This window comes from Acinetobacter sp. I-MWF (assembly GCF_025433935.1).
Taxonomy (GTDB): Bacteria; Pseudomonadota; Gammaproteobacteria; order Pseudomonadales; family Moraxellaceae; genus Acinetobacter; species Acinetobacter guillouiae.
Genome location: NZ_JAMBAR010000001.1, coordinates 3,294,510 through 3,339,230 on the forward strand (window position 1 = coordinate 3,294,510; position 44,721 = coordinate 3,339,230).

43 protein-coding genes (1 of these 43 cut by a window edge) are annotated in these 44,721 nt (G+C 38.9%); 22 read left to right on the forward strand and 21 right to left on the reverse strand.

The window, feature by feature from the left end:
* The 4 genes from fahA to M2R48_RS15185 all read left to right on the forward strand — a co-directional run.
* On the forward strand, positions 1-558 hold the 3' portion of the coding sequence (gene fahA, locus M2R48_RS15170) for a fumarylacetoacetase (protein WP_262086622.1). It extends 750 nt beyond the left edge of the window; 558 of the gene's 1,308 nt are visible here — the last part of the coding sequence; its start codon lies beyond the left edge, outside the window; it ends in the stop codon at positions 556-558.
* A complete protein-coding gene (gene maiA / locus M2R48_RS15175) occupies positions 545-1,177 on the forward strand; it encodes a maleylacetoacetate isomerase (protein ID WP_262086623.1) in 633 nt (210 codons plus the stop codon). Before fahA ends, maiA begins: the two co-directional genes overlap by 14 nt.
* Positions 1,178-1,195: 18 nt before the next feature.
* Positions 1,196-1,744, forward strand: coding sequence for a VOC family protein (locus tag M2R48_RS15180; protein WP_262086624.1), 549 nt, complete (start codon positions 1,196-1,198; stop codon positions 1,742-1,744).
* Positions 1,745-2,236: 492 nt separating this feature from the next.
* Complete coding sequence (locus tag M2R48_RS15185) at positions 2,237-3,016, forward strand: IclR family transcriptional regulator (protein ID WP_004823239.1); 780 nt, start codon at positions 2,237-2,239, stop codon at positions 3,014-3,016.
* Positions 3,017-3,085: 69 nt separating this feature from the next.
* Here the strand turns inward: M2R48_RS15185 and hppD are convergent, their stop codons facing one another.
* Positions 3,086-4,141 (reverse strand): 4-hydroxyphenylpyruvate dioxygenase, encoded by a 1,056-nt coding sequence (gene hppD / locus M2R48_RS15190; RefSeq protein ID WP_004717360.1) that lies wholly within the window; start codon positions 4,139-4,141, stop codon positions 3,086-3,088.
* 350 nt (positions 4,142-4,491) lie between these two features.
* Entirely contained in the window at positions 4,492-5,277 is a 786-nt protein-coding gene (locus M2R48_RS15195) for an enoyl-CoA hydratase-related protein (protein WP_262086625.1), read from the reverse strand.
* 391 nt (positions 5,278-5,668) lie between these two features.
* Between M2R48_RS15195 and M2R48_RS15200 the strand changes: the two genes are divergently transcribed.
* Positions 5,669-6,106: a universal stress protein gene (locus tag M2R48_RS15200; RefSeq protein WP_004717364.1), complete on the forward strand. Its 438-nt coding sequence runs from the start codon at positions 5,669-5,671 to the stop codon at positions 6,104-6,106.
* Positions 6,107-6,154: 48 nt separating this feature from the next.
* On the opposite strand, the gene M2R48_RS15205 is transcribed toward M2R48_RS15200, so the two are convergent.
* A complete protein-coding gene (locus M2R48_RS15205; protein WP_262086626.1) occupies positions 6,155-6,469 on the reverse strand; it encodes an MGMT family protein in 315 nt (104 codons plus the stop codon).
* 166 nt (positions 6,470-6,635) lie between these two features.
* On the opposite strand from M2R48_RS15205, the gene M2R48_RS15210 reads away from it, so the two are divergent.
* Positions 6,636-7,610 (forward strand): alpha/beta fold hydrolase, encoded by a 975-nt coding sequence (locus tag M2R48_RS15210; RefSeq protein ID WP_262086627.1) that lies wholly within the window; start codon positions 6,636-6,638, stop codon positions 7,608-7,610.
* 123 nt (positions 7,611-7,733) lie between these two features.
* Here the strand turns inward: M2R48_RS15210 and M2R48_RS15215 are convergent, their stop codons facing one another.
* The 3 genes from M2R48_RS15215 to M2R48_RS15225 all read right to left on the reverse strand — a co-directional run bounded on the left by M2R48_RS15215 (position 7,734) and on the right by M2R48_RS15225 (position 11,331).
* A complete protein-coding gene (locus M2R48_RS15215) occupies positions 7,734-9,233 on the reverse strand; it encodes a cation:proton antiporter (RefSeq protein WP_151956205.1) in 1,500 nt (499 codons plus the stop codon).
* 228 nt (positions 9,234-9,461) lie between these two features.
* Complete coding sequence (locus tag M2R48_RS15220; protein WP_244013578.1) at positions 9,462-10,352, reverse strand: neutral zinc metallopeptidase; 891 nt, start codon at positions 10,350-10,352, stop codon at positions 9,462-9,464.
* A 52-nt stretch (positions 10,353-10,404) separates the two neighbouring features.
* A complete protein-coding gene (locus M2R48_RS15225; RefSeq protein ID WP_004823247.1) occupies positions 10,405-11,331 on the reverse strand; it encodes a DUF808 domain-containing protein in 927 nt (308 codons plus the stop codon).
* Positions 11,332-11,527: 196 nt separating this feature from the next.
* On the opposite strand from M2R48_RS15225, the gene trpS reads away from it, so the two are divergent.
* Entirely contained in the window at positions 11,528-12,541 is a 1,014-nt protein-coding gene (trpS, locus tag M2R48_RS15230; protein ID WP_004717376.1) for a tryptophan--tRNA ligase, read from the forward strand.
* Between the two features lie 78 nt (positions 12,542-12,619).
* On the opposite strand, the gene lysS is transcribed toward trpS, so the two are convergent.
* Positions 12,620-14,146: a lysine--tRNA ligase gene (lysS, locus tag M2R48_RS15235; RefSeq protein ID WP_262086628.1), complete on the reverse strand. Its 1,527-nt coding sequence runs from the start codon at positions 14,144-14,146 to the stop codon at positions 12,620-12,622.
* 103 nt (positions 14,147-14,249) lie between these two features.
* Between lysS and M2R48_RS15240 the strand changes: the two genes are divergently transcribed.
* A complete protein-coding gene (locus M2R48_RS15240; protein ID WP_262086629.1) occupies positions 14,250-14,966 on the forward strand; it encodes a hypothetical protein in 717 nt (238 codons plus the stop codon).
* A gap of 24 nt (positions 14,967-14,990) precedes the next feature.
* Here the strand turns inward: M2R48_RS15240 and M2R48_RS15245 are convergent, their stop codons facing one another.
* A complete protein-coding gene (locus tag M2R48_RS15245) occupies positions 14,991-15,434 on the reverse strand; it encodes an SRPBCC family protein (RefSeq protein ID WP_262086630.1) in 444 nt (147 codons plus the stop codon).
* Between the two features lie 321 nt (positions 15,435-15,755).
* Between M2R48_RS15245 and M2R48_RS15250 the strand changes: the two genes are divergently transcribed.
* Positions 15,756-16,259: a YqiA/YcfP family alpha/beta fold hydrolase gene (locus M2R48_RS15250; protein WP_004717385.1), complete on the forward strand. Its 504-nt coding sequence runs from the start codon at positions 15,756-15,758 to the stop codon at positions 16,257-16,259.
* A gap of 145 nt (positions 16,260-16,404) precedes the next feature.
* Here M2R48_RS15250 and M2R48_RS15255 read toward each other — a convergent pair whose 3' ends face one another.
* Entirely contained in the window at positions 16,405-16,950 is a 546-nt protein-coding gene (locus tag M2R48_RS15255; RefSeq protein WP_262086631.1) for an adenine phosphoribosyltransferase, read from the reverse strand.
* A 494-nt stretch (positions 16,951-17,444) separates the two neighbouring features.
* On the opposite strand from M2R48_RS15255, the gene rubA reads away from it, so the two are divergent.
* The 5 genes from rubA (at position 17,445) to M2R48_RS15280 (ending at position 22,384) form a co-directional block, all read left to right on the forward strand.
* Positions 17,445-17,609, forward strand: a complete 165-nt coding sequence (gene rubA, locus M2R48_RS15260) for a rubredoxin RubA (RefSeq protein ID WP_004678010.1) — start codon at positions 17,445-17,447, stop codon at positions 17,607-17,609.
* A 105-nt stretch (positions 17,610-17,714) separates the two neighbouring features.
* The gene (locus tag M2R48_RS15265) at positions 17,715-18,905 is read left to right on the forward strand and encodes an NAD(P)/FAD-dependent oxidoreductase (RefSeq protein ID WP_239045174.1); all 1,191 of its coding nucleotides are present in this window, start codon (positions 17,715-17,717) and stop codon (positions 18,903-18,905) included.
* Between the two features lie 58 nt (positions 18,906-18,963).
* On the forward strand, positions 18,964-19,902 hold the full coding sequence (gene estB, locus M2R48_RS15270) for an esterase EstB (protein WP_004823254.1): 939 nt from the start codon (positions 18,964-18,966) through the stop codon (positions 19,900-19,902).
* Positions 19,903-19,915: 13 nt separating this feature from the next.
* Positions 19,916-20,821 carry a LysR family transcriptional regulator OxyR gene (oxyR, locus tag M2R48_RS15275; protein WP_004717396.1) on the forward strand — a complete coding sequence of 302 codons (906 nt, stop codon included), beginning with the start codon at positions 19,916-19,918 and terminating at the stop codon, positions 20,819-20,821.
* A 348-nt stretch (positions 20,822-21,169) separates the two neighbouring features.
* Positions 21,170-22,384: a TCR/Tet family MFS transporter gene (locus tag M2R48_RS15280; protein ID WP_262086632.1), complete on the forward strand. Its 1,215-nt coding sequence runs from the start codon at positions 21,170-21,172 to the stop codon at positions 22,382-22,384.
* A 160-nt stretch (positions 22,385-22,544) separates the two neighbouring features.
* Here M2R48_RS15280 and ppk1 read toward each other — a convergent pair whose 3' ends face one another.
* Positions 22,545-24,629: a polyphosphate kinase 1 gene (gene ppk1, locus M2R48_RS15285; RefSeq protein WP_004823258.1), complete on the reverse strand. Its 2,085-nt coding sequence runs from the start codon at positions 24,627-24,629 to the stop codon at positions 22,545-22,547.
* Between the two features lie 131 nt (positions 24,630-24,760).
* Positions 24,761-25,435 (reverse strand): monofunctional biosynthetic peptidoglycan transglycosylase, encoded by a 675-nt coding sequence (mtgA, locus tag M2R48_RS15290; protein WP_096734830.1) that lies wholly within the window; start codon positions 25,433-25,435, stop codon positions 24,761-24,763.
* A 73-nt stretch (positions 25,436-25,508) separates the two neighbouring features.
* Here mtgA and M2R48_RS15295 point away from each other — a divergent pair, with 73 nt between their 5' ends.
* Entirely contained in the window at positions 25,509-26,318 is an 810-nt protein-coding gene (locus tag M2R48_RS15295; protein WP_262086633.1) for a rhomboid family intramembrane serine protease, read from the forward strand.
* 177 nt (positions 26,319-26,495) lie between these two features.
* On the opposite strand, the gene M2R48_RS15300 is transcribed toward M2R48_RS15295, so the two are convergent.
* Positions 26,496-29,102: an ABC transporter permease gene (locus tag M2R48_RS15300; RefSeq protein ID WP_262086634.1), complete on the reverse strand. Its 2,607-nt coding sequence runs from the start codon at positions 29,100-29,102 to the stop codon at positions 26,496-26,498.
* A complete protein-coding gene (locus tag M2R48_RS15305) occupies positions 29,102-29,851 on the reverse strand; it encodes an ABC transporter ATP-binding protein (RefSeq protein ID WP_034610789.1) in 750 nt (249 codons plus the stop codon). Before M2R48_RS15305 ends, M2R48_RS15300 begins: the two co-directional genes overlap by 1 nt.
* 45 nt (positions 29,852-29,896) lie before the next feature.
* On the opposite strand from M2R48_RS15305, the gene M2R48_RS15310 reads away from it, so the two are divergent.
* Positions 29,897-30,511, forward strand: a complete 615-nt coding sequence (locus M2R48_RS15310; protein WP_410004164.1) for an arylesterase — start codon at positions 29,897-29,899, stop codon at positions 30,509-30,511.
* A 33-nt stretch (positions 30,512-30,544) separates the two neighbouring features.
* On the opposite strand, the gene M2R48_RS15315 is transcribed toward M2R48_RS15310, so the two are convergent.
* The gene (locus M2R48_RS15315) at positions 30,545-31,141 is read right to left on the reverse strand and encodes a TetR/AcrR family transcriptional regulator (protein WP_262086635.1); all 597 of its coding nucleotides are present in this window, start codon (positions 31,139-31,141) and stop codon (positions 30,545-30,547) included.
* 152 nt (positions 31,142-31,293) lie between these two features.
* Here M2R48_RS15315 and M2R48_RS15320 point away from each other — a divergent pair, with 152 nt between their 5' ends.
* Positions 31,294-32,499, forward strand: coding sequence for an MFS transporter (locus tag M2R48_RS15320; RefSeq protein WP_262086636.1), 1,206 nt, complete (start codon positions 31,294-31,296; stop codon positions 32,497-32,499).
* 58 nt (positions 32,500-32,557) lie between these two features.
* On the opposite strand, the gene thrH is transcribed toward M2R48_RS15320, so the two are convergent.
* On the reverse strand, positions 32,558-33,175 hold the full coding sequence (gene thrH / locus M2R48_RS15325; RefSeq protein WP_004717409.1) for a bifunctional phosphoserine phosphatase/homoserine phosphotransferase ThrH: 618 nt from the start codon (positions 33,173-33,175) through the stop codon (positions 32,558-32,560).
* Positions 33,176-33,496: 321 nt separating this feature from the next.
* Between thrH and M2R48_RS15330 the strand changes: the two genes are divergently transcribed.
* On the forward strand, positions 33,497-34,231 hold the full coding sequence (locus tag M2R48_RS15330) for a phosphoadenylyl-sulfate reductase (protein WP_004717410.1): 735 nt from the start codon (positions 33,497-33,499) through the stop codon (positions 34,229-34,231).
* Between the two features lie 407 nt (positions 34,232-34,638).
* Positions 34,639-36,096 carry a WS/DGAT/MGAT family O-acyltransferase gene (locus M2R48_RS15335; protein WP_262086637.1) on the forward strand — a complete coding sequence of 486 codons (1,458 nt, stop codon included), beginning with the start codon at positions 34,639-34,641 and terminating at the stop codon, positions 36,094-36,096.
* A gap of 85 nt (positions 36,097-36,181) precedes the next feature.
* Here M2R48_RS15335 and M2R48_RS15340 read toward each other — a convergent pair whose 3' ends face one another.
* From M2R48_RS15340 to M2R48_RS15365, 6 genes are all read right to left on the reverse strand, one after another.
* Entirely contained in the window at positions 36,182-36,355 is a 174-nt protein-coding gene (locus M2R48_RS15340; protein ID WP_004717412.1) for a PA1571 family protein, read from the reverse strand.
* Between the two features lie 132 nt (positions 36,356-36,487).
* Positions 36,488-37,942, reverse strand: a complete 1,455-nt coding sequence (gene rng, locus M2R48_RS15345) for a ribonuclease G (RefSeq protein ID WP_262086638.1) — start codon at positions 37,940-37,942, stop codon at positions 36,488-36,490.
* A 51-nt stretch (positions 37,943-37,993) separates the two neighbouring features.
* Positions 37,994-38,560: a Maf family nucleotide pyrophosphatase gene (locus M2R48_RS15350; protein ID WP_262086639.1), complete on the reverse strand. Its 567-nt coding sequence runs from the start codon at positions 38,558-38,560 to the stop codon at positions 37,994-37,996.
* Positions 38,548-39,045, reverse strand: coding sequence for a rod shape-determining protein MreD (gene mreD, locus M2R48_RS15355; RefSeq protein ID WP_004717415.1), 498 nt, complete (start codon positions 39,043-39,045; stop codon positions 38,548-38,550). Before mreD ends, M2R48_RS15350 begins: the two co-directional genes overlap by 13 nt.
* Positions 39,032-39,889 carry a rod shape-determining protein MreC gene (gene mreC / locus M2R48_RS15360; RefSeq protein ID WP_004717416.1) on the reverse strand — a complete coding sequence of 286 codons (858 nt, stop codon included), beginning with the start codon at positions 39,887-39,889 and terminating at the stop codon, positions 39,032-39,034. Before mreC ends, mreD begins: the two co-directional genes overlap by 14 nt.
* A 31-nt stretch (positions 39,890-39,920) precedes the next feature.
* Complete coding sequence (locus M2R48_RS15365; RefSeq protein ID WP_004717418.1) at positions 39,921-40,961, reverse strand: rod shape-determining protein; 1,041 nt, start codon at positions 40,959-40,961, stop codon at positions 39,921-39,923.
* Positions 40,962-41,095: 134 nt separating this feature from the next.
* Here M2R48_RS15365 and gatC point away from each other — a divergent pair, with 134 nt between their 5' ends.
* From gatC to gatB, 3 genes are read left to right on the forward strand one after another with little or no spacing between them, the layout of a single operon-like run.
* Positions 41,096-41,410 carry an Asp-tRNA(Asn)/Glu-tRNA(Gln) amidotransferase subunit GatC gene (gatC, locus tag M2R48_RS15370; protein ID WP_004717422.1) on the forward strand — a complete coding sequence of 105 codons (315 nt, stop codon included), beginning with the start codon at positions 41,096-41,098 and terminating at the stop codon, positions 41,408-41,410.
* 52 nt (positions 41,411-41,462) lie between these two features.
* The gene (gene gatA, locus M2R48_RS15375) at positions 41,463-42,941 is read left to right on the forward strand and encodes an Asp-tRNA(Asn)/Glu-tRNA(Gln) amidotransferase subunit GatA (protein ID WP_262086640.1); all 1,479 of its coding nucleotides are present in this window, start codon (positions 41,463-41,465) and stop codon (positions 42,939-42,941) included.
* Positions 42,941-44,422 carry an Asp-tRNA(Asn)/Glu-tRNA(Gln) amidotransferase subunit GatB gene (gene gatB / locus M2R48_RS15380; RefSeq protein ID WP_262086641.1) on the forward strand — a complete coding sequence of 494 codons (1,482 nt, stop codon included), beginning with the start codon at positions 42,941-42,943 and terminating at the stop codon, positions 44,420-44,422. Before gatA ends, gatB begins: the two co-directional genes overlap by 1 nt.
* Positions 44,423-44,721: the final 299 nt, after the last annotated feature.

Consider the following 44,721-nt stretch of genomic DNA (forward strand, 5'->3'; position numbering starts at 1 on the left):
TTAGGCCCGTTTAATGCCAAGACTTTTGCAAGTGCAATTTCACCTTGGGTAGTGACCATGCAAGCACTGGAACCATTTAAAGTCAAAGGTCCAGAACAACAGCCTAAACCACTTTGCTATTTAGAGGAAAATATTGCCAACAGCTATGATATTCACCTCAGTATTGAAGTTCAAAGCCCTCAATCAGCACACGCTGATGTAATTTGCCAAACCAACTTTAAATATATGTATTGGTCAATGGCACAGCAACTCACCCACCACACGATTGCAGGTTGCAATGTCCAAGTCGGTGACTTGATGGGTTCAGGCACAATTTCAGGTCCTACAGAAGATGCTTATGGTAGTTTGCTTGAACTGACATGGAATACCACCAAACCGCTAACCCTCTCGAATGGCGAAAAACGTGGTTTCTTGCAAGATGGTGACCGTGTTGTGATGAAAGGCTATTGTGAAAAAGCAGGGATCAGAGTGGGCTTTGGTGAAGTTGCTAATAGCATTTTACCAGCACGCCAGTTTAGCTTTCATCAAACAGAAGACTTGAGCTATGAAACTGTATAGTTATTTCCGTAGCTCTGCGGCTTATCGGGTTCGGATTGCACTGAACCTCAAACAACTGAGTTATGAAATACAGCCCGTGCATTTGGTCAAGAATGAGCAACTGCTAGAGTGTTACCAAACCGTTAATCCAAGCCAATGTGTTCCAACTTTAGTGGATGAAGATCAAAGCTTTTTACAGTCACTCAGTATTTTGGAATATCTGGAAGAACGTTATCCAGCAATTTCATTATTGCCTGAAAATATCATCACACGTAGTAAAGTACGTGCTTTTGCACAAGCGATCGCCTGCGATATTCATCCATTAAATAATTTAAGAGTCTTAAAGTATTTACAACATGATCTCAGTCTCAGTGACGAACAAAAAAAACACTGGTACCAACACTGGATCATAGCGGGCTTTAACAGCTTAGAAGCCCAACTAAAAGATTCAAATGGGCAATTCTGTTTTGGTACACAACCGACATTTGCAGACTGTTGTTTGATTCCTCAAGTCTATAACGCCAAACGCTTTAAAATTGATTTAAGCGCTTTTGCAAAGATTGAGTCAATTAGTCAACACTGTTTAACCCTTCCTGCCTTCTTCAATGCAGCCCCAGAACAACAACCAGATTGGGAATAGAGATAAAGGAGTTTTATCATGAGCTTTGCGATTAAAAAAATTCACCATGTGGCCTATCGTTGTAAAGATGCCAAAGAAACCGTGGAATGGTATAAAAAAATGCTCAATATGGATTTTATTTTGGCCTTTGCTGAAGACCATGTGCCTTCGACTAAAGCCTTTGATCCGTATATGCATTTATTCTTAGATGCTGGACAAGGCAATGTATTGGCATTTTTTGAACTGCCCACTCAACCCGATATGGGGCGTGACGAAAATACCCCTCAATGGGTTCAACATATCGCATTTGAAGTTGAAGACCTCGATACGTTATTGATTGCAAAAGAGCATCTTGAAACACAGGGTGTTAAAGTTCTTGGTGTCACCAACCATGGCATTTTCCACTCGATTTATTTCTTTGACCCCAATGGTCATCGTTTAGAACTGACCTATAACGATGTGCATGCAGATGCAAAAATCGCACGAATTACCGAAGAAATGAAATTAGAAATGCTGGATGAGTGGAGCCGTACCAAACGTGCGCCTCAACATACTCATTTTTTGCATGAAGACGAATTGGGCGCATAATCATGCTCAATTGAGTATATATGGGTGCCAAAGCCAACTTAGTACTTACTCAGTTTATTAATCGAATGTTTCGTGATTTGGCATCCTAGATCTAGTTGAACACGATATTAAGCAGCTTTAATGGCACACAATGCTCGTTTTGCTAGAGCTTATGTAACCTTCAACTAACAACAGCCATCAGCATTTAAAATATTGCTGTGGGACAATGCTAGAATTCATCGGTATTGAAGCCTTGTGACTCCAATACCGATTTTTATCGACTTAACTTTAATGGTCTAGATCTTTTGATGATGTACTGTTGTTTAATAAATCATATGCAGCACTTCAAAAACAATTGTATGCTGATAACATTCATTGAGACTCTGTTGAGATTTCATTTAAAAAGATAAGTTCTATTTTGTACAATGCTCAGGCACTATGTGTTAAATATGTAAATCAAATATCGACAGCACATCAAAACTGCTAGATCGTATGCAGATTAAGGGTTATTCAATGATTGAAGAAAAGTTGTCTGGTGGGGTTCAATCACTTGAGGTGGGCTTAGCCGTTCTCAATGCCCTTTTGGAACATAATAAGCCGATTATTTTAAAAGAGCTGTCGAGTAAACTTGATATGCATCCAGCCAAGGTACATCGTTATCTTGTCAGTTTGATTCGGATGAATTATGCAAAACAACTTGAAGATGGTCAGTATGCGCTTGGTGATCAAGCTTGGCGTTTAGGTTTAAACTGTATCCAACACACCGATGTTTTACAGCTTGTTCAGCACCTTATTTATGAACTACAAAGTAAAATTGGTTGCGGGATTCAAATCAGCAAATGGTCGCCTAAAGGCCCATTAGTTGTACAGTCGATTGAATCAAATCATCCGATTTCAATTGTGACCAAGGTCGGCTCGATCATGCCTTTAGTCAATTCAGCTGCTGGTCGGGTTTTTGCCTCCTATTTACCCGAAGCGCTAATCAAACCATTGATGCACGCCGAATGGGAAAAAGCAACGCTGAACCATAGTCAGGTCAAACCCACCAACTGGGACGAATTTCTTGTTTTAAAAGAAAATACTTTACAGCAAGGTATGGCAATTGCCCAAGGTGACTTGCTTGTTGGCATCAATGCTGTAGGTTTACCTATTTTCAATGCACATCTTGCAATGGAATTTTGTATTGTTGCATTAGACAGTGAAATGTTTTTACCAGTCAACGCGGGTAGTGAAAAACTTGAACTATTTAAACGTGAAGTTGCTGCGATGAATCAATACATACAAACACGTTAATTTTTTAGTGAAAGATCGCAAAAAGCCAAGAATTAAATTCTTGGCTTTTTTGTATTGAGTACGATTTTGTTATTTGGCTTCTAATACACCACGGCGAATTTGGTCACGTTCAATTGATTCAAACAATGCCTTAAAGTTGCCCTCACCAAAACCATCGTCGTCTTTACGTTGGATAAATTCAAAGAATACAGGTCCAAGCATATTTTCAGAGAAAATCTGTAATAACAGTTTTTTCTGACCGTCTTTGGTATTGCCATCTAACAGAATACCGCGCTTTTGCAGCTCTTCTGTCGGTTCACCATGATCAGGTAAACGATCTTTTAACATTTCATAATAAGTTTCAGGAGGTGCCGTCATAAATTTCAGCCCTAAACCTTTTAACTTATCCCATGTTGAAATTAAGTCATCGGTAATAAAAGCAATATGTTGAATGCCTTCACCGTTAAAGTCAGCCAAAAACTCGGCAATTTGCCCATTGCCTTTGTCTGAGTCTTCATTCAAAGGAATACGAATCATCCCATCAGGTGCAGTCAGCGCCTTAGAAGTTAAACCCGTATATTCACCTTTGATATCGAAATAGCGAATTTCTTGGAAGTTAAAGATTTTTTCATAGAAATTTGCCCAATAATCCATGCGCCCTTTATAGACATTATGAGTTAAATGATCAATTTCATTTAAACCAGCACCACGTGGATTTCGATTTTCGTCATCAAAGAATACAAAATCATTTTCATAAATATCACGATCAACCAAGAAAATTGGCATACCACCTATTCCTTTAATCGCTGGGATATTTAATTCCATTGGTCCTGCTTGCGAATACATTGGCTCTGCGCCAAGTTCAATTGCATTTTTAAAAGCTTTGGCTGCATCACGCGTTCTAAACCCCATTGCACATGCTGATGGGCCATGTTCTTTAAAGAAGAATGATGCATAAGATTCTGGTTGATAATTCAAGATAATATTGATATTACCCTGACGCCATAAATAAACTTTTTTTGATTTATGCTTTGCGACTTTAGCAAAACCAATTGCTTCAAAGATTTGATCTAATCCATTTTCCGTCGAAACAAACTCAATAAAAGCAAAGCCACATAGTTCTAATGGGTTATCTAAAATATCCATCTAGTTTCCCTTATTTGAATAAATTCATCCGTTTTTTAATGCCGAGAAAAGATCACAGGTATTTAGGTCAATCGACAAAATATCCTGATTTGAACTCTTCCTTTCCATAATTTAGTCCATGTAAAGCGCTAATCTTGAGCTGTATTTACACTGACGCTTAACTCTAAATTTATCCTACAAGAAAGCTTCAATTTATGCAATACATAATCAAATTATGTTATGTGTAATTTTATTTCTTATTCTAATAACCTCGAGCACACTATTTTCGCGCAAATAGCATTACATTATTATGAGACTTTTCTACTAGCTTTGATGTTTCAGATTAAAAACTTCCCAACTTAAATCGTTATTTATCGTCCTTTAAAATTTGGCTTATCTTTCATTAAAAAAGCGCGAACACCTTCTAAAAAATCTGCTGATTGCCCTGCCTGTCTTTGCAAATCCTGCTCAACTTTAACTTGGCTGGTAAAATCATTTTGCATGCTGACCCGCATCGCTTGCTTAATCAAAGCAAAACTCAGGCTGGCTTGGCTTGCCAAATGCTCAGCTAAAGCAACAACCTCTATCTGTAACTGATCATCTTCTACCACTTTATAAATCATTCCCAATCGTTCAGCTTCATCTGCACTGATTTTTTCGGCAGTCAGCATCAATGCTTTGGCCTTGGCAAAGCCGATCATACGCGGCAATAACCAAGTTGCACCACAGTCTGGAATTAAGCCAATTTTACTAAAGATTTGTGAAAAGCTTGCAGACCTTGCTGCAATCACGATATCACATAACAATACTAAGCTCGCTCCTGCACCAGCTGCAACGCCATTTACAGCACAGATGATCACTTTTGGTAGTGTATTGATGAGCGCTAATAAGGGATTAAAGTATTTTTCCAAGACCAAACCCAAGTCTATAGCACCGCTATCAAATAAATCTGGGTTTATCGCCTGACCTGCACAAAATGCTTTTCCAATCGCAGCAATCACAATAATGCGGATTTCGGTATCATCTTTCCATTGTGTTAAGACCTCTACAATTTCAAGGCACATTTGCGGTGTAAAGCTATTGAATTGTTCAGGCCGATTTAAGCTCAAATATCCAACTGCATTTTTTTCTTCGACTATAATTGTTTGATATTCCATTGTCTTTTCCTTTTAATCCATGGTTTAAATTGTAATGTCCTATTCTTTTCAGTATTTATATTTAAAAACATTTTAAAGGAAGAACTGGATTTACAATTTGCCAATTGTTTCATTCAGCCTCTATATTTTCTCAATTGTGTATGGCTTTTGTTTAAACAATTTAAAGCTTTATTTTATTGATTGATTTATCTTTTTATTCAGCTGCTTTTACAAGTAAAAAACGATGTAACTTGATGCCAATGCTTTTAATTAAATTTATGATATTTATATGAATTATCCCTACACATTTACTCGGTTTTATTCATCTCATATTCACGTTATGATGATTCTATAGACTTAGAATTGTAATAAATATTCAACTCAGCTTTTCGGTAAAATAAGGAAAATAGACATGGCTTATCAAAATATCCTCGTTCCTGTTGATGGTTCAGAAACCTCATTATCTGTTGTGAAACATGCGGTTGAATTTGCCAAAGCATTTAACAGTAAAATCACGGTTGTACAGGTGATGACTTTAGACCCTTATATTGCATCAGAATATTTGGCGCATGGTCAAAGCAATATGCTGATTGAGCGTGCTCGTGAATTTATTCAATCCAATATCAATGTGGCAAAAGATCAATTTGCCGCAGAAGGCGTGCAAGTTGAAACACGTTTACTCGAAGGTGAAAATATTGCACATACCTTAAATCAAGCTGTACAGGATTTAAAAATTGATTTGGTCATTCTCAGTTCACATGGCCGTACTGGACTGAAAAAAATTATTATGGGCAGTGTAGCGCAAAGCTTATTAACTGAATTACAAATCCCTGTTTTAGTAATTAAATAATTTTCACCGTTTGTTTTAAACATTCCTCACTATCTTTATAGTGAGGAACTAAGGTGACCATTGATATTTTTTTAGATTTATTTTGCCATCAATAACCACAACATCCTCAGCCAATAACTTTGCAGTCTGAATACACATTCCCTTCTCATCCAACTTTTTTAAGCTGATTCGGCCTTGTGAATTAACCACGCGATACCAAGGGATATCATGATCTTCAGGTAACTGTCCTAATACACGCCCAACCAACCGTGCATGTTTGGGTAAGCCTGCATATTTGGCAACTTGACCATAACTGGCAACTTTACCTTGGGGAATTTGTATGATGACATTTAAAATCATCTGAGCGAGTTCATGATTTGACATTTTTTAGATCAATCAACTAATAAAAAATAATATTCATAATCATCTTGGCAAACAGCGTTAAATTGACTTTGAAAATAGGCTTTCAACATTTTAGGCAAATGTAATTTGACTGTACATAATCTAATCTTAAATCGTACCTCAAATACAACAACAAGAGTATTCAAAGATGAAAGGAATCTTCAACAAACTGATTTTATCGACGGCATTGGCAATGGGTTCTGTGGTAACAGTAGGCTTATCAACCACAAGCTATGCTGCCCCAGCGATTGATATTCAAAGTGTGCTTCAACAAGAACGTGCATGGGCGGGCATGGAAACCAAACGTGTAAAAGTCGGTGATATTGATTGGGCCTATAGTGAAGGCGGACCAGCTGGCAAACCTACCATTATGCTTGTTCATGGACTAGCTGGAAGTCGTGATAACTGGAATCGTGTGGCACGTTACTTAACGCCTTATTATCATGTGATTATTCCTGATCTTCCAGGTCAAGGTGACAGTAAAGTCCCTAATGATTTTGATTATTCATTGCCCAATCTCACTGAAAAATTACGTCGTTTTGCTGAAGCCATTAAAGTAGACAATGGTTTAAATATCGCTGGTCACTCGATGGGTGGCTCGATTTCCTTACTTTACGCAGCACAATACCCTGTTGATACCAAATCTTTATTTTTAATTGATAGTGCAGGTGTATTTAAATCTGCCAATACTCCTTATTTAAAAGATCCGACAACTTTACGTAATATGATTGTCAGCAAACCTGGCGATTTTGATCGTTTAATGAAAATTGCCACCAGTCTACCGCCTTTTATTCCTAAAGAATTAAAAGATGCTCAAGAGAAATTGATGATCAGCCAATCAGCAAACACCACCAAATTGGTTGAACAGCTGATTGTCATGTCTAAATTATTTACCCCAGATTCTTTTGCCATTGCAGCACGTTCGATTGACCAGCCAGTATTGATTGCATGGGGAGATAAAGACCAAATTATCAATGTTGAAGCTGCAGCTGAACTCAAAGGCCTATTGAAAAATGCACAAGAGCCAATCATTCTAAAAGGAGTCGGGCATTTACCGATTTTAGAACAAGAGCAACTTCTGGTGAAACCTTACCTCGATTTCTTAGGCAAAAACGCAAAATAACAGCTCCAATAAAAAAGCCAGTATTGTTACTGGCTTTTTTATTACGACAAACGTTTAAGAATATTGAAGTTTTAGCTTCTTAATTTTATACCTTAACTATTCATTTGGCTGAATGCGCTGCATTTAGAAGTTACCAGGATTTTCCAATCGCTTCATTTCCTGCGCTTTTTCAGGATGATGTACAGAGGCCACACCATCTGCAGCTTTCTTGTCAACCAACGCTTCTGGGTTATAAATGGTGATGGTTTCATGCCCTTCATTATCTTCACCCACAATATATTTGATGCCTTTACGGTTCATTTTATTGCACATGCGCTGATACCAACCTTTGAAACCTTGGGTTTCTTCATTTGGATTGTAATAAAAGGCATTCATGACTGCAGGTAACCCCAAACCACAGACGACACCTGAAAGTAATACGCTGATAAAGGTATAACCAATTAGAATACTACTGTAGTCACGTAGCTCAGGGACGTTTGCCACAGCAAGAATCAGTGCAAGTGAAATCCCCCCACGAACCCCTCCCCAAGAAAGAATAGCCAGACTACCGTTATAGCTTTTTTTGCGGAATGATGGGAAAAATGCAAAAGCTAAGAAATTTGCGGCAAAACGAGAGAGATGCAAAGCAAAGAAAGCAAAAATACCACCAAGAATCAAACTTGTGCTTAAATCTAAAATAAAGATTTCTAGACCAATCAAGGTAAAGAGAAAAGAATTAATAATCCCTTCTACCGTATGCCAAAAATGATTGACCTCACGAATTTCACGATCCTGTAAAATTTCTTTCCATTTATTACCGACAATTAAACCGCCAATCACACAGGCAATCGGAGCAGATGCATGGGCAAATAATGCAACCAGATAAGAACCACATGCCAATAATGCAGTGGTAAGAATCAAGGACTCCATCTCATGTTTACCACGTAATAAACGCAAGATTCCCAGACCAAAAGCCCAACCAATGATGACAGCAACCACAATCTCATATAAAAAAGTTTGTAGCGTTGCCATTAAACTAAAATGCTCTCCTTCGAGGACATTTAATAAAGTCATGAAAACTGCGATACACATCGCATCATTAAATAAGGACTCACCTTCCAACTTAACAATCAGATGATGCGGCGCACGTACTGAACTGAGTACACCTTTGATCCCAATCGGGTCTGTCGCACCTAAGGCAGAACCCAGTAACAATAAAACTAAAATTGGAACGGGATTGCCAATCAAGAATTGGAAACCAAATACCAATCCTGCAAAAAATACAGCACAGAGCAGTAAGGCAATCGTTGCCAAGATACTGATCGGCTTCCAATAAACTTTTAAATCTGAAACCTTAAATTTAAGTGCTGAAGAAGTCAAAATGAAGCAAATGACACCATTGACTAAAAAATCATAAAAATCGACATGCCGTACAGCTTCTTCAATATTATGAATATTAATCGAGATAAATTGATTGCCATTGAGTAAGCTGGCACCCCATTGCAAAATAAAGACAAAAATTGCAGAAACAATGGGAACACCAATGGCTTGAGGGAAACCTAATATTCGCTTATTAAAAATTGTAGTCGCAATAGAAAGCGCAAAAATGACTGTAAAGACCTGAAGAAAGAAATAGTTACCCATCCGAAACCTGTTTTAGATTTTTAATTTAAATGCACATCAAACACTCAATCATTTTTTTATAAAATATAAAATAAGAGACCATTTAACAATCTAGATAATTGTACAAAAAAAACTGAAATATGATGATTACTGGTTATATTTTTTAACATAAAAAGCGCTTAAAAAAAATTGATTGAGAAAAAAAGAGAACATGATGTTCTCTTCTTTAACCCAACAATCTATAGCTGTCTATTTAAAGGTATCACACGCATTGATATCACCAGAGTTCATACCGATGTTAAACCATTGCATACGTTGCTGACTGGTGCCATGCGTAAAGCTGTCAGGTACCGCATAACCACGTGCTTTTTTCTGCAAGTAGTCATCACCAATTTTTTCAGCAGCATCCATCGCCTCTTCAATATCACCCTGTTCTAAAAACTGCGTGCGTTGTTGTGTACGATTGGCCCAAACCCCAGCCAAACAATCCGCTTGTAATTCTAAACGTACTGAAAGTTGATTGCCCTGAGTTTCACTGGCACGCTGGCGTGCTTGTTGAACCTGAGACGATATTCCCAATAAATTTTGTACATGATGCCCAACTTCATGCGCAATCACATAAGCTTGTGCAAAATCACCCGCTTCATCTTTAGCTGAAAGCTCAGATTGATTTTTTTCCCCAGAGATGCCCATCTGTTGGCGCATATCTTTAAAGAATTGGGTATCGATATACACTTTTTGATCTGCTGGGCAATAAAATGGCCCCATTGCAGATTGAGCTGTACCACAGCCTGATTGTATCGCACCACTAAACATTACCAGTTTAGGTGAAACGTACTGTACACCTTGTTGTTGGAAAATCGGTTTCCAAGTATCTTCGGTATCTGCCAAAACGGTTTTAACAAAAGATGCCGTTTCCTGCTGTTCAGGGGTTAAATTGGTGGGTTCGGAATTTTGACTTGCTCCAGCCGAAGTCACTTGTTTGGTCGCTTGATAGGCTTGCTGTGGGTCAACACCAAAGAATTTCCATGCAACAAAAGCGACGATTAAACCCAGGATACTAATCCCACCCGCTTTTACGCCACCACCGCCACGGCGATCTTCGACATTATCACTTTCTCTACGTCCTTTCCAACGCATAGATCGGTCCTTTTTATTTTAAATTGGCTATCGTTTAGGATGTGCTTTGCATTTAGGCTGTTGTTGATTTGCCACGAACTTTTTGAATAAGTCCAACAACCAATACCACGGCTAAACCTGCGACGATACCAATCAGTAAATTGATTAACGTTGGTGTTAATGCACCAATAACACTACCAACAGTTGGAATATGTTGAATATGATCAACGGCTTCTTCTGACCAATGATGCAAAGTTGATACCGCATGGGTGATAATCCCCCCACCGACAAGGAACATTGCGATGGTTCCGACAATCGTTAATGTTTTCATTAACTTTGGTGCAAATACCAGTAAACCACGGCCAATGCTTTGTTTAACATTTGATGCTTGTTGAGTTAAGTACAAACCTAAATCATCAATCTTTACAATCATAGCGACAAAGCCATAAACACCGACCGTCATTAAAATTGCGATGACAGATAGCACCATCACTTTGGTACCAAATGCTGCCGTCGCAACAGTGCCTAAAGAAATCACCACAATTTCAGCAGAAAGAATAAAGTCTGTGCGTATCGCACCTTTAATTTTATCTTTTTCAAATGTGGCTAAATCAGTTTCGATTTGTTGTAATTCTTCTTGTGCAGCCTCACCTGTTTTGGCTTTTTTATGCTGCAAACTATGTAGAACTTTTTCAACGCCTTCATAGCAAAGAAACAAACCACCAATCATTAACAATGGATTAATCAACCACGGTGCAACCACACTGATCAGCAAAGCCAAAGGCACTAAAATTAATTTATTGATAAAGGAGCCTTTTGCGACACCCCATACCACAGGAAGCTCACGCTCTGCTCTTACACCACTCACTTGTTGTGCGTTCAGTGCTAAATCATCACCTAAAACACCCGCAGTTTTTTTAGCCGCCATTTTACTCATGACGGCAACATCATCGAGCACTGCTGCGATATCATCTAATAATATTAATAGACTACTTGCCATTTTTTATCCAAAATTTTAGTTATCCTGTCATTTTAAAGTGAAAATTCATTTTTCTATATAAAATTTTGTAGATTTTCACATTTATTGATAAAAATTGGTTCTACACCATTTTTCGCTGACATTAAAATAAATTATCTCGTACAATAGTGCCCATTCATAAAACACGACTGTCTATACAAAGACTTTGGAAGCGATAATGACGAATCAAGATAATCGTCCTGTGATTTTGACAGGCGACCGTCCTACTGGACAACTACATTTGGGACATTTTGTAGGTTCTTTGCGCTCACGAGTAGGCTTACAAGATTCTCATCATCAACACCTCCTTCTCGCAGATGCTCAAGCTTTAACAGATAATGCGGATAACTTTGAAAAAGTTCGTCGTAATATTCTTGAAGTAGCAACAGACTATTTAGCAGTCGGCATTGACCCAACAAAAACCACAATCTGTGTTCAATCTTGCTTACCCGCGTTGAATGAACTCACCATGTTGTATTTAAACTTTGTGACGGTTTCTCGTTTAGAACGTAACCCAACCATCAAAGCTGAAATTCAATTACGTGGTTTTGAGCGTGATATTCCAGCAGGTTTTCTTTGCTACCCTGTTGCACAAGCTGCCGATATTACTGCATTTAAAGCCACTGTCGTGCCAGTTGGTGAAGACCAAATTCCAATGATCGAACAGACCAATGAAATTGTTCGTCGTTTAAACCGTCAAATTGGACAAGAGGTTTTACCTGAGTGTAAAGCGCTTTTATCCAATATGAGCCGTTTACCTGGCTTTGATGGTAAAGCCAAAATGTCGAAATCATTGGGCAATACCATCGTGTTAGATGCAACAGATAAAGACATCAAAAAAGCAGTCAATGCAATGTATACCGATCCAAACCATCTGCGTATTGAAGATCCAGGTCAGGTTGAAGGAAATATTGTCTTTACTTATTTAGATGCTTTTGATCCAAATAAAGAAGAAGTTGAAGAACTTAAAGCACATTATCGTCGTGGTGGTTTAGGCGATGGTACTGTGAAAAAACGTCTTGAAGGTGTGTTAAAAGAGTTGATTACACCAATCCGTGAACGTCGTATGGAACTTGCCAAAGATCCAGATTACATCATGGATATCTTAAAAACTGGTACGGAAAAATGCCGTATCATCACTCAAGATACTTTAGACGAAATCAAAAATGGTTTAGGCGTATTTCATTTCTAAAATGCGCTGATTGTCTAAGCAAAAAAAAGCCACTGAATTCAGTGGCTTTTTTTACAACATCTTTTATAACATCATAAATTAATTTTTATGACGCATATGTGGGAATAAGATCACATCGCGGATACTTGCTGCATTGGCAAATAACATCACCAAACGATCGATACCAATACCCTCACCTGCTGTAGGAGGTAAACCGTATTCTAATGCTTCAATAAAGTCAGCATCGAAATGCATTGCTTCATCATCGCCCGCATCTTTTTCAGCAACTTGCGCTTGGAAGCGTTCAGCTTGGTCAATTGGATCATTTAATTCCGAGAAACCATTTGCCAACTCACGACCACCGATAAAGAATTCGAAGCGGTCAGTGATATGTGGATTATCATCATTTCGGCGTGCTAACGGCGAAGTTTCCGCAGGATATTCTGTGATAAATGTCGGCTGACGTAATTGAGTTTCAACAGTTTCTTCAAATACGATGGTTTGTAGTCGACCTAAACCAAAACCTGGTTTAACTTGCTCTTTTAACTCTTCACGAATAAATGTTGCCAAGAACTCACGATCCGAAACATTTTCAGCAGAGAAATTTGGGTTATGCTCAAGAATCGCATCAAACATCGAGATTTTCTTAAATGGACCTTTGAAGCTATACACTTCTTCACCATAAGGAACATCTGTTGAACCCAAGATGTCGATTGCTAATTTTTCAAGCATACCTTCTGTCAAAGCCATGAGATCTTTGTAATCAGCATAAGCTTGATAGAATTCAATCATGGTAAATTCTGGGTTATGACGCGTTGAAACACCTTCATTACGGAAATTACGGTTAATTTCAAATACACGTTCAAAACCACCAACAACTAAACGTTTTAAGTAAAGCTCAGGTGCAATACGCAAGAATAATGGCATATCTAATGCATTATGGTGTGTTTCAAATGGACGCGCTGACGCACCACCTGGAATCACATGCATCATCGGAGTTTCAACTTCCATAAAACGTTCATTGATGAGATAGTTGCGAATACCTGACACAACTTTTGCACGAATTTCAAAAGTTTTACGTGTTTCTTCATTCACAATTAAGTCTAAATAACGTTTACGGTATTTTACTTCTGTGTCATTCAAACCATGAAACTTGTCTGGAAGTGGACGAAGCGATTTCGTCAATAATTCAAAATGTTCAATATGAACATATAAATCACCTTTGCCAGAACGACCGATATAACCTTGAACAGCAATAATATCGCCAAGATCTAGACTTTTCACAGTTTCTAGAACTTCAGGTGCAAGCTCTTTACGTGGCACATACAATTGAATACGGCCCGTCATGTCTTGAATCACGATGAATGAACCACGGTTCAACATCACACGACCCGCTACAGATACGTGAACTTGCTCACCTGCTTCAATTTGTTCTTTAGATTGATCTGCAAATTGTTCTTGTAGATCTTGCGCATAATGCTCACGCTTAAATGTGTTTGGCCATGGGCTAACACCGGTTTCCTTGGCGTGATCTTGAATTTGCTTTAACTTGGCATGACGCTGTGCAATTAAATCGTTTTCGGAAATGTGTTGTTCAGAAGTCGATTGAGCGTTATGTTGCGTCATCTCTGCCTCGATTATATTAAAAAACGGAAGTTGCATAGCATAGCAGATTTACAACATAATGCGTATGAATATAACTCTACGAACCATGTAAAAATTAAAAATCATGAATAAATACTGGCAAGGATTCGCCCAAAGTATCATTCTTTTCAATGTTTTGTGGTTTTCAACTGTGGTTGATGCCGAGCAAATCGTTGTTATGAGCAATACTCAAAAAGATCTTCCTATAAAAATTGAAAGCACCAATCTCAATAATCAAGATTATATTTGGCAATTAGAAATCGTTCCAAATCGAAACAGTCTGCAAAGCCAAGTCAAATTAATGAATCCACACCCCACTCAAAAAGCACTCAATTTAAGGGCTTTAGAACTGGCAAAAAAACTTACTCTGGATCAATTACCACAAGTCAGTAATGATTTTAAAAATAAAACCCTCAATGTTGATGAACAAAGCATCGCAAAAATAAAATATTATTATGGGAAATACATTCTGTTTATTAAATTTCCAGCCCGCGTCCAATACGCTATAAAACCCAACTTTTCACAAGTACAAAGCGCTTTAGAACCTTTTTGTGATCAAAGTAAGACACCATCTCAGAATAAAATTAAATTTGATCAACAAGGTAATATCTCGCTCTCAGCAAATTTTTTGGTAGATGCACAAGGGCAAATCCTAAATATCCGTTACACCCCTTTAATTCACGAACAAATGAAATCGATACTGCAACCTTTACTAGAAAAAATTCGCTTCCAACCGCGTAATGAAAATGGTGTGGCAAAACCATTTTCTATTGAACAACCACTGATTATTCAATGCCATTAAATAATAATGAAAGTGCTAAGTTTCTCAATGGTCTTGTTCAGCCAATGATTTGACTATGGCAAACCCTTGCTGGAAAGCACGATCCATCATGTCCTTATATTCCTCAGAGGTTTCTATTTCAGCAGATAATGTGGTTGTTGCACCCTGTTCATTTAAGAAATATTTTTCTAAAGAGCCACTCCAACTTTGAACATCTGCACTTGTTGAATCTAAAACACCATTTTTCAAAACACCCAAATGTTTAAATACCACTTTTTTAAACTGCTCCAACTCTACAATAGTGGCGACCATACCATTGCCACTGGCATCCTGAAATAAGGTTTCCCCGCCAATTTTCCAGTCAGACTGCATTTGCGAAGTTTCCGAAAACGGTTGGGTCCATTTGGAATAAGTATGGGTATCCCACAGGATATTCCATACTGTTTGTGCATTCGCTTGAATGACAATGTCATAGCTTAAAGTCATCATTTCTTTCTCTTATTTTATTGATCCAATCTATAGCTTAGTACAATAAAAACCCAGAATGATTAATTTTTGTTAATAAAAATCCATCACCAAAAAAATTTAACCCTAAACATTCAATATGTTAAACAATAAATAACAAGCATGTTGATCTGTTACACAACACTCTTAGACCAAAATCTAAGTTTTTAAAAAAGTGCAGCTAAGTAGAATATTTGAATATAAAAATAGTTAAATGGAAAATTTTAAATCCATTGATAACTTTTTCTAGCTTTGTTCAATTTCTACCTTTGCTCAATAAAGAAAGACCATATGAAAACGATAACAATGAAGAGTATTCATTCTAAAATTTTATTTTTACATGGACTAGATTCATCTAAAGAATCAACAAAATTCCATGCCATAAATGCTGAAAAAAAATATTGTATTAACGTGGATTATCGTAATCTTAACTACAAAACGGTTGAGTGTTTTTATCACGATATTATTGAAAAGATTAAACCCGATTTACTGGTAGGTCATAGTTTAGGTGGATATTGGGCATTAAAAATGTCACAGCAACATCGAATTCCTGCAATCCTTGCCAATCCAAGCTTAAATCCAGATTTCCGTGAAGACTATGCAGCGATTGATGAACATGATTTAGACCATGACATTCCACAAATTGCTTATCTGGAACTGGGTGATGAGGTTTTAGATATGTATAAAGTACTTGAGCAACTAGAGTCATATATGCAAATTGAAGCTGTTGAAGGTGGACACCATCGTTTAGTCCAACCTGAAAACCTAAATCATTTAATTGAATATATGGAACAAACCTTTATTGCTTGAAATAAAATATTCAAAGCACAGTTCGCTGCTCTCCAACTAAAAAAGCCTTGTATTTACAAGGCTTTTTCATGACGAGACAGACAAACAAATAATTTAAGTATTCAATCACAATAATGTAGCCCGAAAACTTAACTTGTTATTACTTTTAAGCAACCGCTTTTTCAACTGGCTTGGAATGCTCATCAAGCACTGACCAAATCTCTAAACCAAGATCTTGATGTAAATCAGGCAGATCAAGAAAAATACTTGCACCCAATACCGTATGTTGGCATTTATGCATCAATTGATGGACAGCTTTTAAAGTACCACCTGTAGCCAAGACATCATCTACAATAATCACTTTTTGTGCTGCGATATCCGCTGACATTTCCAAGCGATCTAAACCATATTCTAAGCTATAGCCCACACCAACTACTGGAGGTGGCAACTTCCCTGCTTTACGAACCAATAATAAGCCTTTGCCGGTACGTTGTGCCAATAAGCTGGCTAAAACGAAACCTCGTGCTTCAACTGCAACAAAACTATCCACAGCATCCAATTGCTCTACAGGAATACTCGCAATCAATGCATCGGTTAACTCCACAAGATTGTTCATAAACAATGGGGTTAAATCATAAAAACAAATACCTAGTTTTGGGAAGTTTTGGACAGTACGAATACTTGACCACAAAGCAGTAGACATGTTCATCATGGGGGGAGATTAAAAAAGATAAATAATACGTGAATTTTAATGTTTCATAGCCAAAATTGACAGCAGCTCGCTACCTGTTCAATATTAAAGTCACGCTAAGTTATTGAATTTATTAAGCCCATTTTCACAAAAAATGATGGCTATAGAATAGGCTAATTCTAGCTTAATATTTTTGTCTAAAATATTCATCTAGACCTTTGTCTAAATTCAAATATTTTTAAACTTTTATATCAGCGCTCATCCCTTGTTATGACAGGATTGTAATTAAAATTGTCTGACAAAGTTGGCATAATAAACATCGCTTTTGTCCTGAGCTGCCATTCAGCTTTGAGATTAGTTAGATAAACTCCGATATTTACTTTACTTTAGATACAGAACTGCGTAAGAATTTAGAGGAATATGTACACATTTTATTTGCATATTATTTGAGTCAAGCAGCAGAAGGAATTTACTGACAGAAAAAACAATGCATCTGTCAGATATCGGAGAATCAGATGAAGAAATATCAATGCATCGTTTGTGGTTGGATTTATGACGAAGCAGAAGGTTGGCCACAAGATGGCATCGCAGCAGGTACCAAGTGGGAAGACATTCCTGATGACTGGACATGCCCAGACTGCGGTGTTTCTAAAGCAGACTTTGAAATGGTAGAAATCTAAGATATTGCGTAAAGACCATGTTTACATGGTCTTTTTTACATTTATTTTCAACAATACAAAATTATTCAATTCACCTCTAAATTTGAAACAGGTATGGAGAAAGATATGCAACCGATCATCATCATAGGTTCTGGCATGGCGGGTTATACCCTTGCAAGAGAATTTCGTAAGTTAAACACCGAACAGGAATTGGTGATGATTTGCGCAGATGATGCGGTGAATTATGCAAAACCTACCCTATCTAATGCATTGGTTGGAAAAAAAGCGCCTGAACAAATTGGTTTAGGCGATGCTGAAAAGATGAGTAGCCAACTGAACATGCGGATTGAAAAAGAAACATGGGTTAAAAGTATTGATGCAGAGAAACATGAATTAACCCTTGAAAAAGATGGACAACCTTCAACTCAAGGCTACTCAAAACTTATTCTCGCTGTGGGCGCAAATCCGATTCGATTAGCGATTGCTGGTGACGGAAGTGATGATATTCATGTGGTTAACTCACTAATTGACTATCGTGCATTCCGTGAAACTTTAGACAATTGCAGCACGGGTGAATGTGGTAACAAGCGTGTGGTGATTTTAGGTGCAGGCTTAATTGGTTGTGAATTTGCCAATGACTTACAAAATACTGGGCATCAGGTTACGGTGATCGACTTAGCACCACAGCCGTTAGGGCGTTTACTGCCTAATCATGTTGCACAAGCGTTTAAAGACAATCTTGAACAATCAGGAATCAAATTTGCCTTGGGCACCACTGTAGAAAAAGTTTCTAAATCTGAGCGTGGTTATATCGTTTCATTGGCCAGTGGTCAGTCCTTGCTCGCGGATGTTGTGCTTTCTGCGATTGGCTTACAACCTAATATTGCCTTGGCTAAAGCTACAGAAATCAACACCAGTCGTGGTGTGATTACCAATACCTTGCTCGAAACCAGTCAAGCAGATATTTTTGCCATCGGTGACTGTGCCGAAGTGAATGGAACACTCTTGCCATTTGTCATGCCAATCATGCAACAAGCGCGTGCATTGGCCAAAACCTTGAGTGGACAAACCACCACTGTGCACTACCCTGCAATGCCAGTCGCAGTGAAAACCCCAGCTGCACCTTTGACTGTACTTCCTGCTCCAATTGATGTAGATGTTACATGGGAGAATGAAGAGTTTGAAGATGGAATGTTATCTAAAGCAACAGATGCTGAAGGTACCTTACGTGGTTTTGTATTGTTAGGTGCAACTGCTGGAAAACAGCGTTTAACATTAACAAAACTGGTTCCAGACTTGATTCCTGCATCGGTTTAAGGTTTTAATAGTAAGGATATTTTTTAATCAAAGAATATCCTTGCTTAGGAAAATAACAATGAATAGCGCACTTCAATTTCAAGTTTCACCTTATGCATCGTTCATGAATGAAACCAAAGTCGATTTAGGAAATGGTATTCAACTTCATGTTGAAACTGGTGGAAATCCACAACACCCGACCATTCTATTGATTATGGGTTTGGGTGCGCAAATGTTATTTTGGCCTGATTTTTTTTGTAAATCACTGATTGATCAAGGCTTTCATGTGATCCGCTTTGATAATCGTGATATTGGCTTATCTTCAAAAATTCGCCACCAAGGTCCACGTTTAAACTCTTATAAGCTGATGGGTCGCTTTGCTTTGGGCTTACCGAATGACGGCGCGCCTTATAACTTATTTGATATGGCGGATGATGTTGCATTATTGATTGATCGTTTAGGCATTGAAAAACCACATATTTTGGGTGCTTCAATGGGTGGTATGATTTCTCAAATTTTAGCTGCAAAATATCCTGAGAAAATTGATAAAGTCGGCTTACTCTTTACCAGTAATAATCAACCTTTGCTACCTCCACCATTTCCAAAACAACTCTTTAGTCTCATTGGTAAACCTGAATCACGTGATGAAGAAGGAATTGTGAATCATTCCTTGAAGGTTTTTCATATGATTGGTTCACCTGGTTATATCAACCAAGTTGAAGCAATTCAAACTGCACGTAAATTATATCGTCGTAGTTATCATCCAGCGGGTGTACTTCAACAGTTTTTAGCAATATTATGTACAGGTTCCTTACTTAAATTGGATAAGCAGATCAAAAAGCCAACTTTAGTGTTACATGGCTCTAAAGATCGGTTACTACCTCCAAGTCATGGTAAGGCAGTTGCTAAAGCAATTTCAGGCGCTAAATTTGAATTAATTGAGGGAATGGGGCATGATATCCCACCGCATTTTGTTCCTCAACTTAGCGGGTTATTTGCACATCATTTTAAATCATAAGCATTAGGACACTATGGCTGCATTACCATCCCTAAGACAGTTGTCATATTTAGTGACATTGTCTGAGACGCTGCACTTCACTGAAGCAGCGCGCCGTTCGTTTGTAACTCAATCTACTTTATCTGGTGGAATCATGGAGTTAGAACGTTTATTGGGTGGCGTACTCGTAGAACGTGATCGCCAAAACGTACGTTTAACTCCTCTAGGTGAGCAAGTTGTTGCCCGAGCCCGTGTTCTACTCGCCGATGCTCAGGACTTGATGCGGTTAAGTCGAGAAATGAGTGAACCGTTAACTGGTGATTTGCATTTAGGGATTATTCCAACCATCGCCCCTTTCATTTTGTCGCAGCTTTTGGAAGAAGTGCATAAACAACTTCCAAAAATTCAGTTGCATCTGCATGAAGCACAAAGTGAAAAAATTGTTGAAAAACTTGAGCATGGCAATCTAGATGTGATCATGCTGGCTTTACCATTCGACACACGTGGTTTGAAAGTTGCTGAAATTGCGAAAGAAGATTTATTCTTAGTCTGCAATAAAGCAGATCAAAATGCGATGAATGCAAGAAGCTTAGATGATTTAGATCTTTCTCATCTTATGCTCCTTGAAGAAGGTCATTGCTTACGTGATCATACCTTAAGTGTTTGCCCAATCGGTGAGCGTAAAAATGATCACCGTTTAAAAGCGAGCTCATTGCCAACTTTAGTGGAAATGGTCAGTTCAAACTTAGGCTATACACTGCTTCCTGAGATTGCAATTCATGCACATATGCTGAAAAACAATGATCAGATTGTGGTTAAACCTATTGAGAATGCACCATCACGCACTTTGGCTTTAGTTACACGTAAAAGTACACCACTACAAAGTGAATTTGATGTGTTGGTACAAATTCTTCAAAAAATCACGCCAAATTTACGTTAATTTTCCAATACTGAAAAGGAGTCATGATTGACTCCTTTTTTATTGAATATCTAAAAAGCCTATAAATCACCTCAGCATAAGCAAAATTAAAACGATCTTGTTTTTACTGGATCAAGCATGATAATATTTGACCAGTACAAAAATAATCGCTTATTTTTGTATGTATTGTTACGATAAAAATCGCGAAAAATCGACCTATCCTCAGCTTGTTTTTTAAAAGCATGCATCCATCTCGTCGACACATATCCAATTCTTCGCATTGGTCAGCGTTCCATAGGGCTTGAATCTTCCAAGCATCGTTAACAGGTTTCCACAGTTTTCTGTGCCTGAATTTTCGATAGGACGCGTATGAACCGACCTTTATATATTATTTTTTCAACGATTGTCTTAGATGCAATTGGCATTGGCATCGTATTCCCTCTGCTTCCCTCACTACTGAAAGATCTGAGCCATCAGCATAACGTTGCCTTGTTAATGGGGGTTTTCTTAAGCCTGTATGCGCTTATGCAATTTATTTTCTCCCCGATCTTAGGTGCTTTGAGTGACCGTATCGGTCGAAGACCTGTTCTGCTGATTTCACTTGCCGGTTCTGCACTCAACTATTTGTTTCTTGCTTGCTCACCCTCTCTTGTCTTGCTGTTCATTGGACGGATCATTGCTGGAATAAGTTGTGCCAATATGCCTGTTGCTTCCGCCTATATCGTTGATACCACGTCAGAAGAAAATCGAGCAAAATATTTTGGTTTAATGAGCGCCATGTTTGGTATTGGATTTATTCTCGGTCCTGTACTCGGTGGATTATTGGGCGGATATTGGTTACGACTGCCTTTTTTTGTTGCGGCAATTTTAACAAGCGTTAACTTGCTTATCGCATTTTGGCTACTCCCTGAATCCCGAAACAACAATCCACTCCCAGTTCCCCCTCAAGTTTCAATTTCGCAACGTTCGAGTTTAAAAATAAATCCTTTGAAAAGTTTTGGTTTTATCCTTGCTCAAAAAGGTATATTGCCGATTTTGCTGATATTTTTTCTGTTTAGCGCCTGCGGTGAAGCTTATGGTGTCTGCTGGGCACTTTGGGGACACGATACCTTTAAATGGAATACATTTTGGGTTGGTCTTTCTTTAGGCACTTTTGGTTTATGCCAAGTACTGGTTCAGTCATTTATACCGCAACATGCCGTCCGATATTTTGGTGAAAGAAATACCGTGCTGATCGGTCTGGCATGTATATGTATGGCATTAATCATCATGGCTTTTACCCAACACGCTTGGATCATTTTTGCAATCATGCCGATCTTTGCCCTAGGAAGTATCGGCACTCCTGCACTACAAGCTATTGTTTCACAAAAAATCCCAGCTGCACAGCAAGGACAGTTTCAAGGTGTTATCGCATCAACCATTAGTCTGGCCTCGATTATTGCCCCATTGTTATTCTCTACACTTTACTTTCATTTCCAAACACAATGGAGTGGCGCTATATGGTTGGTTGTTGCGATGATTTATTTAATTGCATTACCCGCAATTTTATCGAGTTTAAAACCACAACAGCTTAAATCATCCTAGTATTTAAGAACTTCAATGCTTTATTAGAAGCGTTGGTTGATGATTTAAAAAACTTAAATCTAAAATAACCAAGTCATTCAATTTCATTAAAATCCGATTGATTGATACAAAAAAGCCCGATGAATTTTAATCGGGCTTAAGACAATCAAATTATCTTGGCTTAACCATTTACAAAGTGCTCAAGCAAAGTTTGTTGTGCATTGTAAATTGCCTCGCCTTCTTTAGGTTGCACACGAGTCCAAGTCCCATCGCCTTGCAACAGCCAAGCGCGGATATTGTCTTTTAAGTAGTTGACTAAACCTTGCTGGTAAATACGTTTTTTTAATGCTGGATCTTCAATCGGGAAACACACTTCTACACGATTAAATAAATTACGATCCATCCAGTCTGCACTTGAACAGTAAATACGTGGATTGCCATTATTTCCGAAATAATAAACACGGGTATGTTCTAAGAAACGCCCGACAATTGAACGTACTCGAATATTTTCAGACAGGTTTGGCAACCCTGGACGTAAACAGCAAATTGAACGAATAATCAGATCAATTTGTACCCCTGCTTGCGAAGCTTCATATAATTTATTGATCAATTGAACTTCAGTTAATGCGTTAACCTTAACAATAATTTGCGCAGGTTTGCCCGCTTTGGCATTGGCAATTTCATCATCAATAAAAGCAATTAACTGAGCATGTAGCGTAAACGGCGCATGTAACAGTTTTTTCAACTTCGCCATTTTGCCCATACCGGTCAATTCTTGGAAAATACGATGTACATCTTCGCAAAGCTCTTTATCTGTAGTGAGCAGTCCATAATCGGTATAGATACGTGCATTCGTTGCATGGTAGTTACCTGTACCCAAATGCACATAACGTACTAACTTATTATTCTCACGGCGTACCACCAAGATCATTTTGGCATGGGTTTTATAGCCTACGATGCCATAAACCACAACAGCGCCTGCTTCTTGTAATACATTGGCAACGGCGATATTCGATTCTTCATCAAAACGCGCCCGTAACTCAATCACAGCGGTGACTTCTTTACCATTACGTGCCGCTTCTGCAAGTACCTGAACAATTTCAGAGTCAGCACCACTACGATATAAGGTTTGTTTGATCGCTAACACTTGGGGGTCACGTGCAGCTTCACGCAACAAGTTAATAACTGGTGCAAATGATTCAAATGGATGGTGTAAAAGAATGTCTTGTTTTTGCATTGCTGAAAAAATATTTTCAGACTTTTTCAATACTTTTGGAATCGCGGGTACATGCGAATCATAACGCATATGTGGACGTTTAAAATTTGACACAAGACGTGCCAGATTTACTGGCCCATCCACTTTATAAAGTTGTTCTTGTTCTAGATCAAATTCTTCAAGCAAATATTCATAAATATGCTTTGGACAGTTTTCTGTCACTTCTAAACGTACTGCACGACCAAAACGACGTGAACTCAATTCACCTTTCAATGCTTTGGCTAAGTCTTCTACATCTTCATTCAGCGCCAAATCTGCGTTACGTGTGACACGGAACTGATAACAACCTGTAGCTGTCATCCCTGGGAACAAATCCGATACATGCTCATGAATAATCGCAGACAACATCACAAAATGTTCTTTGCCGCCTGTAAGCTCATCAGGTAAACGTACTACACGAGGAAGCGAACGTGGTGCTGGTACAACTGCTAAATCAATTTGTCGACCAAATGCGTCCTTCCCTTCTAGAGTCACAATAAAGTTTAAACTTTTATTGACCAATCGTGGGAATGGATGTGCAGGATCAAGGCTAATGGGAGTAAGCACTGGTGCAACTTGTTCTTGGAAATATTTTTTAATCCACACAGATTGTGCAGGCGTTAACTCGCCACGACGTAAAAAGCAAATATCTTCTTCACGTAACTTAGGAAAAATTTCTTCATTGAGGATGCGATACTGACGCTCAATCGCTTCATGTGCAGTTTTAGAGATTTGGTCTAAAACTTGTTTTGGCGTCAAACCATCTGGTGAACGACTTTCATTCCCTAAAGTTAATTGCTCCATCATTCCTGCAACACGGATTTCAAAAAATTCATCCATATTACGAGAAAAGATCAATAAGAAATTCATACGTTCAAGCAAGGGATGTAAAGGATCAACGGCTTGCTCTAAAACACGTAAATGGAAATCTAAAATTGAAAGCTCACGATTTATATATCGTTCATTATAAGAATATTCTGTAGGCGTTGTTGTCGTCACTGCGGTATTCATGCAATAAACCTGCATCAAAAAAAATGTCTTAATTCTAGTATGCTTCAAATTTGTGACAATTTCATAAAAAAAGCATCGCTTCATAAAAAAAGCACATCAATTTGTGCTTTTTTAAATTCATTTATTTAGCGTCAATCTGGAATACGGGTATAACGCATATACTTCAAAACCAAACGCTTACGGTATTGAAGCTTAGAATCATCTGGATTTTTTTGATAATACTTCGGATTGGTTAAAATCACTGCTAAAAATGCGGCCTGTTCACGACTTAAACTTGCCGCGCTTTTAGAAAAGTAATGTTGTGATGCAGCTTCAACACCATAGATATGATCACCAAATTCAACAGAGTTCATATAGACTTCTAAAATGCGCTGTTTAGTCCACATCCGCTCCATCATGGTGGTGGCAATCGCTTCCTGACCTTTGCGAATAAATGAGCGACGATTATAGAAGAATAAATTTTTAGCCAATTGTTGAGAAATCGTTGAACCACCTGCGACTACTTTGTCTTTTTTGAGATTACGTTGTAGTGCATTTTCAATACCATCCCAGTCGAAACCATGATGATCGAGAAATTTGGCATCTTCTGCAGCGACAATTGCATGTTTAAAGTTATCACTGATCTTGTCATAGTCGCGCCATTGATGTTGAATCGGTTCAAAATCAGACAGATATGTCCAACGCATAAACATGGTGGTTTCTACATCATGAGTACGCCAATAAATTAAACTTGAGAAAATCCATAGCTGAATCATGATCAAAATACTGACCACAATTAACAAAGCACGAACAATAAAAGCTTTCATGTCAGCCGCTTACTCCGAAAATTCTGACGTTTCATGTTAAGCTGAATCTATCTATAAAAAGCTAAGCAATAGCATGTCTAAATATCAAGATCTTTCAACTTATAGCCAACCCAATTCTATTGGTAAAATAACCTTATTACTGATTGTCATCAATGTCGGTTTATTTGCAATCCAAGTCTTATCAGGGGTCAATATTACTGACCCGACGACGTTGGACGCGTTGCGTTGGGGTGCTGATTATGCACCTTTAACCTTCTTAGAGGAACCATATCGCTTATTCAGCAGTATGTTTTTTCACTTCGGTATCCTGCATCTAATGATGAACATGTGGGCACTGTATATTTTTGGTGATGTTGCTGAAAAAACTTTAGGAAAGTTTTATTTCCTTGGACTTTATATCCTTGCTGGACTCATGGGAAGCTTATTAAGTGGTTATTTGGATATTCGAAATAGCTACGAAATGCTGCAAAACTTTGATCAAAAACTCTTTCCGCATGTATCTGCAGGTGCATCGGGTGCTGTGATGGGACTTGGTGGTGCACTGACACTCCTGTCGCTGTTTCCACCTACTCCGAATCAAAGATTCATTTTAGATAAAAGATCACTTTTAACGGTACTTGCGATCAACTTAGCTTTTGGCTTTTTAGCCTCTGGAATTAACAATGCTGCCCATATCGGTGGGATGTTAATGGGTGCGGTCATGGCTTTGGCTTGGTATGCAACACAACGTGCCAAAATGGGTAAAGCTGCCAATATTATCATTGTGATTTTAGGAATTGCAGCAACCTATGGCGTTTATCTCTATTGCCAGCATCTCGTTGGACCACTTAGCCCACTTTGGCAACAAGCCATTGCACAAATGCGTGAGCAATTAAACTTTTAATCTCTAAAATAGCTTGTCTATGCCGCAATAAAACATTGCAGAGTACACTCAATTCAAGAAGCATAAAAAATGGCGGCCTATAGGTCACCATTTTTTAATTTACTGTCTTCACTGGGCAGTCTTTTAAGGGCTCAACTGAGATTAAACAGCCAGATAAAACCACTTAAACAAAGCGGTTTAATTCAACTCTCTTAGACTTTGCAATGGTGGGATTTCGGATAAATAGCTCAATCGGTAACGCCCAATCAATGCGCACAACACTGCCATCGAAATTGGTAAAATCAGCCAAATTTCCCAATGTAATTGCATCACCATTTCCATACGATAACTGGCAACGGCACTAATCACCTCTGCAAAGAAACAGGAAACGATTCCCGCCAATAATCCAATAAAGCCGATTTCAAAACTCATCATATTTTTTAACTGACGCTTTGAACTACCAAAAGAACGTAACAATGCCACTTCTTTTTTACGCTCATCCATCAGCAAATTGATACAGGCAATCAGTACCAAAAAGCCAGATAAACTCACCAATACTGCCAAAACTGTAATGATTTTGACCAACACAGAAACCAAGTTTTTAATTTCATCAAAAATTAAAGAGACATCAATAAAGACCGTATTGGAAAATTGTTGAATCAGATTAACCATCTTGATTTTTTCACTCGGCGGTACATAAAAACTCCCTAAGTAGCTGCCTGCGTTTTCATCCAACGTCTTTGGAGTAAAAATAAAGAAAAAGTTTGGACTAAAGCTTTGCCATTCTACTGTACGCAAATTCACAACTTGCGCGTCCAAATTTCCTTCAGGCAAACTAAAGGTTAAACGATCGCCAATTTTGATGCCCAACTCTTCAGCCAGTTTGGCCTCTACAGATACCTGTCCAATTTGAGTCAATTGAGCATCTCCAGCAATAATGATATTGTCTTGTGGATAATGATCTGCTTGGGTGAGATTTAACTCACGACGTAAAGAATTATTGGTTTTTACCAATTGGGCAGGAAAAGCTTGACCATTTTTTGCCAATAAGCGCCCTTTTACATTGGGATATAACGGTGTGCTTTTCCAGTGTTGCTGTACCAATTGTTGTTTAAAAGCCTCCAGTTCAAATGGTGGTAGACCATAAATAAACTGGTTAGGCGTCCCCTCAGGCAATTGTTGCTGCCAACGCTCTAATAAATCAGTTCTCAATACAGCAAGTACCGTGATCAGACTTAAACCCAATGCCAAAGCGGTAATTTGCAATGCGGTTTGCGAAGGGGTTCGGATATAGGCTGAGAGCCTATTTTTCATTGATTTTAAAGTCTTTAAAATCATCCAAACCACTGCATATAACAAACCTGTTAACACAATGACTGCACCCATGACCAACGCAGTAAGTATCAGATTTTCGGTCAAGACCAAACTAAAAATAATCAGACTAACTAAACCCGTTGCCATCATCCACAACATTGAACGTGCCGACTTTTCTTGTTGGCGTATCACCCGAATAGGCGGTGTATTTAACAGTTGCCACAAGCTCGGTAAAATAAATCCAATCAATACAATTGCACTGGTAAAGATTGCAATAGGTAAAGGACCGACCAACATCTGCAACATTGAAAATTGCAACTCTAGGTTAGGAATCATCTGCAACATCAATTGCAATAATGAATAACCTAAAATCAGTCCTAAAATACTGCCAATGACAATGGCGATTAAAATAACGACGCTCAGTAACCCAAGATAAGTTTGAAAAATTTGCCGTTTCGTTGACCCCATACAACGCATCAGCGCAATATGATCTTGGTTCTGCTGTACATAACGCTGACTGGTTAAAGCGATGGCTAAACCACATAAAAGAATCGTCAGAATATTGGCCAATTGTAAGAAAGTATCGAGATTTTCAATTGGTTTAAGTAAGCGTGAATTGCCCTCATCTGCATTACGGAGTCTCAAATTACTTTGTGCATCTAATTCATTATCCGCATTTTGTTGATCTTGTATGGATTGATCTGTTTGTGAGTGTGTTGCTGGCTGATTTTTAGTCAATGTTTCAGTCAATGCATTGGCACTTGATGCACTTAAAGCTGAATCTGCATCCGAATTTTGTGCAATCTTTGGATTCACATTTTGCTTTTCTTGCGCTTTAAATGTCTTAAAAAATTGCTGATATGTTGCAATCGACTCCGCATCCCCTGCCATCAACAAACGATATTCAATTCGACTTCCAACTTGAATTGCACCCGTTTTTGCAACATCTGCTTGAGAGATAATCACGGTTGGCGAAAAGGCGGAAAAACCTAATTCTTGATTTGAATCATGTTCAATGATGCCAGTAACTTTAAACTGACCATTGGCAATTTGAACGTTATCACCTAGGTTTAATTTTAATAACTCTTGTGCGCGTTTGCTTAGCCAAACACCACCACTTCGTAAGGCTTGTTTTGGCGCAATCCTTAATTCACCACGTAAGGGAAATGCTGTGTCAATGGCTTTCACATTGACCATTACAAACTGATCCTGCGTAGAGGCCATTGAACCAAAAATAGTGACATGTGACTGTTTTAATTTTAAATCATCAGCCTGTTTGATCCATTGTTGGTCAATTGGATCTGTATCACTAAGTTGTAAATCTGCAGCTTGCATTTTAGCAGCTTGTAAGGTCACTGCTTGTTTGACTTGATCATTGCTAAACTTTAATGCAGTAGTTGCACTAATGGCTAAACTCAAGGCAATAATCAGCAGATATATACCTGAACTGGCAAAACTTTGCCTAAATAAGGGTTTAAACAAGGTTAACATTACACCACCTCATTCGATTGAGGAGTCTGCACATGTTCAATCAATTGACCATCTTTTAATTCATAATGACGTTGGCACTGTGCGGCCAATTGCGAATCGTGAGTGACAAGCACTAAAGTTGTACCGAGTTCTTTATTTAAATCAAATAAGAGTTGTTCAATTTCAAATGCAGTATGTTCATCTAAATTGCCTGTAGGTTCGTCAGCAAAAATAATTTTGGGGTCAGAAATTAAAGCTCGTGCAATGGCAACCCGTTGTTGCTCCCCACCAGACAATACTTTCGGGGTTTGCTGGCTTTGTCGTTCTAAACCAACTTTGGCCAATAAACTTAAGGATTTTTGTTCAGCGTGTGCATAATTAAAATTCTTCTGTAAACGTAATGGTAACATCACATTTTCTAAGGCAGAAAGATGTGGGAGCAACTGGAAAGATTGAAATACAAAACCAATATATTGAAGCCGAATCAACGCACGTTGTTCTTCGTTTAAATGCTCAATCGCTTCACCACAAACACTGAGTTGACCTGCACTGGCTTGATCGAGAGTAGCAAGGATGCCCAATAAAGTTGATTTTCCGGAACCAGAACGTCCAGTAATCGCGACCTGTTCACCTGTATAAATATTAAGATTTAGATTTTCAAAAATTGTAAGCGTTTGATGAGGTAATTCTATCTTTTGTGTAAGTTGCTGTGCAGAAATTATCACTTGTGGCATGATGGGAGAAGTTGAATCATCCTGAACCTTAGACATCATAAAGTACCTTATATGCAAATCAAAAAATTGTTAAATTTGAAAATGATGAAAAACCTAATTCATTGTTTATTTTTTAGCATAATCTGTCTGTTGCCCGTTAGTAGTTTTGCAAAAACGATCATGATTTTAGGTGATAGCTTAAGTGCGGGTTATGGTATCAACCCACAACAAGGCTGGGTTTTCTTGCTACAGCAACGTTTAAACCAACAATTTCCTAAACAACATAATGTGGTGAATGCCAGTGTAAGTGGTGAAACCACCAGTGGTGCGTTGGCGCGTTTTCCAAAACTATTACAAAGCCATAAACCTGATATCGTGGTGATTGAGTTGGGTGGCAATGATGGTTTACGTGGTCAACCGCCACAAATGATTCAGAAAAATCTTGCGCAATTAATTCAACAAAGCCAGAAAAGCCAAGCCACGGTTATTTTATTGGGAATGAAAATTCCACCGAATTATGGTGCAGCTTATAGCCAAGCTTTTGAGAAAAACTACCAAACCCTAAGCCAACAATACAAAGTTAAAATGCATCCGTTTTTTATGAATGGAATTGCAGGCAATAAAAGTTTGATGCAAAAAGACTTAATCCACCCCAATGCAACGGCACAGAAAATTCTACTCGATAATATCTATCCGTTGATTCGAGGTGCGCTTTAAGTTTTTCTCAAAACCCGAAATGATTGCACCTGTTTACTTCTCAAAATCGGATGTCGTGTTTTTTAAGATATCCGCAAAATTAAATAAACGTGCTAATAAATGTTGAATATAGTCCAAACTCGATTCTTGTTCGGTAAATAGAATCCGATGCAACATGGGTGCAATCACAATTTCAATAATCAGTTGATTGTCGATGCTTGTTTCATTTCTTTGCTGGGCACGTTGCTGAATAATGTCTAACTGTTGAATCAAAAAGTCATAACACTTACCAGAGGTTGGCGAATCATTTTCCGCCACAATATCGCTTAAGATTGTACGCCCAACGGGTGAGGCATATTCCTCAAAATATTGCTCCATCCATGCATATAAGTCTTGCTTAAAACTACCAAGATCCGCAGGTACACTGTCTGGATGTAAAATATTAAAAGCGACATCCGCAAGCAATTGAGATAAATCTCCCCACCGTCGATAGATCGTAGAGGGGGTGACTCCTGCATATTCAGCAATCATCGGAATCGTCAAATCTGCCACAGCAACATTCTGCTGTAATGTTTGCACCGCATTATGAACTGCAGCTTGTATTCGTGCACTGCGCCCACCGGGACGCAAACCTGTAATCACTTTCGTCATCAGCAAATCACTACAAATCTATAAATGAAAATCGATCAATGGGTTAATGATTGAAGAACAGCTTTAATCAAAAATCATCTTAGCTAAACCTTTGTGTTTAATCCAAAATACGGTATAAAAGCTAATTAATAGCTTTTATGTACATATTGATTATGCGCAACTCTAATTTTAATCGTCAAGTGACTTCCTATAAATTAAGCCATAATGCTGCACTGTACACACATACTTTTACCCTTATGGCCTTTTTGGCAGCCTCAAGCGCACCAACACCGTTATATCGTTTGTATCAACAACACTTCCATTTTTCTCCTGTTTTATTAACGCTTATCTTTGCCACCTATGCGTTTGCATTGCTATTAACCTTATTGGTGGCAGGATCATTGTCTGATTATATTGGACGTAAGCCGGTTATTTTTGTGGCTTTGATTTTAGAAATTCTGTCCATGGGCTTTTTCTTGTTTGCATCCAATATCGAAATGCTGTTTATCGCACGAGGTTTGCAAGGTATTGCCACGGCTTTAGCCGCATCTACGTTTGGAGCAGCTTTGCTTGATCTGAGTAAAACACAGGGTTCTTTAATTAATAGTATTTCTCCTATGCTTGGTATGGCTGCGGGTATGCTGATGACCTGCATTGTTTTAGAATTTTCGGCTGTTCCATTGACACTTATTTTTGAAATACTCATCTTTCTTTTTGTATCTACCACATTTATTGCAATTTTTAGCCCTGAAACCGCAACTAATCGTGTGGGTGCTTTGGCATCATTAAAACCGCAACTGACTGTTCCAGTACAAACCCGAAAAGCACTCTTGATCGTAAGTCCAATTAATATCTCGTTATGGATGGTCAGTGGGTTCTTCCTCTCGTTAATGCCTTCATTGCTGGCTCAAGCTTTCCATGTGCAATCGGCATGGCTGAATGGCATGATGTTTATTACTCTATCAGTTTCAGGGGCTGTTGGGATTTTAACCCTGCGCAATGCGCCAACATTTAAAATTTTAGTCACTGCTGCAATTACGATTGTCTCGGGCTCAAGTGTTATTTTCCTTGGCATTCATCTGGTGCAACCAATCTTATTATTTATTGGTGCTGTAGTAACAGGGGTTGGCTTTGGTACCGGTTTTATGGGTGCAATTCGTGCTGTTATGCCCTTAGCTTTACCTGAACAACGTGCAGGTTTAATGGCCGCATTTTTTGTTGAAAGTTATTTGGCCTTTAGTATACCTGCGATTATTGCTGGATACTTTGTCAATAAAGTGGGCTTAATTTTTACTGCAGATGTCTATATTTGTATGATTATCTTGTTAGCCAGCTTGGCGTTTGTTTTTGCGCTTAAAAATAAACAGAACATTCATTAAAGCATGTTAAAAAGCAAAACAAAAGGCGCATTGAGCGCCTTTGGATTTAAATCTTAGATTAAGCTGGAATATCACGAATAGATGCTTTGCGAATCGCTTCTTTAAGTGCGTCATAACCATGAATTGGCGGGAACTGTGGAAATTCACGAATCACATTTTCAGGCGCGTCAAATAAGAAACCATGATCAGCTTCACCCAACATGGTTGTATCGTTATACGAATCGCCTGCTGCGATTACACGGTAATTTAGACCATGTAAGGCTTTTACAGCTTCACGTTTTTGATCAGGTTGGCGCAATTTATACGCAGTGATCATACCATTTTCATCAGTTTCTAATTTATGACAGAAAATTGTTGGCCAACCCAACTGTTGCATCAACGGATGTGCAAACTCATAAAATGTATCTGAAAGAATAATCAACTGAAAATGGGTACGTAACCATTCTACAAACTCTTTTGCACCCGGAAATGGCCCCATGTCTGCAATCACAGCTTGAATGTCATTTAAGCCTAAACCATGCTGTTTAAGAATATTTAAACGTTGAGTCATCAACACATCGTAGTCAGGGATATCACGAGTTGTTGCTTCTAATTCTTTGATTCCTGTTTTTTTAGCAAAATTGATCCAGATTTCTGGTACCAATACACCCTCAAGATCAAGACATACGATTTCCATGGGTTCTCCCAAATGTCAGTTAAAAATTTTGGGCTTATCATAGCACTAAAGTTTAAAAAGAATGCTGAAAGTTTTTACAGCAAATCGATTTCATTTGGTTATGCATAAGACTTATGAATGTTTACAAATCTGTTTTATTCATAAGCATTTTAATTAATCTGCTAAGTGGCATATTTCATTTACTTTAAAATATCTTGATCGTCAAAAGCAGCAATTCACAGAAGTTGAATTGTGCTAATTTTTGCCAAAATGCTTAAATTCAAATATCTTTTGAACATGTTTACGAAAATTGTAGCTTCAAGCTAACTGCCAGGAGCAGATATGACCGCCATTCCAACCATAGATCTTGTGGACGCACTTGCGACTGAGTATGCCGACAAATCACCTTCTGAAATTTTAGAACTTGCACTTTCTCAGCAAGGTGAAATCGCAATTTCATTTTCTGGCGCAGAAGATGTTGTACTTATCGATATGGCACATAATTTAGGTAAACCATTTCGTGTTTTTAGTTTAGATACAGGTCGTTTACACCCTGAAACCTATCAATTTCTTGAAACCGTACGTAAACACTATGGGATTAAAATTGAGATTTGCTTTCCAGAAGCCGATGCCGTTCAACAGTTGGTCAATGAAAAAGGTTTATTTAGCTTCTATCAAGATGACCATAAAGAATGCTGTGGTATCCGAAAAGTTCAGCCACTACGTAAAAAATTAGCCACTTTAGATGGTTGGATTACTGGACAACGCAAAGATCAAAGTCCGGGCACACGTACGGAAATTCCAGTTATTCAAGCGGATAGTGGTTTTTCTGGTGAAGGAAAACAACTGATTAAATATAATCCATTGGCCAATTGGTCAAGTGCGGATGTATGGAACTATATTCGTATGATGGAGATTCCTTATAATCCATTACATGAAAAAGGCTTTATCTCAATTGGCTGCGAGCCATGTACCCGTCCAGTATTGCCAAATCAACATGAACGTGAAGGCCGTTGGTGGTGGGAGGAAGCAACACATAAAGAATGTGGCTTACATGCAGGCAATTTAAAAAAGTGATAGTAGAAAAAGTCATTAAATCTCATGATTTTTTATTAACTTAACGTTCATCGAAATGCTTGGATTTTACGCTTAGAAAAGTTTTATACTAGGTTTGTTGATATTTCATCTATAGTTTGTGTTGTGAGCTAAAGTTTAGTAAGCAAAGGCATGAAAAAAAATAGTGAGACTATTTTCAAGTTTCATCACTCAAACTGAGATAATTTTAGCTATACCCTGAGTGCCAACAAAGCGCTGCATTGTTGGCAACACAAAATGTAACGATGTACCTGATGTTTTCTAACATCACATTATTGTAAACATGGACGAATGATCAACAGACCCAAGTTACACGGTTCTATAATTCTAACAATTCACCAGCTCATAAATGAGTTGTTGTAGAAATTGCAGTGAGGCAATCCAAGACTATGCGCCCATTACACCCTATTGATTTTATTTTTTTAAATTTAGAAAAACGTCAACAACCCATGCATGTTGGTGGGCTATTCTTATTTGAAATACCAGAACATGCACCTTCTACCTTCATTCAAGATCTCGTTGCGGATATTCGTAATTCAAAATCTATTCCTGTTCCACCCTTTAACAACCGCTTAAGCGGCATGTTTTGGGATGAAGATGAAGAATTTGATATTGACCATCATTTCCGTCATATCGCATTACCTCATCCGGGACGTATCCGTGAATTATTGGTTTATATTTCACAGGAACATAGTTCGCTGATTGACCGAGCAAAGCCACTTTGGACCTGTCATATTATTGAAGGGATTGAAGGCAATCGCTTTGCCATGTATTTTAAAATCCACCATGCCATGATTGATGGTGTGGCAGGTATGCGTCTGGTAGAAAAATCATTTTCAAAAGATGCTGACTCCAAAACCATTATTCCACCTTGGTGTGTCGAAGGTAAACGGGCAAAACGTTTAAAAGAAACTAAACTGGATAAAGCTAAAAAAATATTCTCTGCTTTAAAAGGACAAGTTGAAGCAGCACCTAAAGTGACTCAAGAGCTGTTCCAAACAGTATTTAAAGAAATGGGGAAAAACCCCGATTATGTTTCAAGCTTCCAAGCACCAAGCAGTTTATTTAACCAACGGGTAAGTTCATCACGTCGTTTCGCCGCTCAGTCTTTTGAACTTGATCGTTTTAGAGATATTTCCAAAGCCCTTGGTGTTACGATTAATGATGTGGTACTTGCGGTGTGTGCAGGTGCATTACGTGATTATTTGATCACACAAGAAGCTTTACCCAAAAAACCGCTGATTGCGATGGTTCCAGCCTCATTACGTGATGATGACTCAGATATGAGTAACCGTATCACCATGATTTTGGCAAATTTAGGTACACATAAAGAAAGTCCTTTAGAGCGTTTAGATATTATTAAGCGCAGTGTACAAAATGCAAAAAATCGTTTTAAACGTATGAGTTCTGATCAAATCTTAAATTATAGTGCTTTCGTTTTTGGTGCAGCAGGCGTCAATATTGCATCAGGACTTATGCCAAAACGTCAGGCGTTTAACGTAATCATTTCCAATGTACCTGGACCACGTGAACCTTTGTATTGGAATGGCGCTAAATTAGATGCTCTCTACCCTGTTTCTATTGTTTTGGATGGTCAGGCACTAAATATCACCATGACCAGTTATTTAGATAAATTAGAAGTCGGTTTAACCGGTTGCCGCAAATCTCTACCTAAATTGCAGAATCTTCTCACGCATTTGGAAAATGAAATCCAAAAGTTTGAGCAAATTATTGCAGAGAAAAATGCACTAGAACTCGCTGATAAAAAGCCAAACGCTCAAGCCAAGGCAAAAACGGATACTCAAGATGTAATGAAGGAATCTGTTGCTGCACGAAAGTTAGTATAGGATTTTATAATTGATTTGATTTTAGTGTTGTTTGAGAGATAAAAACATAAATTGATTCAAAAATTAAGGGGCTAATATATGCCCCTTAATCTTTAACATTACGACACTTATTTAACAGTTGATGACAGACATTAACCACCATATCTTTGGTGATTTTCACTTCTTGACCATTGTCATCTAACATAACACATGTATTTTTAGGCTGGCTTTCCAACACATGCTTGATACTACGACTGATTAATTGTTCACTTACACTCATTTTATGACCTCACTTGCTAAGACTGTGAAAGGGAGAAAGTCTTTGGCTACCTTTGTAATCTAGTATTGTGAAATCAGTTGAAAAAGTAAAATTTCAGATGTAACAACTGTTTAACGACATCCTGTTACAATTTCAACTCAAAATGATATCGTATTGCTCTTGCGTGTATAAATTTTCGACTTGGAATTTAATCACGCGATTAATAAAATGCTCTAAATCCGCGACAGCTGGGGCTTCCGCAGTTAATAGGCGATCAATCACCGATGGATGACCGATAACAGTAAAGCCACTCTTAGACTCATAAGCACGGGTATATCTTAAGATTTCTCGAAAAATTTCGTAACACACTGTCTCTGCTGTTTTCACAAATCCGCGCCCTTGACAGGTCGGACATGATTCACACAACAAATGCTCTAATGATTCACGGGTACGTTTACGTGTCATTTCAACTAAGCCAAGTTCAGAGACTTGGGTAATCTTGGTTTTTGCATGGTCACGTTCCAGCATTTTATCAAACTGGTTCATGACCTCTTCACGATGTACAGCTTCCTGCATATCAATGAAGTCAATAATGATAATGCCACCCAAATTACGTAAGCGTAATTGGCGCGCGATCACCTGCGTCGCTTCCATGTTGGTTTTAAACACCGTGTCTTCAAGCGTGCGCCCACCAACATACGAACCTGTATTAACATCAATTGTGGTCATCGCTTCAGTCTGGTCTATCATCAGATAGCCACCTGACTTCAAAGCTACACGGGTTTGTAATGCTTTTTGGATATCTTCTTCGACATTGTACAAATCAAAAAGTGGACGCTCACCAGGATAATGCTGCAAGCGGCTTTCCATACTCGGTACAAATTCACAAACGAACTCTTGCAACTTGGCATGTACTTCTCGTGAATCTACATAAATCGTTGCCGTATCATCATTGGCTAAATCACGAATAACACGTTGTGGTAAAGGAAGCTCTTCAAAAATCAACGAAGGTACTGCAATAATTTTTTGTTTTTTCTGAATAAACTCCCAAAGCTTGGCTAAATATGCCATATCTTGAGCAATTGAAGCCTCTTCAATTCCTTCAGCGGCTGTACGTACAATCACTGAACCCGGCAACTTATGCTCGCTTTGAATTCTTTCAATCATCGAGCGTAAACGGTCACGTTCTTCTTCAGACTCAATCCGTTGCGATACACCAATATGACTGCCATATGGCATCAAGACAAGATAACGAGATGGGATAGAAAGATCTGTACTCAGTCGCGCACCTTTGGTGCCCAACATGTCTTTCATCACTTGAACCGTCAGAATTTGACCGGGTTGTAATAACTCAAAGACATTTGGCGTAGGTTGATTACGCGGCCAAATCATATCATTGATGTGTAAGAATGCAGTACGAGATAACCCGATATCGACAAAGGCTGCTTGCATCCCTGGAAGTACACGGACAACTTTTCCTTTATAAATATTCCCGACTAACCCGCGTTTAACAGTTCGTTCAACAAACAGTTCGTTGACCGTACCATTTTGAATTAGCGCCACACGACATTCCATAGGTGTGACGTTAATCAATAACTCGTCAGACATAACTAAACTCAAAACATTATAAAAATTCTTTTCAGCAGTTAATTTAGTGCCTCAACTGCGCTGATCTATACGATCAAGTAACTGTATCGTTTCATGCAACGGTAGCCCAACCACATTGCTATAACTACCCTTTATACCTGTCACATACTTTGCCGCAATGCCTTGAATTGCATATGCACCAGCTTTCCCCAAAGGTTCACCTGTAGCCCAATATTCTTCCATATCATTCAGACTGAATTGTTGGAACTCAACTTCCGTGCGAACCACGACACTCAATAATTGATGTGCATTTGCAACGCAAACACCTGTCAATACTTCATGTTTTTGACCTGACAATAATGTCCATATTTCAAAAGCATGCTGCTTAGATGTTGGTTTCCCAATAATTTGATTGGCAAAAACCAAGCTTGTATCTGCTGCAATAACAGTGCTTTGCGGGTGCAAATTCAATACCACTTTGGCTTTGCTTTCAGCCAAACGTTGTACATACTGCTCAATCTGTTCATGTTCCAAGACAGATTCATCAATGTCTGGGCTGTGGATGCTAAAATCCAAGCCCACTTGTAAGAGCAGCTCTTTACGCCTTGGCGAGCCTGAGGCCAGAATTAAATGCGCCATCTTCTTAATAAATAATAAAGAACTGGCCAGCAAAAAATACTCGAAACCAATGTTTGCCAATGACGGGTAATCGAAAAATGCGTACCTGCCATCACTTGTGCCATAAAGGTAAAGACCAAATGCGCAAGAATTGCAAACATACTAATAATCCAAAGATTACTAAATGTCAGTACACGTCTTTCTCGAATAAAATAGCGAGTTAAAAATGCAATCAGCACATAGCTCAATGCATTCATCCCCAAAGGTGCATCTAACAATAAGTCAGTAAATAGCCCCATGGTAAATGCAAACCAAATTCCACACCATGTAGGCTGACACAGCACCCAAAACAGCATGATTAAAAACATATACAGTGGTCGCCATCCTGCTAATGCATAGGACATCGGATAAACCACTAAAATTGAACCAATAATAATTGATACAACAATGATCCATAATGGATCTTTACGTTGCTTTTCAGAAGGTAATTTCTTAGCGATCAACATTTGGCTGCTCCATCGCTAAAGAATCAGAGAAAAGTACCACAACATGATGACCACCTGCTAATTGTGCAGCGGGAACCACATCAATTTGCGCAAACTCACCCGTGTTATGACGCATGACTTTAGATACTGAACCAACCAAATAGCCTGCTGGGAAATGTTGCCCCAAACCTGAACTATAAACTTTATCACCCACTTTGATATTGGCACTTGTTGGAACATATTCCATTTTCAAATGTCCTAAATCACCAGTACCCGTCACGATGGCGCGCATACCTGAGCTTTCTAAACGTACAGATAAAGAATGTTCTTTATCGGAAAGCAACATGACGCGGCTACTATGTGGATAGACGTTGATGATTTGCCCCATGATACCTTTATCATCTAAAACGGTTTGCCCGACTTTTAAATGATTGGCTTCACCACGGTTAATGATAATGATATGACGCAATGGATCGGCATCAGTTCCAATCACTTCTGCAATTTCCATACGCCCATCGATAATTAATGGCGTATCGAGCAAACCACGTAAACGGGTATTTTCAGCAGAAAGTTCAGAGAGTTTTTGCAGACGTACTTGAGCCTGAAGCAGTTCAGCTTGCATCGCGGTATTTTCACGACGTAACTGAGCCTCAGATTTAGTTTGTTGATTTAGCCATTCTTTCGACAATACAGGATAGCTTGCTAAGGCATAAATTGGATTATATGCCGCATACAAGACATCTCTTGCAGGTTGAATCACTTGTGGCATGCGCCAGTTAAAAAACAGCACTACCAAACAAGTGATGACCGCAATGATGAACGAGCGAAAAGATGGCGGTTGTCTTGAAAAGAGATTCGGTTGCACCGCCTCATCCTTAAACTTAATCGAGTATAGTTTAGCCTACAAAAAGCATATCATGGTTTGGATTGTCAAAGAATTCTAAGACTTTACCGCCACCACGCGTTACACAAGTTAAAGGATCTTCTGCTACAACAACAGGTAAACCTGTTTCTTGAGCAAGCAACTTATCGAGGTTACGCAGTAATGCACCACCACCTGTCAACACAATACCACGCTCTGCGATATCAGAAGATAACTCAGGTGGAGTTTGCTCAAGTGCTGATTTCACAGCAGAAACAATACTTTGTAATGGATCAGAAATCGCTTGGGTAATTTCATCTGAAGTTACCGTAATGGCACGCGGTACACCTTCAGCAAGGTTACGACCACGAACTTCAATTTCTAAAGTTGTGCCGTCAGCAACAGCCATACCCACTTCTTTTTTGATAGTTTCAGCTGTTGTTTCACCAATTACACAACCATGTGCTTTACGTACATAGTTAATAATTTGTTCATCAAAAACATCGCCGCCAATACGTAAAGAATCTGCGTACACACAACCTTGTAAGGAAATGATGGCAATTTCAGTTGTACCACCACCCACATCTACGACCATAGAACCACATGCTTGCTCAACAGGCATACCCGCCCCAATCGCAGCAGCCATAGGCTCTTCAATCAAACGTACATCACGTGCGCCTGCGTTAAACACAGCTTCACGAATCGCACGGCGTTCTACCAATGTTGATTTACATGGTACGCATACCACTACACGAGGTGCAGGTGGAAATAAACGTTTTTCATGCACTTTACCAATAAATTGATTTAACATGGTTTCAGTAACTTCGAAATCTGCAATAACACCATCTTTCATCGGACGGATTGCAGAAATATTGGCTGGGGTACGACCAAGCATTTGCTTAGCATCTAAACCCACAGCTGCAACAATTTTCTGCGAACCACTGTGACGAATCGCCACAACTGTCGGTTCGTTTAATATAATGCCCCTTCCTGGTGCATAAATAAGTGTATTTGCAGTACCTAAATCAATGGCGAGATCTGGCGAAAACAAGCCAATTAGTCGTTTTAGAATCACGGGTCGTTCTCAGTTTAAACTTTATATGGACGCAAGATGGCAACTTTAACTAAATGTGATGATTTGAACAAGTCAATCGCTTATTATAACGCACGATATTTTGAATTTTTTTAAAACTGATTAGGTGAGACATCATGTCAAGTTCAGATGTTCAGCATTCTGCAGAATTAAATGCACAAACTGTATCACAAATCGCCAATCTTGCTCGATTGTCGCTGAATGATACGCAATCTGCTGAATATGCTCAAAGTTTAAATAAAATCTTAGGGATGATGGAGACCTTAAAAGCGATCAATACCGATGGTGTTGAGCCACTTAAGAGCCCATTTGATAATCCGCAACCACTTCGTCCAGATGTCGTGACTGAAGCGAACCATCGTGAAGAATATCAAGCCATTGCTCCTGCAACTCAGGATGGTTTGTACCTCGTTCCGAGAGTGATTGAATAATATTTGATCAAATGAACTTATTTTAAAAAATTAATCGTAAAGAATTGTACTCATGACTGATTTACACCGTTTATCGATTCGTGAAATGACAGAAGGCTTAAAATCTGCCCAATTTTCATCTCGTGAATTGACTCAGCATTATTTGGACCGTATTGCGAAAATTGATGATCGTGTCAAATCGTATGTAACGGTCACTCCCGAACAAGCATTGGCTCAAGCTGATGCTGCTGACAACTTACTAAAATCTGGAACTGCTGGCGTATTGACTGGTGTTCCACTGGCGCATAAAGATATTTTCTGTACCCAAGGGATTAAAACCACTGCGGGTTCAAAAATGCTAGACAATTTCATTTCACCTTATGATGCAACTGTGGTGGCGAAAGCCAAAGCAGCTGGCCTAGTGACTTTAGGTAAAGTGAACATGGATGAATTCGCAATGGGTTCAACCTCTGAAAGTTCATTCTACGGCGCGACTAAAAACCCATGGAACTTAGAACATGTTCCTGGTGGCTCTTCTGGTGGTTCTGCGGCTGTTGTCGCGGCTGATCTTGCACCGCTTGCAACAGGCACCGACACAGGTGGTTCAATTCGCCAGCCGGCTTCTTTCTGTGGCTTAACCGGTCTTAAACCGACCTATGGCCGTGTCTCTCGTTTCGGAATGATTGCATTTGCATCATCACTGGATCAAGGTGGCCCAATGGCACGTTCTGCTGAAGACTGTGCCTTTTTGATGAACACCATTGCTGGACATGACCTCAAAGATTCAACCTCAATCAACAAAGAAGTGGATGACTATGTTGCAAACTTAAATGCAACAGCAGTGAAAGGTTTACGTATTGGTATTCCAAAACAATACTTCAATGTTCAAGGCCTTGATGCAGAAGTTAAGGCACGTGTTGAAGAATCTTTGAAAAAATTGCAAGACATGGGCGCGACATTGGTTGAGATTGACCTCAACATGACTGAAGCCTATGTACCAACTTATTATTTGATCGCGCCTGCGGAAGCGTCTTCTAACTTGTCACGATATGACGGTGTTCGCTATGGCTACCGTTGTGAAAACCCAACGGATATTTTAGATCTCTATAAACGCTCTCGTTCAGAAGCGTTTGGTGCAGAAGTACAACGTCGTATCTTGATTGGAACTTATGCGCTTTCTGCTGGTTATTACGAGGCTTATTATGTGAAAGCACAAAAAGTTCGTCGTTTAATCCAACAAGATTTCTTAAAAGCTTTTGAAAATGTCGATGTGATTGCAGCACCATCTGCACCTACGACAGCATACAAAATCGGTGCGAACTTGAGTCCAACCGAAATGTATTTAGGTGATATCTATACACTTGCGGTGAACTTGGCCGGCTTACCAGCCATTAACGCACCTGTTGGTTTTGATACGAATAATCTCCCAGTAGGTTTACAGTTAATTGGTAACTATTGGTCAGAATCACAATTACTTTCAATTGTGCATCAATATCAACAAAATACAGATTGGCATACTAAACGTGCGGCTATTGCTGAGGAGAATGCATAATGACTGAAGCTCAAAAGTTAGCACCATCCGTGTCAAAGCTGATTGACGGTTGGGAAGTCGTTATTGGTATTGAGATTCACACACAGCTTGCAACTCAGTCTAAAATCTTTTCAGGTTCATCAACTGAATTTGGTCAAGACCCGAATACTCAAGCCAGCCTTGTTGATTTGGCAATGCCGGGTGTACTTCCTGTGTTAAACCAAGAAGTGGTTGATCTTGCAATTCGTTTTGGTTTGGGGATTGATGCCTATATCGACCAAGCCTCTGTGTTCGCGCGTAAGAACTACTTTTACCCAGACTCGCCAAAAGGCTACCAGATCAGCCAGATGGACAATCCTATCGTTGGGCTAGGTCATATCGATATCCAGCTTGAAGATGGCACAGTGAAGCGTATAGGCGTGACTCGTGCGCATTTGGAAGAAGATGCAGGTAAATCGATTCACGATCAATTCGAAGGCATGTCTGGCATCGACTTAAACCGTGCTGGCACACCTTTACTTGAAATCGTGTCTGAACCTGATATGCGTTCAGTTGAAGAAGCTGTTGCTTATATCAAATCGATTCACACTTTGGTGCGTTGGTTAGGGATTTCTGACGGTAACATGGCTGAAGGTTCATTCCGTGCTGACTGTAACGTATCGTTACGTCGTCCAGGGCAACCATTTGGTACCCGTTGTGAGTTAAAAAATCTCAACTCATTCCGTTTTATCGAACAAGCCATCAATGTTGAAATTCAACGTCAAATGGACATCTTGGAAGATGGCGGTCGTATTGATCAAGAAACCCGTTTGTTCGATCCGAACAAAATGGAAACACGTTCAATGCGTTCTAAGGAAGAAGCCAACGATTACCGTTACTTCCCTGACCCTGACTTGCTTCCAGTGATCATTGTAAATGAGCAAATTGAAGCTGCACGTGCTGCACTTCCTGAGTTACCTAAAGCACGTCGTGCGCGTTTTATCGCAGACTTTGCAGTGACTGAATATGATGCACATGTACTGACGCTATCTCGTGAATTGGCTGACTTCTATGAAGCGGTTGTTACGGCTTCTGGCGGCGCAGCTCAAGGTAAAGTTGCTGCAAACTGGGTGATGGGTGAATTCTCAGGTGCTTTAAATAAAGCCAGCCTTGAACTTCAAGATTCTCCTGTTTCAGCAGAACAACTTGGCGGGATGATCGCACGTATTGTTGACAACACGATTAGCGGTAAGATTGCTAAGCAAGTGTTTGGCTTTATGTGGGAAGAAGGCAAAACTGCAGATGACATCATTGCTGAAAAAGGCTTGAAACAGGAAACTGATACAGGTGCCATTGAAGCCATCATCAAAGAAGTGCTTGCTGCCAATGAGAAGATGGTTGAAGAGTATAAATCTGGTAAAGAGAAAGCATTCAACGGTCTAGTCGGTCAAGTAATGAAGGCCTCTCGTGGTAAAGCCAACCCTACTCAAGTCAATGAATTGATGAAGAAATTGATTGGTTAAACTGATTTAATTTTAAAAGAAAACCCGCTTTAGAGCGGGTTTTCTCTGTTTAGGGCATTGGTATGTTTAGCTTTTAAAAATTTGGCATATATTCAAATCTATTGTTTTATTTCAAAATTTTTTATCTGGGAAAGCACCCTCACCCCAGCCCTCTCCCAGAGGGCATAGGTATCTACACATCTTTTTGTAGAGACTCTAATGCAATTTCAGCAATCAGCTTAAGGTCATCAACCGAATGTTCAGATAATAATTGTAGTGTATTCAGTAATATTGACAGACCAGCCAAAATTGCAGGAGCA

Excerpts from the sequence above, each read along its gene's own strand:
- M2R48_RS15265 (WP_239045174.1), top strand. The coding sequence starts at position 17,715 with ATGCAACCGATCATCATCATAGGTTCTGGCATGGCGGGTTATACCCTT.
- M2R48_RS15200 (WP_004717364.1), top strand. The coding sequence starts at position 5,669 with ATGGCTTATCAAAATATCCTCGTTCCTGTTGATGGTTCAGAAACCTCA.
- M2R48_RS15180 (WP_262086624.1), top strand. The coding sequence starts at position 1,196 with ATGAGCTTTGCGATTAAAAAAATTCACCATGTGGCCTATCGTTGTAAA.
- M2R48_RS15350 (WP_262086639.1), bottom strand. The coding sequence starts at position 38,560 with ATGGCGCATTTAATTCTGGCCTCAGGCTCGCCAAGGCGTAAAGAGCTG.
- M2R48_RS15240 (WP_262086629.1), top strand. The coding sequence starts at position 14,250 with ATGAATAAATACTGGCAAGGATTCGCCCAAAGTATCATTCTTTTCAAT.
- M2R48_RS15315 (WP_262086635.1), bottom strand. The coding sequence starts at position 31,141 with ATGACGAAAGTGATTACAGGTTTGCGTCCCGGTGGGCGCAGTGCACGA.
- hppD (WP_004717360.1), bottom strand. The coding sequence starts at position 4,141 with ATGGATATTTTAGATAACCCATTAGAACTATGTGGCTTTGCTTTTATT.
- gatB (WP_262086641.1), top strand. The coding sequence starts at position 42,941 with ATGACTGAAGCTCAAAAGTTAGCACCATCCGTGTCAAAGCTGATTGAC.
- M2R48_RS15320 (WP_262086636.1), top strand. The coding sequence starts at position 31,294 with ATGCGCAACTCTAATTTTAATCGTCAAGTGACTTCCTATAAATTAAGC.
- M2R48_RS15340 (WP_004717412.1), bottom strand. The coding sequence starts at position 36,355 with ATGAGTGTAAGTGAACAATTAATCAGTCGTAGTATCAAGCATGTGTTG.
- M2R48_RS15255 (WP_262086631.1), bottom strand. The coding sequence starts at position 16,950 with ATGATGAACATGTCTACTGCTTTGTGGTCAAGTATTCGTACTGTCCAA.
- M2R48_RS15245 (WP_262086630.1), bottom strand. The coding sequence starts at position 15,434 with ATGATGACTTTAAGCTATGACATTGTCATTCAAGCGAATGCACAAACA.
- rng (WP_262086638.1), bottom strand. The coding sequence starts at position 37,942 with ATGTCTGACGAGTTATTGATTAACGTCACACCTATGGAATGTCGTGTG.
- mtgA (WP_096734830.1), bottom strand. The coding sequence starts at position 25,435 with ATGAAAGCTTTTATTGTTCGTGCTTTGTTAATTGTGGTCAGTATTTTG.
- M2R48_RS15280 (WP_262086632.1), top strand. The coding sequence starts at position 21,170 with ATGAACCGACCTTTATATATTATTTTTTCAACGATTGTCTTAGATGCA.
- oxyR (WP_004717396.1), top strand. The coding sequence starts at position 19,916 with ATGGCTGCATTACCATCCCTAAGACAGTTGTCATATTTAGTGACATTG.
- M2R48_RS15305 (WP_034610789.1), bottom strand. The coding sequence starts at position 29,851 with ATGTCTAAGGTTCAGGATGATTCAACTTCTCCCATCATGCCACAAGTG.
- M2R48_RS15335 (WP_262086637.1), top strand. The coding sequence starts at position 34,639 with ATGCGCCCATTACACCCTATTGATTTTATTTTTTTAAATTTAGAAAAA.
- gatA (WP_262086640.1), top strand. The coding sequence starts at position 41,463 with ATGACTGATTTACACCGTTTATCGATTCGTGAAATGACAGAAGGCTTA.
- M2R48_RS15225 (WP_004823247.1), bottom strand. The coding sequence starts at position 11,331 with ATGGCAAGTAGTCTATTAATATTATTAGATGATATCGCAGCAGTGCTC.
- M2R48_RS15215 (WP_151956205.1), bottom strand. The coding sequence starts at position 9,233 with ATGGGTAACTATTTCTTTCTTCAGGTCTTTACAGTCATTTTTGCGCTT.
- rubA (WP_004678010.1), top strand. The coding sequence starts at position 17,445 with ATGAAGAAATATCAATGCATCGTTTGTGGTTGGATTTATGACGAAGCA.
- thrH (WP_004717409.1), bottom strand. The coding sequence starts at position 33,175 with ATGGAAATCGTATGTCTTGATCTTGAGGGTGTATTGGTACCAGAAATC.
- maiA (WP_262086623.1), top strand. The coding sequence starts at position 545 with ATGAAACTGTATAGTTATTTCCGTAGCTCTGCGGCTTATCGGGTTCGG.
- M2R48_RS15195 (WP_262086625.1), bottom strand. The coding sequence starts at position 5,277 with ATGGAATATCAAACAATTATAGTCGAAGAAAAAAATGCAGTTGGATAT.
- mreD (WP_004717415.1), bottom strand. The coding sequence starts at position 39,045 with ATGTTGATCGCTAAGAAATTACCTTCTGAAAAGCAACGTAAAGATCCA.
- M2R48_RS15205 (WP_262086626.1), bottom strand. The coding sequence starts at position 6,469 with ATGTCAAATCATGAACTCGCTCAGATGATTTTAAATGTCATCATACAA.
- ppk1 (WP_004823258.1), bottom strand. The coding sequence starts at position 24,629 with ATGAATACCGCAGTGACGACAACAACGCCTACAGAATATTCTTATAAT.
- estB (WP_004823254.1), top strand. The coding sequence starts at position 18,964 with ATGAATAGCGCACTTCAATTTCAAGTTTCACCTTATGCATCGTTCATG.
- M2R48_RS15300 (WP_262086634.1), bottom strand. The coding sequence starts at position 29,102 with ATGTTAACCTTGTTTAAACCCTTATTTAGGCAAAGTTTTGCCAGTTCA.
- M2R48_RS15210 (WP_262086627.1), top strand. The coding sequence starts at position 6,636 with ATGAAAGGAATCTTCAACAAACTGATTTTATCGACGGCATTGGCAATG.
- M2R48_RS15220 (WP_244013578.1), bottom strand. The coding sequence starts at position 10,352 with ATGCGTTGGAAAGGACGTAGAGAAAGTGATAATGTCGAAGATCGCCGT.
- M2R48_RS15310 (WP_410004164.1), top strand. The coding sequence starts at position 29,897 with ATGATGAAAAACCTAATTCATTGTTTATTTTTTAGCATAATCTGTCTG.
- gatC (WP_004717422.1), top strand. The coding sequence starts at position 41,096 with ATGTCAAGTTCAGATGTTCAGCATTCTGCAGAATTAAATGCACAAACT.
- M2R48_RS15250 (WP_004717385.1), top strand. The coding sequence starts at position 15,756 with ATGAAGAGTATTCATTCTAAAATTTTATTTTTACATGGACTAGATTCA.
- trpS (WP_004717376.1), top strand. The coding sequence starts at position 11,528 with ATGACGAATCAAGATAATCGTCCTGTGATTTTGACAGGCGACCGTCCT.
- lysS (WP_262086628.1), bottom strand. The coding sequence starts at position 14,146 with ATGACGCAACATAACGCTCAATCGACTTCTGAACAACACATTTCCGAA.
- M2R48_RS15185 (WP_004823239.1), top strand. The coding sequence starts at position 2,237 with ATGATTGAAGAAAAGTTGTCTGGTGGGGTTCAATCACTTGAGGTGGGC.
- M2R48_RS15330 (WP_004717410.1), top strand. The coding sequence starts at position 33,497 with ATGACCGCCATTCCAACCATAGATCTTGTGGACGCACTTGCGACTGAG.
- M2R48_RS15295 (WP_262086633.1), top strand. The coding sequence starts at position 25,509 with ATGTCTAAATATCAAGATCTTTCAACTTATAGCCAACCCAATTCTATT.